The sequence below is a fragment of the Roseovarius bejariae genome (genome assembly GCF_009669325.1).
GTDB lineage: Bacteria > Pseudomonadota > Alphaproteobacteria > Rhodobacterales > Rhodobacteraceae > Roseovarius > Roseovarius bejariae.
Map to the genome: position 1 here is coordinate 1,466,303 of NZ_SZWE01000001.1, position 56,419 is coordinate 1,522,721.

Annotated in this window: 57 protein-coding genes (2 of these 57 cut by a window edge); 26 read left to right on the top strand and 31 right to left on the bottom strand. The window is 61.3% G+C overall.

What is annotated here, in order from left to right; all coding sequences use genetic code 11:
- The 5 genes from FDP25_RS07030 to lpdA form a co-directional block, all read left to right on the top strand.
- Positions 1–762: the final stretch of a 2-oxoglutarate dehydrogenase E1 component gene (locus FDP25_RS07030; RefSeq protein ID WP_154150247.1), read on the top strand. The gene continues 2,199 nt to the left of window position 1, outside the view; the window shows 762 of its 2,961 coding nt (coding positions 2,200–2,961); the start codon falls outside the window, past its left edge; its stop codon occupies positions 760–762.
- Positions 763–765: 3 nt separating this feature from the next.
- Positions 766–2,298 (top strand): 2-oxoglutarate dehydrogenase complex dihydrolipoyllysine-residue succinyltransferase, encoded by a 1,533-nt coding sequence (gene odhB / locus FDP25_RS07035; protein WP_154150248.1) that lies wholly within the window; start codon positions 766–768, stop codon positions 2,296–2,298.
- Between the two features lie 148 nt (positions 2,299–2,446).
- The gene (locus FDP25_RS07040; RefSeq protein ID WP_154150250.1) at positions 2,447–2,863 is read left to right on the top strand and encodes a hypothetical protein; all 417 of its coding nucleotides are present in this window, start codon (positions 2,447–2,449) and stop codon (positions 2,861–2,863) included.
- Complete coding sequence (locus FDP25_RS07045) at positions 2,860–3,255, top strand: MAPEG family protein (RefSeq protein ID WP_154150252.1); 396 nt, start codon at positions 2,860–2,862, stop codon at positions 3,253–3,255. The genes FDP25_RS07040 and FDP25_RS07045 overlap by 4 nt, the downstream gene beginning before the upstream one ends.
- Before the next feature lie 131 nt (positions 3,256–3,386).
- Positions 3,387–4,775: a dihydrolipoyl dehydrogenase gene (lpdA, locus tag FDP25_RS07050; RefSeq protein ID WP_154150254.1), complete on the top strand. Its 1,389-nt coding sequence runs from the start codon at positions 3,387–3,389 to the stop codon at positions 4,773–4,775.
- Positions 4,776–4,850: 75 nt separating this feature from the next.
- Here lpdA and FDP25_RS07055 read toward each other — a convergent pair whose 3' ends face one another.
- The 4 genes from FDP25_RS07055 to FDP25_RS07070 are packed head-to-tail and all read right to left on the bottom strand — an operon-like array spanning position 4,851 to position 7,759.
- Entirely contained in the window at positions 4,851–5,465 is a 615-nt protein-coding gene (locus FDP25_RS07055) for a pyridoxamine 5'-phosphate oxidase family protein (protein ID WP_154150256.1), read from the bottom strand.
- Positions 5,449–6,183, bottom strand: a complete 735-nt coding sequence (locus FDP25_RS07060; RefSeq protein WP_154150258.1) for a lysophospholipid acyltransferase family protein — start codon at positions 6,181–6,183, stop codon at positions 5,449–5,451. The genes FDP25_RS07055 and FDP25_RS07060 overlap by 17 nt, the downstream gene beginning before the upstream one ends.
- The gene (locus tag FDP25_RS07065; protein ID WP_154153210.1) at positions 6,180–7,049 is read right to left on the bottom strand and encodes a cell division protein FtsX; all 870 of its coding nucleotides are present in this window, start codon (positions 7,047–7,049) and stop codon (positions 6,180–6,182) included. Before FDP25_RS07065 ends, FDP25_RS07060 begins: the two co-directional genes overlap by 4 nt.
- A gap of 32 nt (positions 7,050–7,081) precedes the next feature.
- Positions 7,082–7,759, bottom strand: coding sequence for a cell division ATP-binding protein FtsE (locus tag FDP25_RS07070; protein ID WP_154150260.1), 678 nt, complete (start codon positions 7,757–7,759; stop codon positions 7,082–7,084).
- Positions 7,760–7,922: 163 nt separating this feature from the next.
- Here FDP25_RS07070 and FDP25_RS07075 point away from each other — a divergent pair, with 163 nt between their 5' ends.
- Positions 7,923–8,939: a zinc-ribbon domain-containing protein gene (locus FDP25_RS07075; protein ID WP_154150262.1), complete on the top strand. Its 1,017-nt coding sequence runs from the start codon at positions 7,923–7,925 to the stop codon at positions 8,937–8,939.
- Positions 8,940–8,966: 27 nt separating this feature from the next.
- Here the strand turns inward: FDP25_RS07075 and FDP25_RS07080 are convergent, their stop codons facing one another.
- The 5 genes from FDP25_RS07080 to argH form a co-directional block, all read right to left on the bottom strand.
- Positions 8,967–11,543 carry a TIGR02302 family protein gene (locus FDP25_RS07080; RefSeq protein ID WP_246175788.1) on the bottom strand — a complete coding sequence of 859 codons (2,577 nt, stop codon included), beginning with the start codon at positions 11,541–11,543 and terminating at the stop codon, positions 8,967–8,969.
- Between the two features lie 70 nt (positions 11,544–11,613).
- Complete coding sequence (gene lysA, locus FDP25_RS07085; RefSeq protein ID WP_154150266.1) at positions 11,614–12,879, bottom strand: diaminopimelate decarboxylase; 1,266 nt, start codon at positions 12,877–12,879, stop codon at positions 11,614–11,616.
- A 52-nt stretch (positions 12,880–12,931) separates the two neighbouring features.
- Positions 12,932–13,237: a DUF2834 domain-containing protein gene (locus tag FDP25_RS07090; RefSeq protein WP_154150268.1), complete on the bottom strand. Its 306-nt coding sequence runs from the start codon at positions 13,235–13,237 to the stop codon at positions 12,932–12,934.
- Positions 13,234–13,413, bottom strand: coding sequence for an argininosuccinate lyase (locus FDP25_RS07095; RefSeq protein WP_154150270.1), 180 nt, complete (start codon positions 13,411–13,413; stop codon positions 13,234–13,236). The genes FDP25_RS07090 and FDP25_RS07095 overlap by 4 nt, the downstream gene beginning before the upstream one ends.
- Positions 13,410–14,798 carry an argininosuccinate lyase gene (gene argH, locus FDP25_RS07100; RefSeq protein WP_154150272.1) on the bottom strand — a complete coding sequence of 463 codons (1,389 nt, stop codon included), beginning with the start codon at positions 14,796–14,798 and terminating at the stop codon, positions 13,410–13,412. Before argH ends, FDP25_RS07095 begins: the two co-directional genes overlap by 4 nt.
- Before the next feature lie 21 nt (positions 14,799–14,819).
- Here argH and FDP25_RS07105 point away from each other — a divergent pair, with 21 nt between their 5' ends.
- Positions 14,820–15,389: a TlpA family protein disulfide reductase gene (locus FDP25_RS07105; RefSeq protein ID WP_154150274.1), complete on the top strand. Its 570-nt coding sequence runs from the start codon at positions 14,820–14,822 to the stop codon at positions 15,387–15,389.
- Between the two features lie 251 nt (positions 15,390–15,640).
- Here FDP25_RS07105 and FDP25_RS07110 read toward each other — a convergent pair whose 3' ends face one another.
- From FDP25_RS07110 to FDP25_RS07135, 6 genes are all read right to left on the bottom strand, one after another.
- Complete coding sequence (locus FDP25_RS07110; protein ID WP_154150276.1) at positions 15,641–17,653, bottom strand: M3 family metallopeptidase; 2,013 nt, start codon at positions 17,651–17,653, stop codon at positions 15,641–15,643.
- 3 nt (positions 17,654–17,656) lie between these two features.
- Positions 17,657–18,706, bottom strand: a complete 1,050-nt coding sequence (locus tag FDP25_RS07115; protein ID WP_154150277.1) for a HesA/MoeB/ThiF family protein — start codon at positions 18,704–18,706, stop codon at positions 17,657–17,659.
- Positions 18,706–19,167, bottom strand: coding sequence for a dUTP diphosphatase (gene dut / locus FDP25_RS07120; protein ID WP_154150279.1), 462 nt, complete (start codon positions 19,165–19,167; stop codon positions 18,706–18,708). Before dut ends, FDP25_RS07115 begins: the two co-directional genes overlap by 1 nt.
- A gap of 36 nt (positions 19,168–19,203) precedes the next feature.
- Positions 19,204–20,397: a bifunctional phosphopantothenoylcysteine decarboxylase/phosphopantothenate--cysteine ligase CoaBC gene (gene coaBC, locus FDP25_RS07125; RefSeq protein ID WP_154150281.1), complete on the bottom strand. Its 1,194-nt coding sequence runs from the start codon at positions 20,395–20,397 to the stop codon at positions 19,204–19,206.
- A 64-nt stretch (positions 20,398–20,461) separates the two neighbouring features.
- On the bottom strand, positions 20,462–21,229 hold the full coding sequence (locus FDP25_RS07130) for a ChaN family lipoprotein (RefSeq protein WP_154150283.1): 768 nt from the start codon (positions 21,227–21,229) through the stop codon (positions 20,462–20,464).
- Positions 21,226–22,104, bottom strand: coding sequence for an RNA polymerase factor sigma-32 (locus tag FDP25_RS07135; RefSeq protein ID WP_154153213.1), 879 nt, complete (start codon positions 22,102–22,104; stop codon positions 21,226–21,228). The genes FDP25_RS07130 and FDP25_RS07135 overlap by 4 nt, the downstream gene beginning before the upstream one ends.
- 105 nt (positions 22,105–22,209) lie before the next feature.
- Between FDP25_RS07135 and cobU the strand changes: the two genes are divergently transcribed.
- The 3 genes from cobU (at position 22,210) to FDP25_RS07150 (ending at position 24,932) form a co-directional block, all read left to right on the top strand.
- Complete coding sequence (cobU, locus tag FDP25_RS07140; protein WP_154150285.1) at positions 22,210–22,731, top strand: bifunctional adenosylcobinamide kinase/adenosylcobinamide-phosphate guanylyltransferase; 522 nt, start codon at positions 22,210–22,212, stop codon at positions 22,729–22,731.
- A complete protein-coding gene (locus tag FDP25_RS07145) occupies positions 22,728–23,300 on the top strand; it encodes a histidine phosphatase family protein (RefSeq protein WP_343031980.1) in 573 nt (190 codons plus the stop codon). Before cobU ends, FDP25_RS07145 begins: the two co-directional genes overlap by 4 nt.
- A 117-nt stretch (positions 23,301–23,417) precedes the next feature.
- Positions 23,418–24,932, top strand: a complete 1,515-nt coding sequence (locus FDP25_RS07150; RefSeq protein WP_154150287.1) for a YifB family Mg chelatase-like AAA ATPase — start codon at positions 23,418–23,420, stop codon at positions 24,930–24,932.
- Here the strand turns inward: FDP25_RS07150 and FDP25_RS07155 are convergent.
- The 4 genes from FDP25_RS07155 to rsmI are packed head-to-tail and all read right to left on the bottom strand — an operon-like array spanning position 24,910 to position 28,075.
- Positions 24,910–25,806, bottom strand: a complete 897-nt coding sequence (locus FDP25_RS07155) for an alpha/beta hydrolase (protein ID WP_154150289.1) — start codon at positions 25,804–25,806, stop codon at positions 24,910–24,912. The two genes, FDP25_RS07150 and FDP25_RS07155, sit on opposite strands and share 23 nt — an antisense overlap.
- Entirely contained in the window at positions 25,803–26,738 is a 936-nt protein-coding gene (gshB, locus tag FDP25_RS07160) for a glutathione synthase (protein ID WP_154150291.1), read from the bottom strand. The genes FDP25_RS07155 and gshB overlap by 4 nt, the downstream gene beginning before the upstream one ends.
- A gap of 60 nt (positions 26,739–26,798) precedes the next feature.
- Positions 26,799–27,203, bottom strand: a complete 405-nt coding sequence (locus tag FDP25_RS07165; protein ID WP_343031981.1) for a YraN family protein — start codon at positions 27,201–27,203, stop codon at positions 26,799–26,801.
- On the bottom strand, positions 27,200–28,075 hold the full coding sequence (gene rsmI / locus FDP25_RS07170) for a 16S rRNA (cytidine(1402)-2'-O)-methyltransferase (protein WP_425500506.1): 876 nt from the start codon (positions 28,073–28,075) through the stop codon (positions 27,200–27,202). Before rsmI ends, FDP25_RS07165 begins: the two co-directional genes overlap by 4 nt.
- Positions 28,076–28,161: 86 nt before the next feature.
- Between rsmI and FDP25_RS07175 the strand changes: the two genes are divergently transcribed.
- Both FDP25_RS07175 and FDP25_RS07180 read left to right on the top strand, forming a co-directional pair.
- Positions 28,162–29,346: a penicillin-binding protein activator gene (locus FDP25_RS07175; protein WP_154150293.1), complete on the top strand. Its 1,185-nt coding sequence runs from the start codon at positions 28,162–28,164 to the stop codon at positions 29,344–29,346.
- A gap of 22 nt (positions 29,347–29,368) precedes the next feature.
- On the top strand, positions 29,369–32,137 hold the full coding sequence (locus tag FDP25_RS07180) for a [protein-PII] uridylyltransferase (RefSeq protein ID WP_154150295.1): 2,769 nt from the start codon (positions 29,369–29,371) through the stop codon (positions 32,135–32,137).
- Positions 32,138–32,370: 233 nt separating this feature from the next.
- Here the strand turns inward: FDP25_RS07180 and FDP25_RS07185 are convergent, their stop codons facing one another.
- The 6 genes from FDP25_RS07185 to FDP25_RS07210 all read right to left on the bottom strand — a co-directional run bounded on the left by FDP25_RS07185 (position 32,371) and on the right by FDP25_RS07210 (position 37,350).
- Entirely contained in the window at positions 32,371–32,697 is a 327-nt protein-coding gene (locus FDP25_RS07185; RefSeq protein WP_154150298.1) for a DUF3775 domain-containing protein, read from the bottom strand.
- Between the two features lie 64 nt (positions 32,698–32,761).
- A complete protein-coding gene (locus FDP25_RS07190) occupies positions 32,762–33,496 on the bottom strand; it encodes an SDR family NAD(P)-dependent oxidoreductase (protein WP_154150300.1) in 735 nt (244 codons plus the stop codon).
- Positions 33,493–34,056 (bottom strand): DUF3833 family protein, encoded by a 564-nt coding sequence (locus FDP25_RS07195; RefSeq protein WP_154150302.1) that lies wholly within the window; start codon positions 34,054–34,056, stop codon positions 33,493–33,495. The genes FDP25_RS07190 and FDP25_RS07195 overlap by 4 nt, the downstream gene beginning before the upstream one ends.
- On the bottom strand, positions 34,053–35,297 hold the full coding sequence (locus FDP25_RS07200) for an MFS transporter (RefSeq protein ID WP_154153227.1): 1,245 nt from the start codon (positions 35,295–35,297) through the stop codon (positions 34,053–34,055). The genes FDP25_RS07195 and FDP25_RS07200 overlap by 4 nt, the downstream gene beginning before the upstream one ends.
- Positions 35,297–36,052: a DUF1365 domain-containing protein gene (locus FDP25_RS07205; RefSeq protein WP_154150304.1), complete on the bottom strand. Its 756-nt coding sequence runs from the start codon at positions 36,050–36,052 to the stop codon at positions 35,297–35,299. The genes FDP25_RS07200 and FDP25_RS07205 overlap by 1 nt, the downstream gene beginning before the upstream one ends.
- On the bottom strand, positions 36,049–37,350 hold the full coding sequence (locus tag FDP25_RS07210; protein ID WP_154150306.1) for an NAD(P)/FAD-dependent oxidoreductase: 1,302 nt from the start codon (positions 37,348–37,350) through the stop codon (positions 36,049–36,051). Before FDP25_RS07210 ends, FDP25_RS07205 begins: the two co-directional genes overlap by 4 nt.
- Before the next feature lie 228 nt (positions 37,351–37,578).
- Between FDP25_RS07210 and FDP25_RS07215 the strand changes: the two genes are divergently transcribed.
- From FDP25_RS07215 to FDP25_RS07265, 11 genes are all read left to right on the top strand, one after another.
- Complete coding sequence (locus tag FDP25_RS07215; RefSeq protein ID WP_343031982.1) at positions 37,579–38,130, top strand: sigma-70 family RNA polymerase sigma factor; 552 nt, start codon at positions 37,579–37,581, stop codon at positions 38,128–38,130.
- Positions 38,131–38,138: 8 nt separating this feature from the next.
- A complete protein-coding gene (locus FDP25_RS07220) occupies positions 38,139–38,786 on the top strand; it encodes a ChrR family anti-sigma-E factor (RefSeq protein ID WP_154153235.1) in 648 nt (215 codons plus the stop codon).
- Positions 38,787–39,278: 492 nt separating this feature from the next.
- Positions 39,279–39,986, top strand: coding sequence for an ABC transporter permease (locus tag FDP25_RS07225; RefSeq protein WP_154150308.1), 708 nt, complete (start codon positions 39,279–39,281; stop codon positions 39,984–39,986).
- Between the two features lie 55 nt (positions 39,987–40,041).
- Positions 40,042–40,734 carry an ATP-binding cassette domain-containing protein gene (locus FDP25_RS07230; protein ID WP_425500519.1) on the top strand — a complete coding sequence of 231 codons (693 nt, stop codon included), beginning with the start codon at positions 40,042–40,044 and terminating at the stop codon, positions 40,732–40,734.
- Positions 40,735–40,763: 29 nt separating this feature from the next.
- Positions 40,764–41,579 (top strand): ABC transporter substrate-binding protein, encoded by an 816-nt coding sequence (locus FDP25_RS07235; protein ID WP_154150312.1) that lies wholly within the window; start codon positions 40,764–40,766, stop codon positions 41,577–41,579.
- 96 nt (positions 41,580–41,675) lie between these two features.
- Complete coding sequence (locus tag FDP25_RS07240; RefSeq protein ID WP_154150314.1) at positions 41,676–42,572, top strand: helix-turn-helix transcriptional regulator; 897 nt, start codon at positions 41,676–41,678, stop codon at positions 42,570–42,572.
- A gap of 93 nt (positions 42,573–42,665) precedes the next feature.
- Positions 42,666–43,229, top strand: a complete 564-nt coding sequence (locus FDP25_RS07245; RefSeq protein ID WP_154150316.1) for a NifU family protein — start codon at positions 42,666–42,668, stop codon at positions 43,227–43,229.
- Entirely contained in the window at positions 43,219–43,809 is a 591-nt protein-coding gene (gene tsaB / locus FDP25_RS07250; protein WP_154150318.1) for a tRNA (adenosine(37)-N6)-threonylcarbamoyltransferase complex dimerization subunit type 1 TsaB, read from the top strand. Before FDP25_RS07245 ends, tsaB begins: the two co-directional genes overlap by 11 nt.
- Positions 43,799–44,212, top strand: coding sequence for a GNAT family N-acetyltransferase (locus FDP25_RS07255; RefSeq protein ID WP_154150320.1), 414 nt, complete (start codon positions 43,799–43,801; stop codon positions 44,210–44,212). Before tsaB ends, FDP25_RS07255 begins: the two co-directional genes overlap by 11 nt.
- Positions 44,213–44,402: 190 nt before the next feature.
- On the top strand, positions 44,403–45,317 hold the full coding sequence (locus tag FDP25_RS07260; protein ID WP_154150322.1) for a sulfite exporter TauE/SafE family protein: 915 nt from the start codon (positions 44,403–44,405) through the stop codon (positions 45,315–45,317).
- 1 nt (position 45,318) lies between these two features.
- Positions 45,319–46,074, top strand: coding sequence for a TIGR02186 family protein (locus FDP25_RS07265; protein ID WP_154150324.1), 756 nt, complete (start codon positions 45,319–45,321; stop codon positions 46,072–46,074).
- A 139-nt stretch (positions 46,075–46,213) separates the two neighbouring features.
- Here FDP25_RS07265 and FDP25_RS07270 read toward each other — a convergent pair whose 3' ends face one another.
- The 4 genes from FDP25_RS07270 to FDP25_RS07285 all read right to left on the bottom strand — a co-directional run bounded on the left by FDP25_RS07270 (position 46,214) and on the right by FDP25_RS07285 (position 51,409).
- Complete coding sequence (locus tag FDP25_RS07270) at positions 46,214–46,927, bottom strand: SDR family oxidoreductase (RefSeq protein WP_154150326.1); 714 nt, start codon at positions 46,925–46,927, stop codon at positions 46,214–46,216.
- Positions 46,924–48,447, bottom strand: coding sequence for an ATP-dependent DNA helicase (locus FDP25_RS07275; RefSeq protein WP_154150328.1), 1,524 nt, complete (start codon positions 48,445–48,447; stop codon positions 46,924–46,926). Before FDP25_RS07275 ends, FDP25_RS07270 begins: the two co-directional genes overlap by 4 nt.
- Before the next feature lie 157 nt (positions 48,448–48,604).
- Positions 48,605–49,894 (bottom strand): crotonyl-CoA carboxylase/reductase, encoded by a 1,290-nt coding sequence (gene ccrA / locus FDP25_RS07280; RefSeq protein WP_154150331.1) that lies wholly within the window; start codon positions 49,892–49,894, stop codon positions 48,605–48,607.
- Between the two features lie 144 nt (positions 49,895–50,038).
- The gene (locus FDP25_RS07285; RefSeq protein ID WP_154150333.1) at positions 50,039–51,409 is read right to left on the bottom strand and encodes a 1-acyl-sn-glycerol-3-phosphate acyltransferase; all 1,371 of its coding nucleotides are present in this window, start codon (positions 51,407–51,409) and stop codon (positions 50,039–50,041) included.
- A 137-nt stretch (positions 51,410–51,546) separates the two neighbouring features.
- Here FDP25_RS07285 and FDP25_RS07290 point away from each other — a divergent pair, with 137 nt between their 5' ends.
- Positions 51,547–53,526, top strand: coding sequence for a protein meaA (locus tag FDP25_RS07290; protein ID WP_154150335.1), 1,980 nt, complete (start codon positions 51,547–51,549; stop codon positions 53,524–53,526).
- Positions 53,527–53,614: 88 nt separating this feature from the next.
- Here the strand turns inward: FDP25_RS07290 and FDP25_RS07295 are convergent, their stop codons facing one another.
- Positions 53,615–54,043: a DUF4168 domain-containing protein gene (locus FDP25_RS07295; RefSeq protein WP_154150337.1), complete on the bottom strand. Its 429-nt coding sequence runs from the start codon at positions 54,041–54,043 to the stop codon at positions 53,615–53,617.
- 220 nt (positions 54,044–54,263) lie between these two features.
- Here FDP25_RS07295 and FDP25_RS07300 point away from each other — a divergent pair, with 220 nt between their 5' ends.
- Both FDP25_RS07300 and deoD read left to right on the top strand, forming a co-directional pair.
- Positions 54,264–54,710 (top strand): GNAT family N-acetyltransferase, encoded by a 447-nt coding sequence (locus FDP25_RS07300; protein ID WP_154150338.1) that lies wholly within the window; start codon positions 54,264–54,266, stop codon positions 54,708–54,710.
- Entirely contained in the window at positions 54,707–55,414 is a 708-nt protein-coding gene (gene deoD / locus FDP25_RS07305) for a purine-nucleoside phosphorylase (RefSeq protein WP_154150339.1), read from the top strand. The genes FDP25_RS07300 and deoD overlap by 4 nt, the downstream gene beginning before the upstream one ends.
- 105 nt (positions 55,415–55,519) lie before the next feature.
- On the opposite strand, the gene FDP25_RS07310 is transcribed toward deoD, so the two are convergent.
- Positions 55,520–56,419, bottom strand: partial view of an acetylornithine deacetylase/succinyl-diaminopimelate desuccinylase family protein gene (locus FDP25_RS07310; protein WP_154150340.1) — the 3' portion only. Its footprint extends 375 nt past the window's final position; the window shows 900 of its 1,275 coding nt (coding positions 376–1,275); its start codon lies beyond the right edge, outside the window — the gene reads right to left on this strand; it ends in the stop codon at positions 55,520–55,522.

Genomic DNA, 56,419 nt, shown 5'->3' on the forward strand with positions numbered 1-56,419 from the left:
ATCATGTTCGATCAGTTCATCTCGTCGGGCGAAAGCAAATGGCTCCGCATGTCGGGCCTCGTCTGCCTGCTCCCGCACGGCTACGAAGGGCAAGGCCCCGAACACTCCTCGGCGCGGCTTGAACGCTTCCTCACCATGTGCGGGCAGGACAACTGGATCGTCGCCAACTGCACGACCCCGGCCAACTACTTCCACATCCTGCGCCGGCAGTTGCACCGCACCTTCCGCAAGCCGCTCATCATGATGACGCCGAAATCGCTCCTGCGTCACAAGATGGCGATCAGCAAGGCCGAGGAATTCACCACCGGCTCGTCGTTCCACCGCGTTCTCTGGGACGATGCCCAATACGGCAACTCGGAACTGGAACTGAAACCCGACAACAAGATCAAGCGCGTCGTCATGTGCTCGGGCAAGGTCTATTACGACCTGCTGGAAGAACGCGACAAGCGCGGGCTCGACGATGTCTACATCCTGCGGATCGAGCAGTATTACCCGTTCCCCGCCATGTCGATGGTCAAGGAACTGGAACGCTTCAAGGGCGCCGAAATGGTCTGGTGTCAGGAAGAACCCAAGAACCAGGGGGCCTGGGCCTTCATCGAACCCAACATCGAATGGGTGCTGCAACGTATCAAGGCCAAGCACACCCGCCCCACCTATGCCGGCCGCGCCGCCGCCGCCTCGCCCGCCACGGGCCTGGCCTCATCCCACAAAGCACAACAAGACGCGCTGGTTGATGCCGCGCTGACCATCGAAGGGAAATAACCCATGACGACAGAAGTTCGCGTTCCCACCCTTGGCGAATCCGTGACCGAGGCCACGGTCGCCACATGGTTCAAACAACCGGGCGATGCCGTCGCCGCCGATGAAATGCTCTGCGAGCTGGAAACCGACAAGGTCACGGTCGAGGTCCCCGCCCCCGCCGCTGGCACCATGGGCGAGATCGTCGCCAAGGAAGGCGACACCGTGGGCGTCGATGCCCTCTTGGCCACCATCGAGGCGGGCGAAGGCGCCGCACCGAAGAAAGAGGAAAAATCCGAAGCCAAAGCCGAGGCCCCCGCCGCCTCCGGTGGTTCGGACACCTCCGGTGACTCGATTGACGTGATGGTGCCCACCTTGGGCGAAAGCGTCTCCGAGGCGACCGTTTCCACGTGGTTCAAGAAGGTGGGCGATAGCGTCGCCGCCGATGAAATGCTCTGCGAGCTGGAAACCGACAAGGTCTCGGTCGAGGTCCCCGCACCTGCCGCCGGCACCCTGACCGAGATCATCGCCGACGAAGGCGCCACCGTGCAGGCAGGCGGCAAACTCGCCGTCATGGCCTCGGGCGACGGTGCCGCCGCCGCGGCCCCCGCCAAATCCGAGGACGCGCCTGCCGCCCCCGCCGCATCGGGTGGCTCCGGCAAGGATGTCGAAAACGCCCCCTCCGCGCAAAAGGCCATGGCCGAAAAAGGCCTCTCTCCCGATCAGGTCCAAGGCTCGGGCCGCGATGGCCGCGTGATGAAGGAAGACGTGGCCAAAGCCGCCGCAGCCGCCGCATCGGCCCCCGCCGCCTCCTCGGCTCCGGCGCAAGCGCCCCGCGCGCCGGTCTCCGCCGATGACGCCAGCCGCGAAGAGCGGGTCAAGATGACCCGCCTGCGCCAGACCATCGCCAAGCGCCTCAAGGACAGCCAGAACACCGCCGCCATGCTCACCACCTATAACGAGGTGGACATGACCGAGGTGATGGCCCTGCGCAACGAATACAAGGACGAGTTCCTCAAGAAACACGGCGTGAAACTGGGCTTCATGTCCTTCTTCACCAAGGCCTGCTGCCATGCCCTGAAAGAGGTCCCCGAGGTCAACGCCGAAATCGACGGCACAGATATCGTTTACAAGAACTTCGTGCACATGGGCATCGCCACCGGCACGCCAACCGGCCTCGTCGTCCCGGTGATCCGCGACGCCGATTCCATGGGCTTCGCCGCCATCGAGAAAGCCATCGGCGAAAAAGGCGCCCGCGCCCGGGATGGGAAGCTCTCCATGGCCGAAATGCAGGGCGGCACCTTCACGATCTCCAACGGCGGCGTCTACGGCTCGCTGATGTCCTCACCCATCCTCAACCCGCCGCAATCCGGTATCCTGGGCATGCACAAAATCCAGCAACGCCCGATGGTGGTCAACGGCGAAATCGTCGCCCGCCCGATGATGTACCTCGCGCTTTCCTACGACCACCGCATCGTCGACGGCAAAGGTGCCGTGACCTTCCTCGTGCGCGTCAAAGAAGCACTGGAAGATCCGCGGCGGTTGTTGATGGATTTGTAAGATTGTTAGGCGGGGTTAACCCCGCCTTTCCGTTCCTATTAAGACGGGCTTCAGCGCGTCTCAATCGGCGGGGTTAGCCTATGAAATGGCCTCTAGATTTGAACACAGCTAGCACCTACCATCAATTCCGGTGGCCAAGGAGTGAGATATGAAGCTCCCATTCAAATCATCACAAGCACTGTTTGAGTATTGCAACAAATATTTTGATGCTAAGATAATAAAGGGACTGGCACGACCAGCCTTGGTTCCCTCATCTGGCTTCATGGGAATAGAAAGCCATGTGACACCGACTGCCGATGGGCGTTTCAAATTAAGTCTGCTTGTTGCCGGTCCTCCAGATGGTTTCTTTTTAATCTCAGAAACTCTTAAACGTGGCAGTGAGCCGATCCTTCATGGCGATCTTGTCCTTTGGCTACCTCAAAAAGCCCCGCCTTTAATCGGCAAGGGCATGGTTGGCAAACTAACCGGCGATAAGCGAAGTAGTTGGTTTGGTCTGGTTGTTTCAAAAATTGCGCCCGAGATAAATGAAGAAGGCTGCTTCACGGAGATTTGCAAGTACTCATGACCCCCGAACTCACCGCCCTCACCCTCGCCGCGTTGCTACAGGTCGTTCAATACGTCCTCTACGCGGTCCCGGCCAACCTCGAACTGGGCACCGGCTACACGACCTCCGCACGCGATCGCGCACCCTCCAAACAAATGTCCGACCGCACCGCCCGCCTTGGCCGCGCCATGGACAACCATTTCGAAGGGCTGATCCTCTTTACCATCGCCTGCGTGGTGATCACGCTTGCGGGCAAATCGTTCTGGTTCACCACGATCTGCGCCTTCACCTACCTCGGCGCGCGCGTCCTCTATATCCCCGCCTACGCCCTCGGGCTGCGTCCTTGGCGCTCCTACATCTGGGCCTTGGGCTTCCTCGCCACCCTGCTCATGCTCCTCACGGCCCTCCTATGACCCTTCATCTTTCCCAAAATACTCCGGGGGGCCGCCGCAGGCGGCGGGGCAGAGCCCCAAAATAAGACCGACCCTATACCGACATAAGACCGACGTGATACAGACGTCCTGAAAACGAAGGAAACAGACCCATGGCAAATTATGACGTGATCGTCATCGGCTCCGGCCCCGGCGGCTATGTCGCCGCCATCCGCTGCGCGCAACTCGGCCTGAAAACCGCCTGTGTGGAAGGCCGCGAAACATTGGGCGGCACCTGCCTCAACGTTGGCTGCATCCCCTCCAAGGCGCTGCTGCACGCCTCGCACCAATTGCACGAGGCCGAGCACAACTTCGCCAAGATGGGCCTCAAGGGCAAAAGCCCCTCGGTCGACTGGAAACAGATGCTCTCCTACAAGGATGACGTCATCGGCCAGAACACCAAGGGCATCGAATTCCTGTTCAAAAAAAACAAGATCGACTGGCTCAAGGGCTGGGGCTCCATCCCCGAGACGGGCAAGGTCAAGGTGGGCGACGAGGTCCATGAGGCCAAGAACATCATCATCGCCACCGGCTCCGAGGTCAGCACCCTGCCGGGCGTTGAGATCGACGAGAAAACCGTCGTTTCCTCCACCGGCGCGCTCGAACTGCCGAAGGTTCCCAAGAAAATGGTGGTGATCGGCGCAGGCGTCATCGGGCTGGAACTGGGCTCGGTCTATTCGCGCTTGGGCGCCGAGGTGACCGTGGTGGAATTCCTCGATCATATCACCCCGGGCATGGACGGCGAGGTGCAAAAGCAATTCCAGAAATTGCTTAAAAAACAAGGGCTCAAATTCATCATGGGGGCCGCCGTGCAATCGGTCGAAACCCTGAAAACCAAGGCCAAGGTCAACTACAAGCTCCGCAAGGACGACAGCGAAGAGACGCTGGATGCCGATGTCGTGCTCGTCGCCACGGGCCGCAAACCCTTCACCGATGGCCTCGGCCTCGATGCGCTTGGCGTGAAAATGTCCGAGCGCGGCCAGATCGAAACCGACGATCAATGGCGCACCAATGTCGAGGGCATCTACGCCATCGGCGACGCCATCGACGGCCCGATGCTCGCCCACAAGGCCGAGGATGAAGGCATGGCCGCCGCCGAGGTGATCGCGGGCAAGCACGGCCACGTGAATTACGGCGTCATCCCCGGTGTGATCTACACCCACCCCGAGGTCGCCAGCGTCGGCCAGACCGAGGAACAGCTCAAGGAAGCGGGCCGCGCCTACAAGGTCGGCAAGTTTTCCTTCATGGGCAATGGCCGCGCCAAGGCCAACTTCGCCGGTGACGGCTTCGTCAAACTGCTGGCCGACAAGGAAACCGATCGTATCCTTGGCGCGCATATCATCGGCCCGATGGCGGGCGACCTGATCCACGAGGTTTGCGTCGCCATGGAATTCGGCGCCGCCGCCGAGGATCTCGCCCTCACCTGTCACGCCCACCCCACCTATTCCGAAGCGGTGCGCGAAGCCGCCCTGGCCTGCGGCGACGGCCCGATCCACAGCTAAGCCCGGGACGGGACCCCTGGACAAAGAAGGGCGGCCCTTGGGCCGCCCTTTTATCTTTGCGCAATGCCGATCACGTCACCACATGGTCCGTGCTGCGCGCTCGCTCCACTCGGCGTCATAGGCGGCCCCGCCTTCCTCGCCGCGGGTCTGCTCGGCCAATATCTCGCCCATCGTGGGCAGGCCCTTGCTGTCGTCGCGGCCCCAAATTCCCGCGCGCATACTGGCCCGCGCGCATTGGGCGTAAACCTCGCCGACCTTGATCACGATCACCGTGGCGGGCTGCTTGCCCTGACGGTTGAACATGGCGCGCAACTGCGCATCCGCCGTCACCCGCGCCTGCCCGTTGATCCGCACCACCGCATCCGATCCCGGCACCATGAACAGAAGCGATATGCGCCCGTCGCTGACGATATTGCGCAGGGTGTCCAGACGGTTATTGCCCCGCCAATCCGGCATGGCCAGCGTTTGGGCGTCCAGCTCGGTCACCACCGGGCCGTCCTCGCCACGGGGGCTGCCATCGGTGCCCTCGGTGCCAACGGTGGAGACGATGCAGTAGCGCGATTTGGCAATCCACTTGCGATAAAGCGGCGTCAGACGCGTTGCCACCTTGCGCAGACTGTTCGGACTGGGCACCGGATACAGCGCCTCAAGGCTGGCGATATCCTCGATAAACTCAACCTTCGGGGTCAAATCCGGCCTCCTGCATAAGTGCGTTCGAGGCGCTTTCCACCTCACCTTCCAGCCGCGCCATGAACGCGGCGCGAGACAACCCGCTTTCGATCCGCGGCAGAAACTCCACCACCGCCGTGCCGGGTTTGCGCATGATCCCCTTACGCGGCCAGAACAGCCCCACGTTCGCCGCCACCGGCACGCAATCCTGCCCAAGCTCCTCGTAAAGAACCCCGGTGCCCACCTTGTAAGGCGCCTTCACCCCCGGCTTGATCCGCGTGCCCTGCGGGTAAATGATCAACTGCCCGGGCTGCTGGCGCCCCTTTGAAACATCGTCCACCATCTTCTTGATCGCTTGGCTGCGCTTGCCCCGGTCGACCGGCACACAACCGATCTTGAGGGCATATTGCCCGATCACCGGCGCATACATCAGCTCTCGCTTCATAATGAACTTGCCCGCCGGAAGGCTTGCGAAAATCAAGATGATGTCGAGGAAGGATTGATGCTTGGCCGCGATCAGCACTTCGTCCTTGGGCGGCGTGCCGCGCACCTCGGTCCGCAGGCCCACCATCCAGATCGCGGACCAGCGTACCACCCGGCACCACGTCTTGCAGGCCTCCAGTGCGCCCCGCCGACTGAACAGCGCCCAAGGCAGGAACAACAGGCCGATCACGGGCATCATCGCATAGATGAACACCACGAAGATCAGCGACCGAACCCATTGAATCGCATTGGTCATGGCATGTCCCTCAAGGTTTTCAGGGCCGCCGCCCGTGTCGCGGCAAAGGCCACCCCGGCAGCCAAGGCCGGTATGAACACCGGCCAGATCCAATGCCAGCCCTGAAACCCAAGCCCGGTCAAGAAGCCGCCTCCGACCTCCGCCGAGGGCAACAACAGAATACCTATCACCCCGGCCACCATGCCAATCGCTGCGCCGGTCAAGGCCCGCAGGGTGAACCGCCGCACAAAGGCATTGGCGATGTAATCGTCCCGCGCCCCCACAAGGCGCAACACGCCGATCACCTGCGCATTGGCGGCCAGGGCGGCATTTGCCGCAAGCGTGATCATTGCCGCCGTCGCCGCCCCGATCAGGATCATCGACACCCAGCCCAACAGGCGCAACCTGTTGGCGGCCCGCTCCAAGGGCCTGCGCCACCGCGTATGATCATCCAGAACCGCCCCCGGCACCTCTGCCGACAGCCGCAGGCGCAAGCCCTGCGCGTCGAAACCGTCGCCCTCTTCCACCACTTCGATCAGTTGCGGAATGGGCAGGGCATCCACCGGCACGTCCGGGCCGAACCACGGCTCCAACAGCGCGCGCTGCTCATCCTCGTCAAGGGCGCGCGCAATGGCCACCCCCTTGGTGGTCTGCAACACCTCAAGCGCGGCTTCGGTCTGCGCCGCCATTTGTCCCTCGGGGGCCGAAATCCGAATGGTCGAGGTGCGCGCCAATTCCTCCCCCCACCGATCCGCCAGACGCCCGGTGGCCAAGGACAAAGCCAGCGCAAAAACCGCCAGAAAGGCCATCGCGGCGGCACTGAACAGGGTCAGCGTCGCGGTAAACCCTGTGGGCGGCACGACCCGGTCGGCCTGCGCATCGCCCATCACGAAATCGCTGATCTTAGCAATATCCAGTGTCACAGGTCCGCCCCCGCCAGTTGCAGCCGCCGGTTGGAAATCCGCAACACACGTGCCTGCACATGCGCCTTGGCCGCCCGGATCAGAGCCAGGTCATGGGTGGCGATCATGATCGTCTTTCCCATCCGGTTCAGCTCGATCAACAACCGCAACAACCGCTGCGACATCTCCCAATCCACGTTGCCCGTGGGCTCATCGGCCAGGATCACATCAGGCGACATGATGATCGCCCGGGCCAGCGCCGCGCGCTGCCGCTCCCCGCCCGACAATTCCGGCGGCAAGGCCTCGGCCCGCGCCTTCAGGCCGACCCAGCCGATCAATTCCTTCAGGTTGGCATCCTCGCGCAGCAAATCCTGCCCCGACACCATCAGGGGCAGGGCGATATTGTCCGACACCGAAAGATGATCCAGAAACTGGCAATCCTGATGCACCACGCCCACGCGCCGCCGCACCATGGCGATATCGTCACGCTCCATACCGCGGACATCGGCATCGAACAGGCGCACCTCGCCCGCCGTGGGCATCAAGGCCCCGTAACACAGCTTCAAAAGCGTGGTCTTGCCCGCCCCCGACGGCCCCGTCAGGAAGTGAAATGACCCCGGGGCCAGCTTGAGCGAGATTTCACTCAACAACTCCCCACCGCCGTAACTATAGGCGACGTTATCCAGTTCGATCAAACCTGCCCCCGCACCTCTATTCGCTTCTTTCATGCCTCACAGGACACATATGTGCAACGATAACAGCCATGAAATCCTTTGCTCTTTTCCGACAAGGATTTACGACATATGCTAGTATTAACAAAACACTCCCGGTCAGCGGGGGCAGGGAACAGGTGGCAAGATGAGGCTTATTTGCCCGAATTGCGGGGCACAGTACGAGGTCCCGGACGAGGTTATCCCGGAAACGGGCCGCGATGTGCAATGTTCGAATTGCGGGGACACATGGTTTCAAAACCACCCCGATCATCCCGCACCTGAACCGGAGGCGGAACCGGAATCTGAGCCGGCCCCCGCCACTCAGTCATCACAGGTCTCATGGGACAGCCCCGAGGAAACGGCGGCCGAAGCCGAAGACCAGACAGAACCCGAAGCCGAACCAGCCTCTGAACCAGAGCCGGAAGACGAGCCGGAACCAGAGCCGGAGCCGGAGGACGAGCCAGAGCCGGATCAGGCCGGGACGGAACACGAAGACGACCTCGACGAGGCGCCGCAAGACGTCGATGAAACCGACGACATTGACGACCACCCCGAACCATCCCGCCGACAGCTTGACCCGGCCATCGCCGACGTGTTGCGCGAAGAGGCCGAACACGAGCGCGAGGCCCGCGCCGCCGAAAGCGCCGGCAGCCTTGAATCGCAGCCCGATCTTGGCCTGACACAGGATCACGACGACGATGATCGCCGCGCCCGCGAGGCCCGCGCGCGCATGGCCCGCCTGCGCGGGGAAGACGAGGAAGAGCAGGCGCCGGACAGCACCCCCGAAGCAGAGGACATCGACCCATCGTCGCGACGCAACCTGCTACCCGACATCGACGAAATCAATTCCTCGCTCGACGCGGGGGCACCTGCCTCAACGCAAGACAGCTCCGAACTTGAGGAACTGCAACACCGCGAATACACCCCGCGCAAAAGCAGCGGCTTCAGGCGCGGGTTCTCATTCGCCATCGTGCTCGCGGCGCTCCTCTTGGCGCTCTATGTCTATGCTCCGCGGATTGCCGAAATGGTCCCCGCCCTCGCAGGACCGCTTGAAACCTATGTCGAACAGGTCAACGCCCTGCGCGTGCAGGTGGATGACCAATTCGGCTGGGTCCGCGAATGGCTGAAGGAAATGTCCAGCCCGGCCACACCGGGCGGCTGACACAGCCCCGTAAACGACGCCCCGCCCCTAAAATCGGTCCAGCAGCCGCTTGAGGTACTCCAGTTCCACTTCGGGCCGTTCCCCCTCGCCCGAGCGGCGCCGGATTTCATCCAGCAGCTCGCGCGCGCGACGGTAAACGTCTTCGCCCTGCAACAGGTTGTCCTGCGTGCCCACCTGCTGGCCCTGTCCGGGCGTGCGGCCTAACGGGTCGTTCTGCTGTTGACCCGGTTGGCCACGGGCCTGCCCCTGACCGCCCTGCTGCTGCCGCCCTTCCTGTGCCAGTTGTTCGCCAAGGTTTCGCATCCCCTCGCGCAGGGCCTCCATCGCCTCGGCCTGCCGGTCTATCGCCTCGCCAAGGTCATCGCCGCGCAGGGCCTCCTCGGCCCCCTCCATGGCGCGCTCGGCCCGGTCCAGCGACTCGCGCGCCGCCTCCCCGGCCTCGCCACCACCGCCGGGCATATTACCCCGTTGTTGCTCCAACTGGCGGCGCAGCGCCTCCTGCCGGTCGGCCAGCGATCCTTGCCCGCCTTGGCCCTGCTGTGCCTGATCCTGCCCTTGACCGCGCTGTCCGGGCTGTTGCCCTTCTCCTTGGCCTTGACCGGGCTGGTCATGGCTTTGGCCTTGCCCCTGCCCGCCGCTGCGGCCTTCATTGCCTTGGCTCTGGCCCGATTGCGAATTCGGGTTGAACTGTTCCTGCAAATCTCGGAACGCCTGATCCGACAGGCCCTGCTGGTCACGCAGGGTTTCGGCAAGGCCCTCCATGGCCTGCTGACCGGGCGATTGCCCTTGCTGGCCCTGGCCTTCGGTCACCCGCATGTTCTCCATCATCTGCTGGAACTGCTCCAAGGCTTCCTGCGCCTCGGCCATGCGGCCCTGTTCCATCAACTCCTGGATACGGTCCATCATGTCCTGCAAATCCTGCTGGGTCATTTGCAGGCTGTTGTCAGAATTGGGTTGCTCGCCATCCTGCTGCCGCTCACGGTTTTCCCGCTGTGCCTGCTGCATCTTCTGGCGCATGTAATCGTTCGTGGCCTGCCGCAACTCGTCCATCAGCCGCTGAATCTCGTCCTCGCTGGCGCCGTTGCGCATCGCCTCGCTCAACCGTTCCTGCGCCGCACGCATCCGCTCCAGCGCATCACCGATATCACCCTCCTCAAGGATAATCGCCAGATCCCACATAGCTTCGGCGATGGTATCCCGCGCTTCGGCATCAAACCCGCCATGATCGACAAGGGTTTCCAACCGCCGCAGGATCACCCGCAACCGCAAATAAGCCGTCTCCGACCGAAAGAGCCCGTCCTCGGGCCGATGCGAAATCGCACGCAACACCTGTGCCACCCGCTTGCCGTTCTCACGGCTCCACAACAGGTCACGCCGCTGTTCGATCACCGCCGCCGCCGCCGGATCGAAGAACCGCCGCGCCGGAAGATGCATCTCGCGCACGGCACTTCGGCCCGCCTGCCCCGCGGCATCCTCCACCTTCAACTGCAATGTCACCGGCAAATGCGCCCACGGATGCTTGGACAGGTTCTCGATCAAGGTCTCGGAAAATTCCGCCCGGTCGCCGGTGATCGGCATCGGCAGGTCCAATTCAATCGGCGCGCGCGGCTCCGGCTCGACCGCCAAACCATAACGCCGCTCGACCGCCTCCATGTCCAGATCGAACCGCGCCATGCCGCCGACAACGCCGTAATCGTCACGCGCACGGAAGGGCTGGCTCATCTGCCCGTCGAAACTGACGTCGCCCATTTCCGGGGCCACCTCAACCTGTGGCGGCAGATCGCGCAGCGCGCTTACCTCCCAAGTCTGCCCGCCGGGGCCGTCGATGCGCAACTCCCCGTTGCTGACGATATCAAAGCTCTGCTCGGCATCGCTCGCCGCGCCCAGATCCCCGGTGCGGCCCGAAACCGTTTCCGCCACGCTCAACGCGCCGACCTCACCATAAAGGCGCAGCGTGACACGACTGCCCACGGGAACGGCAATTTCACCTGTCTGATCATTCAGATAAAGACTCGGCAATCCGGTATAACCGGGCGGTTCGATCCAACCTTCCCAAGCCGGTCCACCGGCCAGAGCGGCCCCGCCCGGGGCCATGTCGCCCACGCTGCCCACACGCCAGACCGAGCCGAACACAAGCGCCACCATCAACCCCAGAAGGGCAACATAGCGCAGCCCGAACACATCGCGCGTCGACAGCCGCAAGTCCGGCTCCACCGCTTTCGCCTGTGCCGCACGCTCCGCCATGCGCGCCCGGTGCGCCCGCCACAGGGCCTCCGACCCCGCGTCGCCGCCACCTATCGCCTGACTGTCGGCCAAGGCCGCCAAGGGGTGCCCCGGCATCGCCGAATCCAACCGCGCCACGGCCTCGGCCCGGCGCGGCCAATGGAACCGTCGCAATCCCAGTGCGGCAAAGACAAGCCCCGCCACGGCAACCGCCACGCCGACAAACCAAAACGCCTCGATCGACAGGAAATCGTGCAGGCCCAGCATCAGTGCCGCCGCCACCGCCGCGATCAAGGTCCACAAGGGCCAGAAGGCACGGCTCACACGCTCGGCAATCAACCCCGCCCATGTCAGGGTCAGGGGCCAGCGCAGCCGTGTCATCACGGAAGTCAGGGGCGTTTCCTGTCGGGCCATGCTCCAATCCAATCCATGGCCCGACGCGCCTACCGCGTCACAGCCATTCTGGAATGGTATCGCGATTTATCATCTCGTCAAAGGTCGGACGCGCCCGAATGACGGCGAATTGATGCCCATGCACCAGAACTTCGGGGATCAACGGGCGGGTATTATACTCGCTCGCCATCACTGCGCCATAGGCCCCGGCACTGCGAAACGCCACCAAATCCCCGGCCTCGACCTTGGGCATCATCCGTTCCTTGGCAAAGGTATCCCCCGATTCGCAGACCGGGCCGACAATGTCATAGGGGGTTTGTTCGGCCCCCGCCTCGGGTTCCACCAGCGGAATGATATCGTGATAGGCGTCATACATCGCCGGGCGGATCAAATCGTTCATCGCCGCATCAAGGATCAGGAAATCGCGCCCCTCGCCCGATTTCACGTAAATCACTTCCGAGACCAAAATCCCGGCATTGCCCGCCACCAGGCGCCCCGGCTCGATCTCGATCTCGCAACCCAGATGGCCCACCGTGTCCTTGATCAACTGGCCGTATTCCGTGGGCAGTGGCGGCGCCTCGTTGCTGCGGGCATAGGGGATGCCCAACCCGCCGCCCAGATCGAGGCGCGAAATCTCGTGCCCATCGGCGCGCAACTGCTCCGTCAGCTCGGCCACCTTCTCATAGGCCAAACGGAACGGCTCCAGCTCTGTCAACTGGCTGCCGATATGCACGTCGATGCCCACCACTTTCAACCCCGGCAGGGCGGCGGCCTCGGCATAAACCTCCCGCGCGCGGGTGATCGGAATACCGAACTTGTTCTCGCTCTTGCCGGTGGCAATCTTGGCGTGGGTCTTGGCATCCACATCCGGGTTCACCCGCACGGTGATGGGCGCGACAACGCCCATTTCAGTCGCCACCGCACTGATCGCGGCCATCTCCGGCTCGCTTTCCACGTTGAACTGGCGAACACCACCCGCCAGAACCTGCGCGATTTCCTCCCGCGTCTTGCCGACCCCGGAAAACACGATCCGCTCACCGGGCACCCCGGCGGCCTTGGCGCGGGCATATTCCCCGCCCGAAACCACGTCCATCCCGGCGCCCATCTCGGCCAGCGTTTTCAGGATCGCCACGTTGCTTGCCGCCTTCACCGCATAGCACACCAGATGATCCACCCCGTCCAACGCCTCGTCGAACAGCCGGAAATGCCGCGTCAGCGTCGCGGTCGAGTAGCAATAGAAAGGCGTCCCCACCTGTGCCGCGATCTCGGCCAGCGGAACGTCCTCGGCATACAACTGCCCGTCACGATAGATAAAATGATCCATGGCCCTCGCCCTTCGTTTCAGGGCGTCATAGCAAACCCGCCACGCTTTGCAATCACAGCCGCCCCATCCGCAGGAACAGGTACAACGGCAAACCGCAACTCACCCCGATGCAGAACGTCGCCGGTATTGCCCAAAGCCCGAGCCACGCCCGGCGTTGCACGCTTTCCCAGATCACCCATACAGTCAGCGTCACGGCGGCAATGGTCAGGTCCCAGACCAACCCGCTGCTCGCGGCATTGGCGTGCCAGGCATCGACCATCGCCATCAGGTCAAAACCGTTTTCCCCGAACCATTGCAGGAAATAGGCCATCGGGTGGATGGCCCCCCAAACGGCAAGCGCCAAGAACAGGTACCTCAAAGTGCGGTGCCCACCGTCACGCTCGTGCGCCCGGCGGTCCAAGTGGCCCCGGTCGAGGCACTCACGCCGTTATTGCCCACGCCAATCGTCGTGTTCATGCTCGGGCGGATGGGTTCCCCATCCACGCCACAACCGGCCAATGCCGCAAGCCCGAGAACCGCCAGGATCCGTATCATCCCAAGACCTCTTTCCACCGTGCGATCTGCGCGCGCACCTGCTCCGGTGCCGTCCCGCCATAGCTCACGCGCGAGGCGACCGAGTTATGCACGCCCAGTACATCATAGACCGCTTTCGTGATTTCGCCATGCACCTCTTGCATCTCGGCCAAACTCAGCTCGGGCAAATCGCATCCCTTCGCCTCCGCCTTGGCCACCAAGGCCCCTGTCACATGATGCGCCTCACGGAAGGGCATACCCAGAACCCGCACCAGCCAATCGGCCAAATCCGTCGCGGTCGAAAAGCCCGCTCCGGCGGCCCCTTCCAACGCCTCGCGCTGCGGGGCCATGTCGCGCACCATACCCTCCATCGCCGCAAGCGCCAGCATCAGGTTGTCCGCGGCATCAAAGACCTGCTCCTTGTCTTCCTGCATGTCCTTGGAATAGGCCAAGGGCAGCCCCTTCATCACCGTCATCAGGGCCACGTTCGCCCCGAAAATCCGCCCGATCTTGGCACGGATCAATTCCGCCGCATCGGGGTTCTTCTTCTGCGGCATGATGCTCGACCCGGTCGAGAACCGATCCGACAGCACCACGAACCGGAACTGCGCCGAGGACCAGATCACCAATTCCTCGGCAAAGCGGCTCAGGTGCATGGCGCAAATGCTCGCCGCACTTAGGAATTCCAAAGCAAAATCCCGGTCACTCACCGCATCCAGTGAATTCGCCGCAGGCCGGTCAAAACCCAGGGCCTGCGCCGTCATCTCCCGATCAATCGGGAAAGACGTGCCCGCCAAAGCGGCGGCCCCCAGCGGGCATTCGTTCATCCGCGCCCGCGCATCGCGCACCCGGCTCAGATCACGCCCGAACATCTCCACATAGGCCATCATGTGATGGCCCCATGTGACGGGTTGCGCGGTCTGCAAATGGGTAAAGCCCGGCATCACCCAATCGGCCCCGGCCTCGGCCTGCACCAAAAGCGCCTCAATCAGCGCAACAAGCCCCGTCTCGGCGGCATCCAACTGGTCCCGCACCCACAGCTTGAAATCGGTCGCCACCTGGTCGTTCCGGCTCCGCCCGGTGTGCAACCGGCCCGCAGGCTCGCCTATGACCTCTTTCAGGCGCGCTTCCACATTCATGTGGATGTCTTCCAACGCCGTGGAAAATTCAAACCGCCCCTCGTCGATCTCTGACAAGACCGTGAGCAAGCCTTCCCTCATCGCCTCGGCATCACTATCACTTATGATACCCGTCGCGGCCAACATGGCCGCATGGGCGCGTGATCCGGCGATATCCTGCGCCGCCAACCGCTTGTCGAATCCGATCGAAGCATTAATTGCCTCCATGATCGCATCCGGCCCGGCGGCAAAGCGGCCGCCCCACATCGCGTTCGAAGTCTTGGTCATGTCACACCCTTCGGAGGGAAAATGAAGTTCATTCGTTTCGCATTCCTTTATATGGCGCTCGGTCTGGGTGCAAACACCGCCATTGCGGCAGACCTCGATACGCTCAACGCCCTGCGCGACGGCGACATGAAAAAGCTGAACTTCCATGCCGAGGGCAAGGAGGTCTCGCAAACCCCCTTCACCACCGAAGATGGCGGCACCATGACTCTCGCCGATTATCAGGGCAAGCATATCGTGCTGAATTTCTGGGCCACATGGTGCGCACCCTGCCGCGTGGAAATGCCCATGCTGTCAGACCTTCAAAGCCAACTGGGCGGCGAGGGGTTCGAGGTCGTCACCATCGCCACGGGCCGCAACGCGCCCCCCGCGATGAAAAAGTTCTTCGACGAAATCGGTGTCGCCAACTTGCCCCTCCACCGCGACCCCAAGGGGCAGCTTGCCCGCGAGATGGGGGTGTTCGGCCTGCCCATCACCTTGATCCTCGATACCGAGGGGCAAGAGATCGCCCGCCTGCGCGGTGACGCCCATTGGAACTCCGACAGCGCCAAGGCGATCATCAGCACCCTGATCGAAAGTACGCCCGAGGGCTGAGATTTGTACAACCTGTACAGACCTCCGGCGCAAAGTGCCGATTTCTGTACAGAACTGCGGGGGTCTCTGTACAGAATGTGCAAAGGTTAACGGCGGCAAAAGGTTAACGCGTTAACCTTTTTCGCCCCTCCTGCCGCCATTTCGTACGACTCGTACGATACATTTCCGCACCCCCCCTGATTTTCGTACGAAAATAGGGGGTTTGTCGTACGACTCGTACGAAGGTTAAACAAAGGTAAAGCGGGACGACCTCAGGCCGCCAATCCCCGCCCCTTGAGCAGCGCCTCAACCCCCGGCATCCGCCCCCGGAACGCGGTATAAAGCGCCTCCGGGTCTGCCGACCCGCCCTTGGAAAGAATGTGCGATTCCAAGGCCTTGGCCCGCTCTTCATCAAATGGCCCGCCCTCTTCCTCGAAGCTGGCAAAGGCATCCGCATCCATCACTTCCGACCACATGTAGCTATAGTAACCGCTGGAATATCCATCGCCTGCAAAGACATGCGCAAACTGCGGCGTTGCATGGCGCATGGTGATAGCCTCCGGCATCCCCAATTTATCAAGCGTTTCCAATTGCTTATCCATTACATCACCGGGCGCGCCGCCCTCGTGGAACGTCAAATCCACCATGGCCGAAGCGACATACTCAACAGTCTGGAACCCTTGGTCGAAATTCGCCGCCTTCAGCATTTTTTCCAATAATTCCGGGGGCATAGCCTCCCCCGTCTGGTAATGACGCGCGTATTTCTCCAAGACTTCCGGCACCTCAAGCCAATGTTCATACAGCTGCGAGGGCAGCTCGACAAAGTCCCGCGCCACGGAAGTCCCTGAAATACTTCCATAATTTACGTCCGACAGCAGGTGATGCAGGGCGTGCCCGAACTCATGAAACAGGGTCCGCGCATCGTCATAAGACAACAGTGCCGGATCGCCCTTGGCGAAATTGCAGGTGTTTAAAACCACCGGCCCCTGTGTTTTCGGAATCTTAGCCTGTCCGCGCATGGCGCTACACCACGCCCCCGACCGCTTCGAGGCGCGGGCAAAGTAATCTCCAATGAAAACAGCGATATGGGCACCGTTCCGACTCACCTCCCACGCCCGGCAATCGGGGTGATAAAGCGGCACATCCAGCTCCTTGAACTCCAACCCGAACAGCCGATTAGCCGTGCCAAAGGCCGCCTCGATCATCGCCTCCAGCGACAGATACGGTTTCACCGCCGCCTCGTCCAAATCATGCTCCGCCTGCCGCCGCTTCTCGGCATAGTAACGCCAGTCCCAGGGCCGTAATTCTGCATTGATTCCATCGGCTTGCATCATTTCGGTCAGCACATCGGCGTCCCGCTCGGCCTGTGCCTTGGCGGGTTCCCAGACCTGCATCAGCAAATCGCGCACCCGGTCCGGCGTTTTCGCCATTTCGGTTTCCAATTTATAGGCCGCGAAATTCTCATACCCCAGAAGTTGCGCCCGCTCCTCTCGCAACCGCAATATCTCGGCGCAAATCGCCCGATTGTCGGTTTCACCGCCCATGGCGCCCCGTGCCTCCCATGCCCGAAACGCCTTTTCGCGCAGGTCCCGTCGGGGCGAAAATTGCAGGAAGGGAACAATTAACGATCGCGATAACGTGATCACCGGGGTCTCCAACCCCTTCTCACGCCCGGCTTCCCGTGCCGAGGACACGACAAATTCGGGAAGGTTTTCAAGGGCTTGTTCGTCCAGTTCCATATACCAGCCGGATTCATCAGCCAGCAGGTTTTGCGTGAACTGCGTCCCCAATTCGGCCAGCCGCCCCATGATCTCGCGCATCCGCTTGTCCGATTCGCCGCTCAACGCCGCCCCCGCCCGCACGAACCGCCGCCGCGTCAGCATCAGCAACCGTTGTTGTTCATCGGTCAGATCAAGGTTGTCACGACTTTGCCAAAGCGCCTCGATCCGCTCAAAAAGCGCTTTATTTCCAGTGACTTCCGAAGAATAGGCCGCCAGCTTCGGGCTGAATTCCCGCTGCAATTCCTGCCGTTTTGCGTTGCTGTCCGACCCCGCCACGGTGAAAAATACCGACAGCACTTTATCCAATTGCTCCCCGCTCGCCTCCAAGGCTTCTATCGTATTGGCAAAGCTGGGTTTTTCCGGGTTTTCGGCAATCGCCACGACCTCCTCCCGCGCCGCCTCTAGCGCCTCCTCGAAGGCCGGTTCGAAGTGTTCGTCAGAGATCTCATCGAAAGGGGCCAGTTTGAACGGACCATCCCAGTTTTCAAGCAGCGGGTTCGCCATAGCTCAGGCTCCTTTTTCTTTTGTTTTCTGACAGATAGGGCAATCTTTGCGCGGGTGAATGGCAATCTTGCGTGTCTCGCCCCAAAGCGCATCATAGATCAAAATTTCCCCCAATAGCGCCTGCCCCGCCCCGGAAATCAGTTTCACCGCCTCCACGGCCATCATTGACCCCACCACACCGGGCAGCGGCCCCACCACCCCGGCCTCGGCACAGGACGGGGCCAAACCGGCAGCCGGAGCTTCGGGGAAAATGCATTGATAACAAGGGGTTCCGCGATGCGGAGTAAAGACGCTCACCTGTCCTTCCCACTGGGACAGGGCGCCGGAAATCAGCGGTTTACCCAGTTCCACACAGGTCGCATTGGCCAGATAGCGCGTATCGAAATTGTCCGTGCCATCAAGGATCACGTCATAGTCGGCAAACAGGTCCTTTGCGATCTCCGGCGTCAACCTTCGTTGGAAGGGCCTTACCTCAACATGAGGGTTCTGCGCTTGCATCGCCTGCATCGCCGATTGCACCTTGGGCAATCCGATGTCGGAATCTCTATGAATTACTTGACGTTGCAAGTTCGAGTTATCCACCAGATCGTCGTCAATCACACCAATCGTGCCCACCCCGGCAGCGGCCAGATACATCAACGCGGGCGATCCAAGGCCCCCGGCCCCGATCACCAGGACCTTGGCTTCTTTCAAGGCCTTCTGTCCCGGCCCGCCGATCTCACGCAAAACGATGTGCCGGGCGTATCGCTCCAATTCAGATTCCGAAAATAACCCTTTCTTTTCAGGTTCCTGCCCTGCGTCTGCACGGGCACGCAGCTTCTGCAATCCCCAGCGGTACGCCACGACAATCGCCACGAACCCGCCGATCAAAAGCCAAAGCGCCGGGCTTTCGCCCGTGGCCAGTCTTAACGGATGCCCGTCCGGCAGGAGCAAATGCAACAGGACGACCCCCACCCAAAGCATCCCGATCATGCCCCAGCGAAGGCGTCTGGGTGCATTTAACAAGGCCCCCATGCCCCAAAGCACCGCCGCCATCACAAAAACCAAAAACATCAGACGGCCCCCGTCGAGCCAAAACCACCCGTGCCCCGTTTGGTTGCGTCCAGATCATCAGCCAATGCAAACCGCGCCTGCACCACCGGCGCGACCACCATCTGCGCAATCCGCATCCCATGCGTCACGACGAATGTTTCTTGCCCTGCATTCATCACGATCACCCCCAACGGGCCGCGATAATCGCTGTCGATAGTCCCGGGGCTGTTGGGTAGGGTGATCCCATGCTTGAGTGCCAGACCGGAACGTGGCCTGATCTGCACCTCGTAGCCTTGCGGAATGGCAAGTCTCAGGCCGGTTGGCACCAAGGCCCTTGCGCCGGGATCAAGGACGACCCCCTCCCGCTGATCTGCCGGGAAATTCGCCCGAAGGTCCGCCCCCGCGGCCCCTTCCGTTTCATAGGATGGCAGGCCAAGGCCACGATCCGCGCCCTCATCCCAAATCATTGAAATCAGGACCATTTCCGCCCTCTTACCTTTCTCAAAACCCTCAATCTCTCAGGTCAAAGCCTGCGCGATCCGTTCCGCAAGGCGGCGGGCGACATCCTCTTTCGACATACGCGGCCAATCCTCGGCTCCCTCTTGCGAAATCAAAGTGATGTCATTGTCCTTCCCGCCCATGATCCCGGTCTCATGGCTCACGTCATTGGCCACGATCCAGTCACAGCCCTTGCGCGTGCGCTTGGCCGTGGCATTGTCGATCACATCATCGGTTTCCGCGGCAAAGCCCACCACGAGCGCCGGGCGGCCCTTGTCCATCTGACTGATCGTGGCAAGGATATCCGGATTTTCCGTGAATTCGAGCACGGGCAAGCCGCCCTTGGTTTTCTTCATCTTGCTGGTGCTGGCACTGGCCACCCGCCAATCGGCAACCGCGGCGGCGAAAACCGCCGCTTCGACGGGAAGCGCAGATTGAACCGCCTCAAGCATCTCTTGCGCGGTTTCTACCCGGACAACCTCAACCCCTTCGGGCGGCGCGACATCCGCTGGCCCAGTCACGAAAACCACCTCGGCCCCCAGAGCGGACAACGCACGCGCAATCGCGGTACCTTGCGCCCCGGAGGAGCGGTTCGCAATGTACCGTACCGGATCAATCGGTTCATGCGTGGGGCCGGAGGTGACCAAAACACGCTTGCCGGCCAAGGGGCCATCGGCCAAAGCCGCCTCGACCGCGGCCACGATTTCCATCGGTTCCGCCATGCGGCCCGGTCCATGCTCACCACAGGCCATATCGCCCTCGTTCGGCCCAACAAAATGAATGCGGTCGCTCTTGAGGGTCGCGATATTGCGCTGTGTTGCGGGATGCTCCCACATGCGGACATTCATCGCCGGGGCCACCATCACCGGGGTATCGGTGGCCAGCAAAAGGGTAGAGGCCAGATCGTCGGCATGGCCCTGTGCCATCTTCGCCATCAAATCCGCCGTGGCCGGGGCCACAACGATCAAATCCGCACTGCGACTAAGTTCGATATGTCCCATCTCGGCCTCATCGGTGAGGTCGAAAAGATCACGGAACACCTTTTGTCCGGCCAAGGCAGACACCGACAGAGGAGTCACGAACTCCTCTCCCGCACGTGTCAAGACAGGCGTGACTTGTGCGCCCCGTTCCCGCAGGCGGCGGATCAGGTCAAGCGATTTGAAGGCCGCGATGCCGCCGCCGATGATCAGAAGTATGCGTTTCGATGCCAGCATGGGCGCGTCCCCTTGAACCCCACGGCGACACTAGGCCCTGCCCGATCAAGGGGCAAGGGCATGGCTATTGGAAGGCGGCGCAAGGATCAGGGCGGTCCACCGGATGGGCCGAAATGACCTCATCAAATATGCCGCGCAACTCGCTTCCGTCTTCGGCTTGTCCGATGACCCGCAATTCAAGGTCAGGTGCAGCGCGCTGCAGATAAACAGGCATCCCCCAATCGCGGCGGGCGTGTCCATTTCCCGTGATCACGGCCACAGGGCCGCCCGTGTCCTGCATGGCCTGAATCGCAACACGCGCAATCTCTGCATCACGCAGGCGCTGAATATCCACCATGGCGGGCACCAGATGGTCGGGCAAGGCATCGCAATGCGCGACCATCTGCATCGCTTCTCGCTGGTCTTGCTCTGCCTCTGGCAAAGGTTCGGTCAATCCAAAGCGTATGGCATCCCCCAGGAAACTCTCGGCAACTCCCTTTTCAAAAGCGGCACGTGCAACATCACGAGGGACTTGTGCGCCATAAATCCGCGCCTCTGGTGCGGCCTCGAAAATCGGGTAATACATCGCAAAATCGGGCCAACCGGAATCGGCCCAACTCACGGCATCGGCCAAAGCTTTCATATCATTGCGAACCGAGGGCGTGACTTGGCCTGCCTGCTCGGATGTCAGCATTTCGAAAACAAGCGCCTTAGGTGAAAAAGACTGTACCAATTCGGCTTGTGTCTCATGATGCGCCGGGTTGTCATGGATTTCACCGATAACCAGAATATCCTGTGCCGCCAAAGGCGAAGCACAGACCATGGCAACCCAAAATATAAAAACGCGGCTCATACCAAGAGGTTTTGCACCTCCGCGCCTTGCCGTTCAAGGTGCTTGCGCATTTTTTGAAATGCTGCCGATTCAAGCTGTCTTACGCGCTCTTTGCTTAGACCAAGCTCACCTCCAAGGCTTTCAAGCGTCCGCGGCGCATCCCGCAGCTTGCGTTCATGAACGATAAACCGTTCGCGATCATTCAGCTTACCCATGGCTTCGTTCAGCCACTTTCGCAACGCCTCTCGGTCATGGTCCTTCTCGACCACCTCATCGCCGCGTGGCGCATCGTCTTCGATCGTATCAATCCATTCACGCCCTTCGTCTTCAGCAGACTGCGTTGCGTTTAATGAAAAATCGGAGCCCGAAAGGCGCCCTTCCATCATTTCTACATCACGAAGTGGCACACCCACTTCATGAGCGATCATTTCGCGTAGCTGATACCCATCCAGTTCCTCGCCCTGCGCCATGGCTTCGCGCTCGATACGAGCCTGAACACGCTTCATGTTGAAGAACAGCGATTTTTGACTGCTGGTTGATCCCGTGCGCACCATCGACCAGTTGCGCATCACATAGTCCTGGATCGAGGCCTTGATCCACCAAACGGCATAGGTTGAGAACCGTACGCCACGGTCAGGATCAAACTTGTCAGCCGCCTTCATAAGGCCAAGTCCCGCCTCCTGAATGAGGTCATTCATTGGCGCACCATAGCGTTTGAATTTGGCCGCCATGGAAATTGCCAAGCGCATATAGGCGTTGATCAACCGATGAAGCGCCTCTTCGTCACGATCATCGCGCCATGCATAGGCGAGTTTCAACTCGGTTTCCGCATCCAGCAATTCGGCCTTCATCGCCGAGCGAGACATTGAGTTTGACTGCGGTATGTCTAGTGCCATCGTTTGACCCCCTATCTGACGGTCCTTGACTTCCATCCTTTTGTCGTCAGTTACCAAGTGGTACGCAGTCTGCGCAGGATCGGATCAAAACAGGGCCAGAAAAAGATGCTTCCCAAACTTACCCTGGTTCTTGGCGGGGCAGCGTCAGGCAAATCCGCATTTGCGGAAACCTTGGTAAAAAGGGCCGAGCGTAGCCTGACATATTTTGCCACAGCACAGATTTTCGATGACGAGATGCGCGATAAGGTCTCGCGCCACAAGGCAACGCGCGGTGAGGATTGGTATACGATTGAAGAACCCCTTGAGGTAGGAGCCGCCCTGGCAAAGATCGACGCGGATCAAGCCGTGCTTTTGGACTGCGCAACGATGTGGCTAAGCAATCACCTGCTTGCGGAGAATGATATTGCCAAGGCCGAATCCGCCCTGTTCGATGGCCTTGCCCAATGTCCTGCTCCGGTTATCGTCGTCTCGAACGAAGTCGGTCTGTCTGTGGTGCCCGAGAACGCGCTTGCAAGGCGCTTTCGGCAAGCACAGGGCGAGTTGAACCAGAAGCTGGCCGCCGAAGCAGAGCTTGTGGTCAACGTGATTGCAGGACTGCCACAGGTTCTGAAGGGGACATTGCCGTGACGCGCGTGTTCTGGGTGCGTCATGGCCCCACCCATGCCAAATCCATGGTTGGTTGGTCGGATATACCAGCCGATCTAAGTGATACGGCGCGTATTGAGCGCCTGTCGGCGCATCTGCCGCAAGAGGCCGTTGTCATCTCATCCGACCTCATCCGTGCATCAGGCACGGCGGATGCGATCACGGGAAATCGCCTTCGGTTGCCACATGACCCAGACTTGCGGGAAATTCATTTTGGACAGTGGGAATTGCAGGCCTTCGATACGATTGCCGACCAAGATCACCTGCGCGCGTTTTGGGACACCCCCGGTGACATCCGCCCCCCGGGCGGCGAAAGCTGGTTTGAGGTAACGCATCGCGTGAACACGGCCATCCAGCGCGTGATGGATAGCCACCCCGAAAAGGACATCGTCGCCGTCGCCCATTTCGGCGCCATTCTGACCCAGATCCAGAAAGCCCTGCGCGTCACCGCATATGAAGCCTTCGGACATCGTATCGACAACCTGTCTGTTACCGAACTGCGCCACGGAACCGAGGGATGGAAGGCACACTCCATCAACCATCGCCCCTGACCCGGCCTGACGTTGAAGGCCCATGCCTCACAGGTCCAGATTCCGGCCTTGTTAACACTTCCTCAACCATAAAGGCGCTACCCATGGTTAACCAAGTTTAATCAAGGGTCTCCAAACATGGTCGCGCGCGCCTACACCGTCGCCTTCGAAGGGGTCGATGCCCGGCAAGTCGAAGTGCAATGCGCCGTGACACCCGGGATGCCTGCGTTTTCTTTGGTGGGTTTACCCGACAAGGCCGTCAGCGAAGCCCGGGACCGTGTGCGCACCGCGCTTAGTTCCATGGCAATAGCGCTGCCTTCCAAGCGCATTACCATCAACCTCAGCCCTGCGGACCTACCCAAGGAGGGCAGCCATTTCGATTTGCCCATTGCCTTGGCGCTTTTGGCCGCGCTTGAAATCGTCCCGGCCGATGCGGTCGAAGGCACCTGTAGCCTTGGGGAACTGTCGCTTGACGGGTCGCTTATCCCGGTCATAGGCGCCTTGCCTGCTGCCATGGCCGCCGCCGAGGAAGACCGCACGCTTCTGTGCCCCAAGGCATCCGGGGCCGAGGCCGCATGGGTTGGGGCCGCACAGGTCATCGGTGCTGCAAGTCTCGCCGATGTCGTGCGCCATTATACTGGCCAATCCCCGCTGCCCCCCGCCGAGCCGGGCGAGGTCAGCACCAATATCTCGGGGCGCGACCTGCTTGACGTGAAGGGGCAGGAACGCGCCAAACGCGCCTTGGAAATCGCCGCGGCCGGGCGCCATCACCTGATGATGGTCGGCACACCGGGGTCCGGTAAATCCATGCTGGCCGCGCGTCTGCCCGGCATTCTACCGCCGCTGACCGCGCCAGAAGCCTTGGAAACTTCGATGATCCATTCGCTGGCGGGATTGCTGGACGAGGGTGGAATTAACCGTACCCGCCCCTTCCGTGAACCACATCACACAGCCTCGATGGCGGCGATTGTAGGGGGTGGGCGGCGGGCCTCACCGGGTGAGATCAGCCTTGCACATAACGGTGTGTTGTTCATGGACGAATTTCCCGAGTTTCCGCGCACTGTTTTGGAAACGCTACGGCAACCGATCGAGACCGGCGAGGTCATCGTTGCCCGCGCGAACGCGCATGTGAAATACCCCTGTCGCTTCATGCTGGTCGCGGCTGCCAACCCATGTAAATGCGGGTATCTCTCCGATCCGTCCCGCGCATGTGCCCGCGTGCCACAATGCGGGGCCGATTACATGGGGCGCATCTCTGGGCCACTCATGGATCGCTTTGACCTACGGATCGAGGTGCCGCCAGTGGCTTTCACCGACCTTGACCTACCGCCATCAGGTGACAGCAGCGCCGAGGTGGCCGCGCGGGTCACTACGGCACGCGAGGTGCAAAATGCCCGCTTTGCCGATAAAGCGAAGCTGCATCTCAACGCGGATGCAGAAGGCGAGACGCTGGAGGAAATCGCCAACCCGGATACCGAAGGACGCGAGTTGATCAACCGCATGGCTGAACGCTTTGGCCTCACGGCGCGCGGCTATCACCGGGTTCTGCGTGTCGCGCGCACGATTGCCGATCTGGAGGGGGCCGATACCGTGCGCCGCCCGCATGTGGCCGAGGCTGTCAGTTATCGCCTCAGCGTCCCGACCGAGGCATGATCCAATCCGCCACCTGTTTCAGGGTCGCCTCTGCCTCGGGTAGCAGGTTGTGAAAAATCGGCCAGACATGCGGCACATTCTCTTCGATCACCTCGGTCACATCGGCACCCTCTTCGCGCAAATGGGTGGCCATGCGCCGCGTGTCGTCCAATAGAATTTCCGTGGTGCCCGCCGCGATCCAGACCGGCGGAGCACCGGAAAACCGGGCAAAGAGAGGGGATGCGCGCGGGTCGCGTTCAGGCGCCCCTTGCAGATACATTTCGGCCATTTCGCTGGTCCGCTCGACCGGCAGCACGACGTCGGCCTTTCCGTTTCGCACGACGCTATCGCCCGTAAACCCGATATCCGTGAGGGGCGAAAAAGCGAAACAGCCCAAAGGCTTTTTCAGGCCGTGCTTGAGGATTTCGGCCAACAGCGCAAAGGACAAACCACCCCCGGCACTATCCCCCCCGATGATGACCCCGCCGGGGCGCGCGGCCAATTCGATGTAAACGCTCAGGGCATCTTCGAGGGCGGCAGGAAAGGCATTCTCAGGCGCCAGCCTGTAATCTGCAAGGCACGCACGCAAACCTGTCAGTTGCGACAGGCGCGCCAACATCGCCCGGTGCGTCCTGGCCGAGCCAAAGACATAGCCACCCCCATGAAAATACAAGATGACCGGGCCATTCTCCTGCACTCCCGGCCCATCAGCCCAAATAACCGGGACACCATCCACGACCTCGTTCCGGAACGTGCTACCGCGCGGAGCACGGAACCAGAATCGCGCCTTTCTCTCGAAACTTCGCCGCAGTTTCTCAGGCGCCTTCACGCGTGCCAGATGAGGCCGCTCGAAAAGCCGCAAGGACAGATTAAGCGCAGGCCGAATAAGGCTCATTTGCGCCGCCCCTCGATGGCCTCCCAAATTCTGGCGGCCACGTTGACGCCGTCGAAACGTTCAAGTTCCTGAATACCGGTAGGCGACGTCACGTTGATCTCGGTCAGGTAGTTGCCGATCACGTCGATCCCCACGAAAATTTGGCCTTTCTCACGCAAGAGCGGGCCAATCGCCGCGCAAATCTCGCGGTCACGGTCGGTAAGCGCCACTTTCTCGGGCCGCCCGCCGACATGCATGTTCGATCGGGTTTCCCCCTCACCGGGGATGCGATTGATGGCACCAACAGGCTCACCATCCACCAAGATCACGCGCTTATCGCCGTTTTTGATTTCGGGCAGGAATTTCTGCACGATCAGGGGTTCACGGCTGAACCCGGTGAAGAGTTCGTGCAAGGCGCTCAGGTTCCGGTCCGACTCGGGCAGGTGGAACACCCCCGCCCCACCGTTACCGTAGAGCGGCTTGAGGATCACATCGCCATGTGCCGCCTTGAATTCACGAATTGCGTCCAGATCGCGGGCAATGGCCGTGGGTGGCATCAATTCGGGGAAATCCAGAATCAGGAGTTTTTCCGGAAAATTCCGCACCCAGAACGGATCGTTCACGACAAGTGTTTCCGGCGTCAACCGCTGCAACAGATGCGTCGTGGTGATGTAGAACATGTCAAACGGCGGGTCCTGACGCAGCCAGACAACATCGAAGTCCGAAAGGTCGACAGTGGTCTCGTCGCCAAGTTCGAAATGGTCCCCCTCGACGCGCTGCACACGCAAGGGCCACCCCCGGGCCATCACCCGGCCTTCCACGTATGACAGGCGATCCGGCGTATAATAAAAAAGATCATGCCCGCGCGCCTGCGCCTCTTCGGCGATGCGGAACGTGCTGTCGGCGTTGATGTCGATTGGCCCGATCGGGTCCATCTGAAAGGCGATTTTCATCGGCAGCCCCCAAGGTCTCTGGTTTCAACCTACATGGGCCATGCCGCGTGCAAGCGCAAATCAGAAATGACTGAAAGCGTTTTGCATGATCCGGACCTGCCCGCTTTCATCGACCACGGCCAGATCGAACCGGACCTCCGACAGCTGCCCCGATGGCACCTGCCCAAGGTACTCTGACGCCGCGTGATGGATGCGCCGCATCTGGTCGGGTCTCAGGCGAGCAATCGCCTCATCGAAACTGCGGGCCTTCTTCACTTCGCAGAACACGATTTCCTTGCCACACTGGAAGATCATGTCAATCTCACCGCCCTGCCCACGCCAACGTTTCTCCAGCAGGGAGACCCCGAGGTTCTGATAAGCCTGAGCGACAATTTTCTCTGCCGCAATTCCGGAAAGGTAAGCGTTTTGGCCACGGAATTGCCGAGAGCGTGCCGGAGTTCGTCCCTCTGAGTCAGATGTCTTCACTTGTCGTACATGTCGTCGTCGGCCAGTTGCAAGGCACGCTGATACACCTGTCGCCGCTTCAGGCCCAATTTTGCAGCCACGTCATCGGCCGCATCCCTCACGGTTTTCTCGCGCAATACATCACGCAGGACCGAGTCTAGGTCAGCTTCGTCAACATTTGGTAAATCTCCACGATCCACCAAAACGACGATTTCCCCTTTCATGGTCCGTTCGGCACAGGTGTCTGCCAATTCCTGCAAACTGCCGCGCAGGACCTCTTCGAATTTCTTGGTCAACTCACGGCACACCACCGCACGGCGCGACGCCCCCAAAACCTCGGACGCGTCGCGCAGCATGGCCGCAACACGCTTGGGCGATTCGTAGAACACCAGGGTTCCGGGTACGGGGGCAACCTCGCGCAAGGCAGTTTTTCGCTTGCCCGACGCATTGGGCAGAAAACCCGCAAAGAAAAATCGGTCTGTCGGCAGGCCCGACACGGTCAGCGCCGCGATCACCGCTGACGGGCCCGGCGCCGACACCAACGGCAAATCCGCAGCGATCACTTCACGCGCCAGATCATACCCCGGATCGGCCACCATCGGCGTCCCCGCCTCCGAAGCGTAAACAACCGATTTTCCAGCCGAGATGTCCTGTAAAAGCCGCTCTCGCACTGCTGACTTGCTATGATCGTGATAAGCGACAACGGGCCGCCCGTCCAAAGGTATGCCATGAATATCAAGCAGCTTGCGCAGGCTTCGCGTATCTTCGGCGGCGATCACATCCGCCGCCCCGAGCAAGTCGAGCGCGCGCAGGGTTATATCGTGTGCCGCCCCTATGGGGGTGGCCACGAGGTAAAGCCCCGGGCTCAGTTTCGCCGCTGTCTGATTCACCACTGGACCCGCCCCACATGACGTTTATTATCGGCCCGACGTCGCCTCGGGCCCATGCCCTAACGCAACACCGGAGTTGAGGAGTACCCATGTTCGCCGTTTTGTCCCCCGCCCGCAAGGCACTCAGCCGCCTGATGATTCTATTCTCGCTGGTCTGGCTTGCCGCCTGTCAGCCGGTTTCGCTTTCGGGACCAGCCGGGGGAGGGTCTGCGATCAACCCGTCGAAACCTGTGGCTGTTGCTCTTTTGGTTCCGCATGGTGCAACAAGCCCGCAAGAACAAACTCTGGCTCGCGACCTTGAAGCAGCGGCACGGCTTGCCGCAGCTGACCTTCAGGGTGTGCAAATCGACCTGCGCGTTTACGGCACCGCGGGCAACCCGGCACAGGCGCAAACCGCGGCACGTAACGCCGTGGCCGATGGTGCGCGAATCATTGTAGGCCCGCTACATGCCGAATCCGCGAATGCCGCTGCCGTGGCGGTTGCGGACAAGGGCGTAAACGTCCTCGCCTTTTCCAACAATCCGACAATTGCGGGCGGCAACCTCTTTATCCTTGGCCAGACTTTCAACACGACAGCCAGCCGTCTCGCGGGTTTCGCCTCCAGACAGGGCAAGAAACGTATTCTCGCGGTCTACTCCGACAATCTTGCCGGACAGCTTGGCCGCAACGCGATTGAGCAGGCCGTCAATGCAAGCGGGTCACAATTTGCCGGATCGGTCGGCTATGAATTTTCGCAACAGGGCGTTGCCTCGGCTGTACCGAAAATTCGGGCCGCCGCGGCACAATCCAATGCCGATGCGATTTTCATGACCTCGAACACGGCAGGCGCTTTGCCTTTGTTTTCGCAAATGCTGCCCGAAGCGGGCCTGAGCCCTGCAAATACCCAGTACATCGGCCTTTCACGTTGGGATGTTCCCGCCCAAACAACCTCACTTCCCGGCGTGCAAGGTGGTTGGTTCGCCATTCCAGATCCGCAGCGCAGCGCAGCCTTCAAGTCACGCTTTCAGGCGGCGAACGGGCATACTCCGCACGTCATCAGCGGTCTGGCGTATGACGGCATCGCAGCCATTGGTGCCTTGGCCAAATCCGGTAGCCGTGACGCCCTGAGCCGGGCACGCCTGACGCAATCGGCGGGTTTCCAAGGTGTCGGCGGCGTCTTTCGCTTCCGCGCGGATGGCACGAACGAACGCGGTCTGGCCGTGGCCACGATCCGCGATCAGCAGGTTGTTGTTTTGGACCCAGCACCGCGAGGCTTTGGCGGGGCTGGCTTCTAAGCCGCCCCTATCCTGATCCGCAATGAAAGACGCCATTCACCTGCCCGATGACCTGATCTGCCCTGCGCTCGACATTTTCGATGCGCCTAGGATTCATGAGGACCTTCAACGCGCAGCTAAAGAGGCACAGGGGGATACCACTGCCCTGCGACGTTCGGCAACCGCGATCTTATCGGAGGCAATGAAGCAAGGACGTGAGGCTATCGCCGCGGGCTTTTCAGAGCACCCATTTGCCGCTCGCCCCACCGTCCGGGCCTACAGTTGGCTGACGGATTGTGTAATTTTGAGTGCGCTTGAGGTCACGACCCAGTATATTCACGCCCTTTCCAACCCAACGGATTCCGAACGTCTGAGCGTTTTTGCCGTGGGCGGCTATGGACGTGGGGAAATGGCACCGCAATCGGATGTCGATCTGCTGTTTCTGACCCCTTACAAAATCACCCCATGGGCCGAGAGCGTGATAGAAACCATGCTCTACATCCTGTGGGACCTGAAGCTGAAGGTCGGCCACGCAAGCCGTACGATCCGCGACTGTTTGCGCCTTGGTGGCGAGGATTTCACCATTCGCACGGCACTGTTGGAAAACCGTTTTCTTGCGGGCGACAGGCAGCTTGCCGACCATTTCAAGAAACGTCTCTGGCACGAGTTGTTCGAAGGCACCGAGCGCGAGTTCATCGAAGCGAAACTCGAAGAACGCGACAACCGCCACGAAAAGCAGGGCGGTCAGCGCTTTATGGTCGAACCCAACGTCAAAGAAGGGAAAGGCGGCCTGCGCGATCTCCAGTCTTTGTTCTGGATTGCCAAGTACCTCCACAGGGTTGAAAACGTGGCCGAACTGGTGGCGCTTGGAGTGTTCACCGAGGATGAATTCGACACCTTCGCCCGCGCCGAAAGCTACCTTTGGGCAGTGCGCTGCCATATTCACCTGATCACCAAACGGGCCACCGATCAACTCACCTTCGACTTGCAGGTCGAGGTGGCCGAGCGCATGGGCTATCGCGACACGGCCGGGCGACGTGCGGTCGAACACTTCATGCAGGATTATTTCCGGCACACGACGCAGGTCGGAGATTTGACGCGCATCTTCCTGACCAAGCTTGAAGCCGCACATGCCAAATCCGAACCCCTGTTACAGCGCATCTTCCGGCGCAAACGCAAACTGAAGGAGGGTTACGAGGAGGTGCGCGGCCGCCTTGCGATTGTCGATGAGGCCGCATTCCTGTCCGAACCGCTAAACCTGCTACGTATTTTCGAGGAGGGGTTACGCACCGGGTTGCTTATTCATCCCGATGCAATGCGGTTGGTCACGGCCAATCTCGATCTCATCGATGACACGATGCGCAATGACCGCCGCGCCCAGAAGCTGTTCCTTGATCTGCTCCTGAAGCACGGCAACCCCGAGAGGGCGCTTCGGCGGATGAACGAACTTGGCGTATTGTCCGCTTTCATCCCGGAATTCGAACCCATCGTCGCACTGATGCAGTTCAACATGTATCACAGCTACACGGTAGACGAGCACACGATCCAATGCATTTCCAACCTCGCCCAGATAGAACGCGGCGAGTTGGAAGAAGACCTGCCTCTATCCTCATCGATTCTTGAAGAAGGGGTGAATCGAAAGGTCCTTTATGTGGCGCTTCTCCTGCATGACATCGGGAAAGGCCGGGACGAGGATCATTCGATCGTCGGCGCGCGCATCGCCCGAAAGGTGGCGCCGCGCCTTGGCCTGAAGGCCAAGGAAGTGGATACCGTGGAATGGCTCGTGCGGTATCACCTGCTGATGTCGGATATGGCGCAAAAACGCGACATTGCCGATCCGCGGACAGTTCGTGATTTCGCCAAGGCGGTTCAGACCAAGGAGCGTCTGGACCTGCTGTGCGTGCTGACCGTCTGTGACATCCGTGGGGTCGGGCCCGGCACATGGAACAACTGGAAAGCCTCGCTTCTGCGCGCGCTTTACAGGCAAACCCGCCGCGCCATGGAAGGCGGCCTGGAAGACCTCAATCGCGAGCAACGAGGCTCGGACGCCAAACGCAACCTTACACAAGAGCTCTCAGACTGGCCCGCCAAAGACCTCAAGCGCGAAAAAGCTCGGCATTACCCGCCATATTGGCAAGGACTGCATGTCACGGCACATGTTGTCTTTGCCAAGCTGCTGCGCGACTTGGGAACGGACGAGATCGCCATTGACCTTGCCATCGACGCGGACCGCGACGCGACACGGGCCTGCTTCGCCCTTGCGGACCATCCCGGTATATTCTCACGTCTGGCGGGGGCCTTGGCGCTTGTGGGCGCCAATGTCGTCGATGCCCGGACCTATACCACGAAGGATGGCTTCGCGACGGCGGCCTTCTGGGTTCAGGATGCAGATGGCCACCCCTATGAGGCCGACCGCCTGCCGCGCTTGCGCCAGATGATCCACAAGACACTCAAGGGCGAAGTCGTCGCGACAGAGGCCATTCAGTCACGCGACAAGATCAAGAAGCGCGAACGCGCCTTCAAGGTGCCGACACATATCACCTTCGACAACGAAGGGTCGGAAATCTACACCATCATCGAGGTCGATACCCGTGACCGGCCCGGCTTGTTGTACGACCTGACGCGCACGCTGGCGAACAACAATATCTATATCAACTCGGCAGTTATCGCGACCTATGGCGAGCAGGTGGTCGACACCTTTTACGTCAAGGATATGTTCGGCCTGAAGTTCTACTCGGAGGCCAAGCAAAAGGCACTTGAGAAAAAGCTCCGTCAAGCCATTGCCGAAGGGGTCGAACGCGCCTCGGCGTAGCTGGCAGGACTGGCTGGGTCGATCTGATTTACCCGAACGGTACGCAGGCCACGCGAATCGGGAACAACCCTCTGGTTAACAAGGAAAAACCCTGTCTGTACCGCGTTGGTTTCATGTCGGTATCGCGTCGGTATTTTCTACGGCCCCCGCAAGATTAACAGGCCGCACGGTGTCTTTTGTACGAAACGTACGTGCGTTTCGTACAATCTGCATGAGGCGTTTCGCGACAGGCCTTACCCGCCGCGCACGAGGTCGTCTTCATCGTCAACCACCGAAATGCCCAGTTCATCGAGACCATTTTCAAGGTGGTCCGACAAGTGTGGCGTGCCAAGCAGGTAGTCGGCTGTCGGCGTTGTCGCTTCGTGCATCGCCGTGCGCTTGGCTTCTTCCAGATCATCGGCCGTAAAGCTTTCCCGTCCGATCCACATGACAGCCACTAGGCTGGCTTGTTCCTCTTCGGTCAGCCGGTCGATAAAGGCGCGCAACTCACCCTCGGCCCGGTCTAGCTCGCGCGCCATCAGGATCACCTGAGCGATCTTGTACGTGCTAATATCAAGCATCGAGTCCTCCTGTTCGCATCATTGTCTGGCAGCTTGCCCGCGCAGGGAACACGCGTCTTTGATCTTACGCAAAAAGCCTGTAGTAGGCCCAATTCGGCAGAAACCGCGCCATACGAAAGACAAGGCTGAAACCCCAAGGATAACTGCGATTGAAGGCTCTGTCATCGCACATCAGTTCAAACATGTGCTGCGCGGCCTCTTCGGGGGCCATCAGGAAGGGCATGTGAAAGCGGTTCTTCTCGGTCAGGCGGGTTTTGATGAACCCGGGATTGGCCAATTGCACGCGCACCCCACTTCGCCACAAATCGGCCCTGAGGGATTCGGCTAAAGACATGACCCCCGCCTTTGACGCGCCATACCCAATTGCACCGGGAAGCCCGCGAAATCCGGCAAGAGACCCTGTCAGCACGATATGGCCATCATCTCGATGCACCATTTGCGGTACGACCTGCCCCAAAACACGTACGGCGCCGGTGAAATTGACATCTGCCATGGCAGTCACCTGCTCGGGCGTCCAATCCTGCGCGGTCATGGGCCAATACACACCGGCAAGAAAAACCATGCCATCGACCTGCCCCACGGCTTGCGCCGCTTCGGCCACGCTTGCATCGCTGGCCACGTCCATTGGCACGGCCTTTGCGCGGCCCGGCATCTTGGCGACAGCATCTGCTAGACGGTCTTCGTTGCGAGCCGACAGAATGACTTCGGCCCCGGCAGAATTCAGCTTGTGCGCGAGAGCAAGGCCCAGTCCCTCACTTGCCCCCACAAGCCAGTATTTTTTACCGTTCCAATCTGTCATGCAGCCTCCACTTTTCGCATGGTGGCAACCAGTTCGGCCACTTTGACGCCAAACTTGCGAAACTGACTTCGGTTCACGATCACGCCGCTTGGAGCAAGATACATCCAATCGGTCACGCTCAGAACATGCCCCCCCGCCTCATCGGGCAACCGGATACGGTACTTCAAGCACACGGTCGCTCCGGATTGTGCGCCGTGCCCGGCCCCCAAAAGGTCTTCAGCCTCGGCCCGGATCGCGCCATCATTGCCCAGCTCAAGGCGCCACTCGCGATCCTGCGTGTTGCCACTGTCATATTCGAAGTGTTCACGCATGATACCCTTGTTACCATCCCAAGCGGCAACGAAATCCCCCGTGAAACGCGAGACCACTCTTCCCAAAGGCCCATAGATCACGCCGTCGCATTTTATATCGCCATTCAGATGCAGGCGCAGGTCCACTTGCGGTTCGCTTTGCGCATAATCCGCTGGCGTCTGCGCCATGAAGCCCGCGAGGCGGGCGTGCAGAACGGTCAACCCCACCACCAAAAGCGCACCAAGGGTGAAAAACAATATTGGACTCATTGGTTGAGCCTCCTTTCCACAAAACCCGGATGATCGGACGCCTGTTGATTCATTTGAATCGCCGCCAACAAGGCAATCGCCACAAGCTTTAGAAGGCACGGAACCCCGGCATAGAGATAGCTGAGCAATATCAACGCGTGATCCGGGTTATCCTGCCCCGCCTTGAAGCCACCCAACTCAAGCGTGGGCAAAAGCAGTACCGCGGCCAATGCAAGCGTGAACTTCGACACGAAGGACCATAACCCGAAACCTTCGCTTGCCCCCGGGGATACTTTCTCCATTCTGGCGGCGAAAAGTGCCGGAAGAAGGGTCATATCCGCGCCGATGGCCGCCCCTGACGCAATACAGATGATTGCGAAGGGCCAAAGGTCACCCGCCTCAAGTAAAACCGCCGATGCGAAAGCAATGATCGACAGGACCATGGCCCCAAGCAGCACGGGCTTAGCTCCGAAACGCTCGGCCATGCGCCCCCAAACTGGGGCGGCAACCGCAGCGGAGAGGAAAAAGAGCAGCAGGAAAGGCCCCTCCCAGCCGGGGGCCTGCAAACGGCTTTCGACAAAGAACAGGAACAATGTGGAACTGACGGCGACCGGTGCCGCATTAACCAAAGCCACGAAAAGTAACTGCCGCGCGACGCGATCTTGCAGGACCGCCGCAAAACCTGCGCTTTCCAGTGTGCCAGCCTGCCATTCCGGGCGCATTGCCCACAGCGCGACACAGGCCAGTATTGCGAAGGCCGTGGCAAACCATCCATAGCCGCCTAAAGCCACCGGCGCGACAGCCGCCGCGCAGATCCCGAGAAGTGCGCCTGTCTCGCGCCAGCGGGCCAGACGCAGATGACCTTGATCGTGGAGGCGGGCGGCTTTCGCCACACCCTGTGCGTAGAAACAGATGGTCAAATAGCTGAAGCATGAAAACACCACAGTCAGCATCACCGCGAACCACCAAAGCGGGTCGAAAAGAGGCTTAACGGCGAATAATCCCAGCATTGCCGAGATCATCAGGCTGCCTGCCAGGACTACGGACACTCCGCGCCACGCGCGCATCCTGTCGGCCAAACGGCCCAAGAGCGGATCTTGTATGACATCCAGAAGCCGAAGCACAAAGAGCGCGCTGCCCAGTGCAGAAAGCGACACATTGTATTCATCCACATAGAACTTCGGCGCGTGGATATAGAGCGGCAGTCCAGCCGAGGCCAAGAATGCCGCAAACAGCGCATATGCCGGCAACCGTGATGCCATCATCGGCTTATGTCTTTTGTGGGCGGTTCAGGCCGCGCCCGAAACGTCGCGCCATTCCACCAAAGTTTCAGGGCTTGCCAATGAATCAGGGCCAGCACCCGGCGCGATCCGAAAGGCCGACGCAAGCAAGCCTTGAGCAGGCCCGGGACAGTCAAGGATTTACGGGTGCCAACCAACGTGGCGATGACGCCCCCGTTTCCACCAGTGAAATCAATCCAGATACCGATACGGTCGACACGTATGTCAAATCGGAATTCGTAGCTGCCTTCGATCCGCTGGAAGGGCGAGACATGAAACACCTTTTGCGCTTTCAGGCGATCGGTGGGCCCAATGGGCGCAAGGTCGTCACGGTGACACAGGTAGGAATGCCTATCACCATAGGTATTGGTCACCTCGGCAATGATCACGGGCACGGCGCCCTGCGCATCCCGGCAGATCCAGAATGACACCGGGTTGAAGACATGGCCCAAGATGCGCGGCTGTGCCAAGAGGTCGATCGTCGCGGGGGCGGGCAATCCATGCGCATTCAGGACGTCACGCACCCATGCCGCGCCCTTTCCGTTGCCCGGCGCGCCCCCGTGGTCGCTATCCCAAAGCGAGGCCAGGCCGGCCCGGTTCCGCCCGAAGAGTCGTGGGGCGTTTACCGGGGTTTCGGCATTCAACAGCACGTAATCGACACCATAGCGAAAGGCGTTTTCAATCGCGCCTTTGCGCCCGTGCCACGTGTGGCCTGCGATATGGTCTACGGTTGTCATTCTGCCGCCACAAAAAGGGCGTCACGCGCGATAATGGCCTCTGCCACGTCAAGACCGCTTGTCAAACCGTCTTCGTGGAAGCCGTGCCGCATCCATGCCCCGCAGAACCACGTTCTGTTTGCGCCGTTGATCTCACGCAGGCGGCTTTGCGCCTTGAGGGCGGCCAGATCATAGACCGGGTGATGCAGGGTGACCTGATCGTAAATCAGGTCCTCGCGGATCGGCCTGCGGGAATTGAGCGTCACGAAATGCGGATCGTCCTGCGGGATGGGCTGGAGGCTGTTCATCCAGTATGTGATGTCGATCTGCCCGTCACGCTGTGCCTCGCCCTCTGCATAATTCCACGACGACCAGACCGCGCGTGACTTGGGCATCACACCGGTATCCGCGTGCAGGATCACATCGTTGGGTTGGTATGAAATCGCCCCCAGCATCGCTTGTTCATCCTCGCTTGGATCGGCCAAGAGCGACAGGGTTACGTCGGAGTGGGTGGCGAATACCACCTCGTCAAAGGTCTCCCAATCTGCGCCGGGCACCTTGACTGCCGGCCGGCCCGAACCGCGGTGGACGGCATCGACCGGACAGTTTGGACGAAGTGTTACCCCATTCGCACGCATGTCGGCTTCGAGGCGTTCGACATACTGCGTTGAACCGCCCTGGACCGTGTACCATTGGTGTTGCCCTTCATAGCCCAACAGGGCGTGGTTTTCGAAAAACTGAACCATCGCATAGGCCGGGAATTCCAGGATTTGCTCTTTCGGCGTGGACCAGATCGCACCGGAAAATGGCAGCAGATAATAATCGCGAAACCATTTGCCCATCTTCAGATGGTCCAGAAACTGCCCGATGGTCATGCCCTCGTTTTTCTTGGCCTGCTCAAGGGCGCGGGCGTTGAAGCGAAAAATATCACGCAACATGCCAAGGAACCACGGGTTCAATGCATTTCGCTTTTGCGCGAAGAACGCCTTGGCCCCATCCAGGCCGTATTCTACACGCCCACCCCGCACAGAGGCGCCAAAGCTCATTGTGCTTTTGACAACAGGGACATCAAGGCGCTCAAAAATACGCGCTAGATTGGGGTAATTGGCATAGTTGAACACGATAAACCCCGTGTCCACGGGCTGATCCCCATTCTTACCGGCAACAACCGTGCGGGCGTGCCCGCCCAAGCGGGGCTCTGCTTCGAACAAGGTCACATCATGGGTGTCAGCCATGGCCTGCGCCGCACCCATTCCTGAAATTCCGGCACCAATGACGGCAACTTTTCTGCGACCTAGGGGGCCTGCTTCGAATGGCATTTCGTACTGTCCATCTTTTGTTTGGTCTTCCCAGAGGACTACGCGTCACACAGGGCATCGGATGAGAAAGAAAATTATTGATCTACAAGTGATCCGAAAAACGGACAGGGACGTATGCTGATCATGTTGCGTGAACCGGATATCGATACCTGCATACCGCCCTCGCCCCCCGAGGTTGGGCATGCTAGGACTCGGGCAACGCAGCCACAGGGCCCGAGGCCGAAGAACGTGACAAAGAACGAAACGACGGACAACGATGCTTGGGTTGCTTGCATCCTGAGCATTCGGGACAATGCGGACAAGCAAGCTTTCGCACGCCTGTTCGGGCATTTTGCCCCACGGATCAAGGGGTTCTTGATGAAATCGGGCGCCGACGAGACCTTGGCCGAGGAATGCACGCAGGATGTCATGGCGACCCTGTGGCAGAAGGCCCATCTGTTCGACCCCAGCCGGGCCAGTGCGGCGACGTGGATTTTCACAATCGCGCGGAACCGCAAGATTGACGCGTTGCGAAAACAAAAGCGCCCCGAGCCTGAAGACTTGCCCTGGGGCCCGGACCATGAGCCGGACCAGGCCGACGTCTTGGCCCTGCACCAGGAAACAACACAATTAGGCCACGCAATCAAAGACTTGCCCGAAAAGCAGAGACTATTGATCGAAAAGGCCTACTTCCACGATCTGAGCCACTCGGAAATCGCCAAGGAAACTGGCCTTCCGCTTGGCACAATCAAATCCCGAATCCGCTTGGCACTGGACCGCCTGCGCCATTCAATGAAGTGACGACGACCATGAAAGATCAAATTAATCATCACCTTACCGATGCCCTGCTGATGGCCTATTCAGCCGGAAACCTGCCCGAGGCATTCAACCTGACAGTCGCGGCGCATGTTTCGATGTGCGACGAATGCCGCGCGCGCCTGGGAGCGTTCGACAGTTTGGGTGGTGTCCTGGTTGAAGAGACCGAAGCTGTAGAAATGTCGTCTGGCAGCCTCAACGCGGTAATGGAGCGCCTGAAGGAACCTGTGGAAGGCCCGAAAATGCAAAATAAAAACAAAGGGATATTGCCTTCTCCTTTGCAAGATTACATTGGCGGTGACCTCGACTCGGTGCGTTGGAGATCTGTTGGCATGGGCGTGAAGCAAGCGATCCTGCCCACCTCACGCGACGCGACCGCGCGGTTGCTTTTCATCCCCGCCGGTGCGGCCGTGCCGGATCATGGGCACCGGGGAACCGAGTTGACCCTTGTTTTAAAAGGGGCTTTTGCCGATGAGGTCGATCATTTCGGCCCCGGGGACATCGAGGTTGCGAACGAGGATCTGAACCATACGCCGGTGGCTGATATTGGCGAGGATTGCATTTGTCTGGCGGCTACCGACGCGCCGCTGAAGTTCAAGGGATTGATCCCGCGACTGGCGCAACCCTTCCTGCGGATCTGAGCCTGAAAATTTTCGTACGACTCGTACGCAAGACCCCCCGTTTTCGTACGAAAATCCGGCCTTTCCGAAAAACGAACGTACGAGTCGTACGAAACGCGGGCAGTGGTAAGGGGCGGTCGGGGCCTTCAGGCCGTGTTAACCACGGGTCGTCAGGATGCCGCATATGCAAGCGCCATCAGTCCCTTTTCCACAGCTCCCGGAAACAACGAAAAATTCCGTCGCTTTGCGCAAGGCCAAACCCGAAACGCAGCAGGCGCATCCTGACCATGGCGTCCGGGGGCCACCGGACGAAAGTGGACATTTCGTCCGAATTGCACGCCACATACCGCCATTGCGTAATTTTTGCATTGTTTTGCACATTTAAACATATATCACGCACCGGATATACGGGATAACCTGACCCACAAGACAGGCAAACCTTGGTCTTGATCTTTATTTACTGGACTGCAAAGCTACTTCGGTGACGTAAATTATACAACAGAGTCGAAAATTTTGCAGAGTCTCGGAGATGCCCTTGGTCTTGCCTTTGCGCTGGTGCTGTCCGGCGATGCAGACCTGTTGGAAATCGTCGCCCTGTCTTTGCGCGTCAGCCTGACGGCAACGATGGTCGCCTGTCTGATCGGCCTGCCCATCGGAGCCCTCGTGGCCATCGGGCGGTTTCGCGGGCGCAGCGCGCTTTTGGTCGTGATGAACGCGCTGATGGGGCTGCCTCCGGTCGTCGTCGGCCTGCTGGTCTATCTGCACCTGTCCCGTTCCGGCCCGCTTGGGTTTCTGGGGCTGCTCTATACCCCCACGGCGATGATCATTGCACAGACCATCCTGATCGCGCCCATCGTGGCGGCGCTGTCGCGGCAGGTGCTGGAAGACCTGCACAGCGAATATGCCGAGCAGTTCCGTTCGCTTTGCCTGACGCGGTGGCAGACGGTGCAGGCGCTTTTGTGGGATGCGCGGTATTCCCTGCTGACCGTGGGACTGGCCGGGTTTGGCCGGGCGGTGGCCGAGGTCGGCGCGGTGATCATCGTCGGGGGCAATATCGACCACCTGACACGGGTGATGACCACGGCGATTGCGCTTGAAACCTCCAAGGGCGATCTGGCGTTGGCCTTGGCGCTTGGGATCATCCTTTTGGTGATCGCGCTTGGTGTCAACGCGGCGGTGCAATCGGTGCGCATGACGGCGGCACGGCAAGCCTATGTTTGAAGCACCGGTCATATCGCGGGCGGAGGCGGCGACGAATGAGGCGCGCGCGCCCCAGATGCCACTGACCGTGCGCGGCCTGTGCCTTGAACTTGGCGGAACACCGGTTCTGGATGATCTGGACCTTGATCTGGGGCCTGCGGGCTGCACCATGATCATGGGGCCGAATGGCGCGGGCAAGAGCCTGTTACTCAAGCTATTGCATGGATTGATGGCCCCCACGGGCGGCATGATCGACTGGGCCGGGCGTGACACGGCAGAGGCCACGAAGCGGCAGGCGTTGGTGTTCCAGAAGCCTGTCCTGTTGCGCCGATCGGTGGCGGCCAACATCGACTTTGTCCTCAAGGCGCGCGGCAAAGACCGGGGCAAGCGCGACGCGCTGTTGGAGCATGTGGGCCTGTCGCACAAGGCCCGGCAACCCGCGCGTCTGCTGTCGGGGGGCGAGGCGCAGCGGCTTGCGCTGGCACGGGCCCTGGCAAGCGAGCCGGACGTCCTGTTTCTGGATGAGCCCACGGCAAGCCTTGATCCGGCTTCGGTTCTGGCGATCGAAGGGATCGTCAGCGAAGCCAAGGCACGGGGCGTGCGGATCATCTTTGTCACCCACGACATGGGCCAAGCCCGACGCATGGCCGATGACGTGGTTTTCCTGCATGGCGGGCGGGTGATCGAACACAGCCCGGCCAATGCATTTTTCCCCGAACCGCAAACACAGGCGGCGCGGGACTATCTGAACGGCAGGATTGTCGTCTGACCATCAACCAACCCAAGGGAGAGACCCCAATGCTGAAACGCACAATTGGCGCTAGCCTGCTTGCCCTGACCATGGCCGGTGGAGCCATGGCACAGGACCAGTCGATCATCGTGCAATCGACCACATCGACGGCCAATTCGGGCCTGTATGACTATCTGTTGCCGATCTTTCAGGAAGAAAGCGGCATTCAGGTGAACGTGGTGGCCGTGGGCACCGGACAAGCCATCAAGAACGCGGAAAACTGCGATGGTGATCTGTTGTTGGTCCATGCCAAACCATCCGAGGAAAAGTTCGTCGAAGCCGGGTTCGGCACCGAGCGGACCGACCTGATGTATAATGATTTCGTCATCGTCGGCCCGGCGGGTGACCCCGCGGGCGTGGGCGGCATGGAGGACGTGCAGGGCGCCTTGTCGAAGATCGCCGGGGAAGGCGCGCTTTTCGCCTCACGCGGGGATGACAGCGGCACGCACAAGAAGGAAGTAGCGCTTTGGGCCGATGCGGGTGTCGATCCTACTGCGGCCAGCGGCGATTGGTACCGCGAGACCGGCTCCGGCATGGGCGCGACCCTGAATGCCGGGATCGGCATGGGCGCCTACGTTATGACCGACCGCGCCACCTGGATCAGCTTTGACAACAAGCAGGATTACCAGATCCAGGTGCAGGGCGACGAGGACATGTTCAACCAGTATGGCGTGATCCCGGTGAACCCGGAGAAATGCCCGAGCGTGAACATGGACGGCGCACAGGCCTTTGCCGAGTGGCTTCTGTCGGATGAGGGCCAGGATGCGATCGAGGCCTACAAGGTCTCGGGTCAGCAATTGTTCTTCCCGAATGCTCCGGAGTGAGGATCGGGCCTGGGCGGGTTTTCGTCACGCCTGAAAGGTTCTAAGACTAGGGGCGGTCCATGGTGGGCCGCCCTTTTGCTGTTCCAGGATGCCCGAATGAGTGAGCCTTCCTTTCCCGATCACGATTACCTGACGGTCAGGGAACTGGCCGAGCTTCTTCGCCTCAAGGAACGCAAGATTTACGATCTTGCGGCCTCGGGCGAGGTGCCCTGTTCGCGGGCCACCGGCAAGTTGCTGTTCCCGGCGGCAGAGATTCGCGCGTGGATCGAGGGGGCGACATCCGGGGGCGTCGAGGGGGCGGCCCCGCCTGCCCCGCGCCCGCCGATCCTGTTGGGCAGTCACGACCCCTTGCTGGACTGGGCGCTGCGGCAATCGCAATGCGGCTTGGCGAGCTTTTATGACGGGTCGCGCGATGGATTGGAGCGGTTCGCCCGCGGCGAGGGCATGGCGGCGGCGCTGCATATCCATGACGCGGCCAGCGATAGCTGGAACATCCCGGCGGTCCGCGATGCGGCGGCGGGGTTGAACGCGGTGCTGGTCGGCTTTGCCACGCGGCGGCGGGGGCTGGTGTTCCGCCCCGGCGAGGCCACGCCAAGGGGCCTTGGCGATTTGGCGGGGCTGCGGCTTGTGCCGCGTCAGGCGGGATCGGGCACGGATACCTTGCTGCGGGGATTGGCGGCGAAGGCGGGGCTGGACCTGTCGGGACTGGCACAGGCCGAGGTGGCCCGGACCGAGGATGACGCGGTTGAGGCGGTGCGCCGTGGCGAGGGCGACGTGGCCTTCGGGCTTGAGGCCGTGGCGCGGAATTACGGGTTGGAGTTTGCGCCGCTGGTGGAGGAGCAGTTTGCCCTTCTGGTCGACCGCAAGGCGTGGTTCGAGCCACCGATGCAGGCCCTGATGGCGTTTTGCGGCAGCGAGGCGTTCAAGACGCGGGCGGAGAGTTACGGCGGCTATGATCTGGCCGCGCTCGGGACCGTTCAGTGGAATGCATGACAGGGCGTGGCCGTCAAACTTTAGAATCATTCCAAACCTTGACACTCTGCCCCTGCGCGCGCATATCTGACATAACCTAGAAAGGGCGCGATCATGTTCATTCAGACCGAATCCACACCCAACCCTGCAACGCTGAAATTCCTGCCGGGCCAGACCGTACTTGACGCGGGCACAGCCGATTTCCCCAGTGCCGAGGCGGCGGGCAAATCGCCACTGGCCGAACGCATCTTCAAGGTGCAGGGCGTGACGGGTGTGTTTTTCGGCAATGATTTCGTGACCGTCACCAAAGGTGACGAGATCGAATGGGATCATATGAAACCCGCCATCCTCGGTGCGATCATGGAGCATTACCAAAGCGGCGCCCCGGTGATGACCGGCGAGGCCGAGGCCCCCTCGGGCCATGCCGAGCATGAGGGCGAAGACGCCGAGATCGTCGGCCAGATCAAGGAGTTGCTGGATACCCGCGTGCGCCCCGCCGTGGCGCAAGACGGTGGTGACATCACCTTCCACGGGTTCGAACGCGGTGTCGTGTATCTGCACATGCAGGGTGCTTGCGCCGGCTGTCCCTCGTCCACCATCACCTTGAAGATGGGCATCGAGAACCTGCTGCGCCACTATATCCCCGAAGTGACCGAGGTGCGCCCCGTTGGGGTCTGAGCCTCTCATTCTCGGGTTCGACACATCGGCCGCGCATTGCGCGGCCGCTTTGCTGTCGGGCGACCGGGTTCTGGTGACCCGACACGAAGAGATGGGCCGCGGACAGGCCGAGCGCCTGATGCCCCTGCTGGAGGAGGTCTTGGCCGAAGGTGGCGCCACATGGCGCGACCTTTCACGCATCGGCGTGGGCGTGGGGCCGGGGAATTTCACCGGCATTCGCATTGCCGTTTCGGCGGCGCGGGGCCTGGCCCTGTCGCTGGGCATTCCCGCAGTCGGGGTCAATGGCTTCGAGGCCATCACCCTGACCGCCCCCGACGGCCATCTTCCCGCGCTGCCTGCACCGCGCGATCAGCTTTACATCCGCCCCACGGATGCCCCCCCGTGCCTGATGTCGCGGGCGGAGGCCGAGGCGCTTGGCCCCCTTGCCCAAGCGCCCGCACCCCAGGATTTCGCCCTGTCGATTGCCCGGATCGCCGGGGACGCCCCCAAGGATACACCGCCCCCCGCACCGCTTTACCTGAAACCCGCCGACGCCGCCCCGTCGCGCGATGCGCCGCCGAAGATCCTCGATGACACCTGACGACATGGCCTATTGCCACGCGCGCGCCTTTGAGGGGCGCGGGCAGGTCTGGACTGCCAGCGAGATTGCCGAATTGCTGACCTCGCCGCATGTCTTTGCCGTGGGTGATGCGCGGTGCTTTGCCATGGGCCGGGTTGTGGCGGGTGAGGCGGAATTGCTAACGCTGGCAAGTGATCCGGCGCATCAGGGTCAAGGGCTGGGCCGGGCCTGTCTTGCCGATTTTGAGACCGAGGCACGGATACGGAACGCCGAGGCGTTTTTCCTTGAGGTGGCCGATGACAACATCGCGGCACAGGCCCTTTACCAATCCGCAGGGTATACCGAAGCCGCCCGCCGCAAGGGGTATTACCCGCGCCAAGGGGCCGCGCCGGTAGACGCGCTGATCCTAAGCAAATCCGCCTGATACGCTACGCTCGCTCCGGGCAATCCCCCGGGTCATACCGAAAGCCCGGCTTTCACAGCCGGGTTTTCACACAACTGGACTTTCGGAAATCACGAAACATAAGTCCAGTTAACAAGAATTGATCAGGCCTGCGGGGCCTTGTACCGGCTCTGCGCTTGCAAAATGACGGGCGCTGCGGTTACTGACAGCCATGCAAATCTACCTGCCCATAGCCGAGGTTTCGGTCAACGCCTTCCTGCTTTTGGGGCTGGGCGGACTGGTAGGCATCCTTTCGGGGATGTTCGGGGTCGGCGGCGGGTTCCTGATGACACCGCTTTTGTTCTTCATCGGCATCCCTCCGGCGGTGGCCGTGGCGACCGAGGCGAACCAGATCGTCGCCTCGTCCTTTTCCGGGGTGCTGGCGCATTTGCGCCGAAAGACCGTCGACCTCAGGATGGGAACCGTGCTGCTGATCGGCGGCTTGATTGGCGCGGCACTTGGCGTCGTGGTCTTCAACTATCTCAAGTCGCTGGGGCAGGTCGATCTTCTGGTCAAGCTGTGTTACGTCGTCTTCCTTGGCGTGATCGGCGGCATGATGTTTCTCGAAAGCCTGCGCGCGATCCGCAACACCCGGTCGGGCAAGGCGCCCAAGCGCAAGAAACACAACTGGGTGCATGGCCTGCCCTTCAAGATGCGGTTTCGCACCTCGGGGTTGTACATCAGCGTCATTCCCCCCGTTCTCGTCGGGGTCTCCGTGGGCGTGCTGGCGGCGATCATGGGGGTCGGCGGCGGCTTCGTCATGGTTCCGGCGATGATCTATATCCTTGGGATGCCGACCAAGGTGGTGGTCGGCACCTCGCTCTTTCAGATCATCTTCGTCACCGCGTTTACCACCATGCTGCACGCCACCACGAACTTTACCGTGGACGTGGCTCTGGCGGTGCTATTGCTGGTGGGCGGTGTGATCGGCGCGCAGATCGGCACGCAGATCGGCACCCGCATGAAGGCCGAACAGTTGCGCATCCTTCTGGCGCTCATGGTGCTGGCGGTCTGCTTCAAACTGGCGCTCGACCTGCTGATCCAGCCGTCCGAGCTTTATTCCATCGGCGCAGAGGGGGGGCACTGACATGCTACGACTGGCTCTGGTCCTCATCTGCCTCGCCCTGCCCCTCAAGGCCGAAGAGGTCGTTCTGGGACTGTCCAGCGACAGGGTGCGCATCACCGCCACCTTCGAGGGCTCCGAAATCCTCGTCTTCGGCGCCATCAAGCGCGAGGCCCCGATCCCCGAGGACCCGCTCGACGTGATCGTCGCGATCTCGGGTCCGTCCAAGCCGCTGACCGTGCGCCGCAAGGATCGCAAGCTGGGCATCTGGGTCAATACCGACGCGGTCGAGATCGACAGCGCGCCCAGCTTTTATGCTGTGGCCACCACGGGGCCGCTCAACGAAGTGCTGACCAGTGTCGAGGACCTGCGCCACAAGATCTCGATCCCGCGCGCCATCCGGTCGGTCGGCGCACCGGGCAGCGTCGAAGACGCCCAGAACTTCACCGATGCGCTGATCCGCATCCGCACCAAGAACAACGCCTACCAGATGCTGGAAGGCGCGGTGGCGCTGGATGAACAAACCCTCTTCCGCACCGCCATCGAACTACCCGCGAACCTGACCGAGGGCGATTACCGCACGCGTATCCTGCTCACCCGGCAGGGCCGCGTGATCTCGGAATTCGAGACGGTGATCGACGTGCGCAAGGTGGGGCTGGAACGCTGGCTTTTCACCCTGTCGCGTGAAAACCCGATGCTTTACGGGCTGATGTCGCTGGCCATCGCCATCGCGGCCGGCTGGGGCGCTTCCGCCGCATTCCGGGTGCTACGGCGAAACTGACCCGGCCTTCTTCTTTTCAAAAACATCCTCGGGGGTGAATTGGCCGCAGGCCAAGCGGGGGCGGACAGCCCCCGAACGGCACGCCGCAGGCGTGCTGCCCCTGCCGCGCCGCAAGGCGCGTCCTTTTGGGAACCGCCGCTCAGCCGCGGCCGATATAGGGCATCCTGGTGGCCATCACCGTCATGAACTGCACATTGGCCGACAGCGGCAACTGCGCCATGTGCAGGACAGACCGCGCCGCATCGGCCACGTCCATGGTCTGCATGTCCGGTTGCCGGGCCTTCAGGTCGGCCACCAGTTCGCTTTCGGCATTGCCGATGTCGATCTGCCCGCAGGCGATGTCAAAGGCCCGCCCGTCCAGTGACAGGCTTCGCGTCAGGCCCGTCACCGCGTGTTTCGAGGTGGTATAACAAATCGAGTTCTCGCGCGGGACATGCGCCGAGATCGAGCCGTTGTTGATGATCCGCCCGCCCTGCGGGCTTTGCCTGCGCATTTGGGCAAAAGCCAGGCGCGCCGCGATGAACATGCCGCGCAGGTTGACGGCCATGACCTGATCGAAATCCTCGACACGCACCTCATCGGGGCTGGCCGACGGGCCGAAGATGCCCGCATTGTTGAACAGCACGTCCAAGCGCCCCGCCTCACCGATGAACTGGTCAAAGGCGGCCTGCATGGCCCCCGGATCACTCACATCGGCGGGCAGCGGGATGGCCTTTCCCTGTCCTGCTGCAATCTCGCGCAAGCGTTCGGCACGGCGTGCCACCAAGCCCACGGTCCAGCCTTCGGCCAAGAACGCTTCGGCCGTTGCCCGGCCAATGCCCGAGCTGGCCCCGGTGATCAGGATGGACGTCATGCTTCGGCCTCCAGTTCCAGCGGCGCGGGGGCCACCTGAAGATCATCGGTGCGCAGCGGCCCGGTGGGTTTCGACAGGCGTGCGCGCACCACCCAGTGCAGGCGTTCTTCGGCCCGGGTGATCGCGACATAGGCCAGTCGCTTCCACAGCGGCTGCCCGGCTTCGGTCCGCCCCATGCGGGCGGCGGCGTAAAGATCGGGTGCGAAGACCTGCACGTCGCGCCATTGGCTGCCTTGCGCCTTGTGGATGGTCACCGCCGCGCCATGCAAGAACGTCGCCCCCATGCGGGCGGCGAAGGGGATGAAGGGTTCTTCCTCGTCCGGTTTTTCGATCTTCACGATGGAAGCCGCCGAGACCTGCGGGTCTTCGGCGCCGATGACGTGCAGGCGCGAGAACCCCGGTTTGCGCCCCGGCCCCAGATAGATCACCTGCGCCCCCTTGATGAGGCCGCGCGCCTCCAAATCCAGCCGTTTCTTGCGGTGTTTGAGCGGCAGTTCGATGCCGTCGCAAATGAGCGGTTCGCCTTCCAAAAGCGCATCCTCGGGCGCGCCGTGCACCGCCCGGAAGGCATTGATCAGGCGGATGCGCGTGGCATTGCGCCAGACCAGCACGGGCGAGCGCGCCATCAGGTCCACCTCGACCCGCTGCGCCCATTGCACGCGGTCGTCTTGGCGGGCCTTTTGTTCGACCATCCGCTCGAAATCCTCGAAACCGACGTCGGGGTCGGAAAGCGCGTGGGCGAGATCCAGAATGGGGTTGTCCGCGTCCTGCCGGTGGATGCGGTGCAGGGTCAGGATGGCGGGTTCGGGAAGCTTGTCGAAGACCATGGAGCCGGATTGATTGACCGGGGCCAACTGTGCCGGGTCACCGAACAGCAGGAGGTTCGGGAAAATCTCCTGCAAGTCCTCGAACTGCCGGTCGTCCAGCATCGAGGCTTCGTCGACGAAGCCCACATCCAGCGGCTCTTCGCGGCGTTTCCAGCCGGTGATGAAATCGCTGCCACGCAGGCCTGCGGCGGCCAAGGCCCCCGGCACGGATTTATGGGTTTGGTAAAAGGCATGGGCGCGGTCCAGTGCCTCGTCTGTCAGCCCTTCGATTTCGGGGCGGTCGCCATTGCCCGCCAGCCATTCGGCGATCTTTTCGTACTCCGGGTCATAGACGGGGGTATAGAGGATCCGGTGAATCGTGGTGGCGGGCACGCCGCGCATCCGCAACACGCTGGCGGCCTTGTTGGTGGGGGCGAGGATGGCCAGCGTGCGCCGATCCTTGCGGCGGCGGCCCTCGTAATCGCCCGAGACAATCTCGACCCCGGCCTCGGTCATGGCGCGGGTCAGTTCGGCCAGCAGCAGCGTCTTGCCCGACCCGGCCTTACCGACAACCGCCATGGTACGCTGTCGCCCCTCTTGTGGCGGGGTGAGCGTGCCATTTTCCAGATCAATACCCGCCCCCCGCAATCCTTCGGCGATGCGGTCGTGGGCCTCGGCCTGATCGTGGGAGTATGTGGGCAGCGTATTCGACATGGCGCGGACCCTACAAGGGGCGGCGGGAAGGCGCCAGAGGCAAGCAGTCAGATGAGCATCCTAGAGGTTAACCGCGCCAAATGTTCACACCCCCTCAACACGCAAACCGCCCGCCACGGCAGGACCGGGCGGGCGGTGCTGTTGACAGGGGCGATGCTTAGGCTTTACCGGCCTCGATCACATCCTCGACGGTGCGCAACCCGGGTTTCGGCGATTGCACCAGAACGGCCATGTTGCCGGGCTTGTGCTCGTTGCGCAGCATTTGCATGTGGGCTGCCGGAATTTCACCCCACGGGAAGACATCCGACATGCAGGGGTCGAGGCGGCGTTCGCACATCAGGCGGTTGGCCGAGGCGGCCTGTTTGAGGTGCGCGAAGTGCGAACCTTGCAGGCGCTTCTGGTGCATCCACATGTAGCGCACGTCGAAGGTACAGTTGAAGCCGCTGGTCCCGGCGCAAATCACGACCATGCCGCCTTTTTTCACCACGAGGGTCGAGACCGGGAAGGTTGCCTCGCCGGGGTGTTCGAAGACCATGTCGACATTGACGCCCTTGCCGGTGATTTCCCAGATCGCCTTGCCGAACTTGCGGGCCTCTTTCAGCCATTCGTTATATTCCGGCGTGTTCACCTTGGGGAGTTGCCCCCAGCAGTTGAATTCCTTGCGGTTGATGACCCCCTTGGCGCCCTGATCCATCACGAACTGGCGCTTGGATTCGTCCGAGATCACGCCGATCGCATTGGCGCCCGCCGTATTGGCAAGCTGGATCGCGTAGGAGCCGAGGCCGCCCGACGCGCCCCAGACCAGCACGTTCTGGCCGGGCTTGAGTTCATGCGGGTGGTGGCCGAACAGCATCCGGTAGGCGGTGGCCAGCGTCAGGGTGTAACAGGCCGATTCTTCCCACGTCAGGTGCTTGGGGCGCGGCATGAGCTGTTGCGCCTGAACGCGGGTAAACTGCGAGAACGACCCATCGGGGGTTTCATAGCCCCAGATGCGTTGTGTCGGGGACAGCATGGGATCGCCGCCGTTGCATTCCTCGTCGTTGCCGTCATCCTGGTTGCAGTGAATCACGACCTCGTCGCCGACCTTCCAGTTTTTCACGGCAGAGCCGACTTTCCAGACGATGCCAGCCGCATCCGAGCCTGCAATATGGTAGGGGGCACCATGGCCATCGAAGGGGCTGATGGGTTCACCCAGACCTGCCCAGACGCCGTTGTAGTTGACGCCGGCGGCCATCACGAGAACCAGCACCTCGTTGCTGTCGATTTCCCATGTATCCACGACCTCGACCTGAAAGCTCTTGTCGGGGTCGCCGTGGCGCTCGCGGCGGATTGCCCAGGCGTACATTTGCTTGGGCACATGGCCCAGGGGCGGCATTTCACCGATCTCGTAGAGATCTTTTTCGGGCGCGTCATAGGGCGCGATGCCCGTGTCGGTATCCAGAGCCATGTTCAGCCTCCTAAAAAACATCCGTTTGCCGCGATGCAGAATCGCGGTGATGCCTTTCGGGATATAATCCATCGCGCAACAATGCAATGCCGGTGGGCGCTTTTTTGTAATTTTATAACCGCGCGAGCGTAGAAATTTCCAGCGTCATGCGCTGCGGGTGCAAAATAAATGGGCGATGGAGCGGGCATAATAGGCCAGAATATCGCTATCGTCGGGGGAGATGGTGATCTTGCCGCCGTCTTCCGAGATCAATTGACGCGTCCGCAGATTACGCAAGCCGACATCGACCGCATAATGCAGATCGCCGCGCGGCAGGTGGACATGGGCGCGCGGCAGGCTCTCGACCATCTGCGCCACGCGTGCCTCAAGCTCGGCCTGTGACAGGGGGGCCTCGGCCTCCATCAAGGCGCGCGCCACCAAGGGGACGGGCAGCACCGGCACCTCTTCACCGATGCGTTTCATCAGCAGGCGGGCCAGATCCTTCACCGGGCTGCGCGGGTTTCCCGCCTGGAACTCGTTGAGAGAGACCGGCGCGCCGAAGCTGGCGGCGGCATAGCCGTGCCGGTGATAGCGCCCGGTGATGCGCAGCCAGAATTGCTTCATCACGAACCGCGCCACCACCGAGATGCGCGCCCGAAAGCGGCGTTCGCCCGCCTTGCCCGCGGCCACGAGGATGCGATCCTCGAATACCCGGTCATAGTTCAGGGCGACCGGCACGAAGACAACATCGCGATCTTTATTGGCGCGGTCTTCGACGATGTATTTCAGCAGGCCCAGCTTGGGCGGGGCCAACCCGCCATCGAGGCTCAGCCCGCCTTCGGGAAAGAGCGCCTGTGTCACGCCGCCATCGGTGGCCATGCGCACGTAGCGGGCCAGAACACGGCGGTAGAGGTCATTGCGGGATTTGCGGCGGATGAAATAGGCGCCCATGGCCTTGATCAGTTTCGACAGCGGCCAGACGCGGGCCCATTCGCCCACGGCATAACTGAGGGCCGATCGTTCGGCGGCCAGCCAGGTGACCAGCACGTAATCCATGTTCGAGCGGTGGTTCATCACGAAGATCACCGTTGCCTCGGGATCGACCTTGGACAGGGCGGCCTCGTCGAAATGTCCCAGCCGCACGCGATAGAGGCTGCGCGACAACCACTTCGCCGCCTTGATGGCAAAGCCGAAATAGGCCGTGGCGGAAAACCCCGGCACGATCTCGCGCGCATAGCGCTTGGCCTGCTCAAAGGCCACGTTTTCGGGGATGCCCTCGGATTTGGCGTGATCGGCCACGGCTTGGCTGACCTCGGGGTCATAGATCAGGCGTTGGATCATGTCATAGCGACGGGCCAGCTTTAACGGTTCGATCGGGCGTTCCAGACGGGTGTTGAGCTTGGCCACCACCCGCTCCATCCGGCGGCGAAAGAACCAGCGCACGGAGGGAAACAGGAAATGCGATGCAAATGTGACTGCCGCGAACGCCACCAGAAGAATCAGTGCCCAAAGCGGCATTTCCACCATTCTGCCCATGCAGACAGCAATACAGGGTTTGACGCCGCGGTAAATGGCCCCATGCCGCGATGCAGCGAATTGACAGCGCCATAATGTTCCAGATAGATATCTTGCAACGTAACAAAATTGCGCAACCTGAATCACGAGGCCCGCCCATGTCGCAGACGCAGAATGAGACCCAGAAAGATCGCCCTTGGCTGATCCGGACCTACGCGGGACATTCGACCGCCAAAGCCTCGAACGCGCTGTATCGGTCAAACCTTGCACGCGGGCAAACCGGCCTGTCGGTGGCCTTCGACCTGCCCACGCAAACGGGGTACGACAGTGACCATGTGCTGAGCAAAGGCGAAGTGGGCAAGGTGGGTGTGCCGGTGTGCCATCTGGGCGATATGCGGACGCTGTTCGACGACATCCCGCTGGAACAGATGAACACCTCGATGACGATCAACGCGACCGCGCCTTGGTTGTTGTCGCTTTATATCGCCGTGGCCGAGGAACAGGGCGCCGATACCAGCAAGCTGCAAGGCACGGTGCAAAATGACCTGATCAAGGAGTACCTCAGCCGCGGCACCTATATCTGCCCGCCGAAGCCCTCGCTGAAGCTGATCGGGGACGTGGCCGAATATTGCTATACCAATATCCCCAAGTGGAACCCGATGAACGTCTGCTCCTATCACCTGCAAGAGGCGGGCGCGACACCGGAACAGGAACTGGCCTTTGCGCTGGCCACCGCCACCGCCGTGTTGGACGAGTTGAAACCGCGCGTCCCGGCCGAGGATTTCCCGCGCCTTGTGGGGCGAATTTCATTCTTCGTGAATGCGGGCATCCGCTTTGTCACCGAGATGTGCAAGATGCGTGCCTTCGTCGACCTATGGGATGAAATTTGCGCGGAGCGGTATGGTGTCGAGGACCCCAAGTATCGCCGCTTCCGTTACGGTGTGCAGGTGAACTCCCTCGGCCTGACCGAGCAGCAGCCGGAAAACAACGTTTACCGTATCTTGATCGAGATGCTGGCCGTGACCCTCAGCAAAAAGGCCCGCGCCCGTGCGGTGCAACTTCCGGCATGGAACGAGGCACTGGGCCTGCCCCGCCCGTGGGATCAGCAATGGTCGATGCGGATGCAGCAGATCCTGGCCTATGAGACCGACCTTCTGGAATTCGACGACCTGTTCGACGGCAACCCGGCGGTCGATGCCAAGGTTGAGGCCCTGAAAGAGGGCGCGCGCCACGAGTTGGCCAATATCGACAGCATGGGCGGCGCGGTGGATGCCATCGAATACATGAAATCGCGTCTGGTGGACAGCAACGCCGAGCGCCTGAACAAGATCGAACGGAACGACACCGTTGTCGTCGGCGTGAACAAATGGATCGAAGGGGAACCCTCGCCCCTGATGGGCGAGGATGGCGGCATCATGGTTGTCGACCCGACCGTCGAGGCCGAACAGATCGACCGCCTGAACGCATGGCGCACTGAACGCGACGATGCCGCGGTGAAAGAGGCGCTGGCCGAATTGCGCGTTGCCGCTGCCGAGGGGCGCAATGTCATGCCCGCGTCGATCAAGGCCGCCAAGGCCGGGGTCACCACCGGCGAGTGGGCCGCGCAGATGCGTAGCGTGCATGGCGAATATCGCGGGCCGACCGGCGTATCGGGCAGCCCGTCGAACAAGACCGAAGGTCTGGATGACATTCGCGATGCGGTGGATGCGGTTTCCGACAAACTGGGCCGCCGGTTGAAATTCCTTGTCGGCAAGCCGGGGCTGGATGGCCATTCCAACGGGGCGGAACAAATCGCCTTCCGCGCCCGTGATTGCGGCATGGACATTTCCTATGACGGTATCCGTCTGACGCCCGAGGAACTGGTCAAGGCCGCGCAGGAGGATCAGGCGCATGTGGTGGGCCTGTCGATCCTGTCGGGCAGCCACATCCCGCTGGTCGAGGACCTGATGAAACGGATGCGCGAGGCGGGCATTGGCGATGTGCCGGTGATCGTCGGCGGCATAATTCCCGAAGACGACGCCAAACGCCTGCGCGACATGGGCGTGGCGCGGGTCTATACCCCCAAGGATTTCGAGCTGAACACCATCATGAAGGATATCGTGACGCTCGCCGACCCCAAGGCCGTCGCCGCCGAATAAGGCAGCAAGGCCATGTCCCTCCGGGGCGGATACGAAAAGGCCCACGGATCATCCGTGGGCCTTTTATCTTGCCTGTCAGACAAGGGTGTTATTCTGCGCGAACTTCCTGAATGCGCGCGACGATGCGTGCGTTGAGGTCTTTATCCTGTTGCGCCACCGCCCCGATGGCGCGAAAGGTTTCCGGCGTCATATCGGTGACTTCGGACACGGCTGTCTTGGCGGCTTCGTTGGCTTCCTCCACCATGTTTGCGGCACCTTCCTGGGTGTCCTGCGCCTTGATCTTGGGCATGTATTCGGCCTGCACCGCTTCTACCGCGATCAGGGCTGCGACAAAGCCATTGACCTGCTCGTCGGTCACGTCTTCGGCTGCGATCTGCGGTGTTTCGGAAGCCGTCGCCTCGGTTTGGGTATTGGCCTCAGCCTCGGCGTCGGCATCTTGCGCCAGTCCGGGCGTCGCAAGCGCAAGCGCGAGGGCGAAGGCGCTCACTGCGCCGGTGATGGGGGTTTTGAAGGTCAATGCGGTCTCCGTTCAGCCTGTGTTGCGGGGCGCTTAGGCCCCTTGCTCCTGCAACAGGTGGGCGAGCGGGCCGGGGGATGCAACCACCTCAGCGGAAAAACGCCGTTCGGTGGGGCGCCGTGTTTCCCCGGGGTCTTTGTTGGCACAGGGCCGTGCATCCCCTCTGGCAAACCCCCGCGCACCGCTTTACCCTTACACTGGAAGCAACGCCGGAGCGCCCATGTCCGAGACCACCATCCGCCCCATAACCGCCGAAGACCGCCCCCAATGGGCCGCGCTCTGGACGGCCTATCTCGAGTTCTACGAAAGCAGCGTCTCCGAGGCCGTCTATGATGCCACCTTCGCCCGGCTGTGCGCCGAGGATCACCCGGATCAAAACGCGCTTGTGGCGGTACAGGAGGGGCGGCTTGTTGGCTTGGTGCATTATATCTACCACCCGCACAACTGGCGGCTTGAGAAGGTCTGTTACCTGCAAGATCTCTACGCCGACCCATCCGTGCGCGGCACCGGCGTGGGCCGCAAATTGATTGAGGCGGTCTATGCACAGGCCGATACCGATGGCTGCCCGGCGGTCTATTGGCTGACGCAAGACTTCAACGCCGAGGCGCGTAAATTGTATGACCGGGTGGGCGTGCTGACCCCCTTCATCAAATACGCCCGGCCATGACGGTTCATATCGGGGCGAAACCGGGCCAGATCGCCGAAACCGTGCTTCTGCCGGGCGATCCCAAGCGCGCCGAATGGGCGGCGCACAGCTTTCTTGAAGGCGTGGAACTGGTCAACGATGTCAGGGGGATGCTGGGCTACACCGGCACATGGAACGGCCATCGGGTGACGATCCACGGCAGCGGCATGGGGATGTCCAGCCTGTCGATCTATGCCAACGAGCTGATCCGCGATTACGGCGCGAAAACCCTCGTTCGTATCGGCAGTTGCGGGGCCATGCAGGCGCATGTGGCCCTGCGCGACGTGGTGATCGCCATGACCGCCAGCAGCATCTCGACCCCCTCAAGCGCCATCCTGCGCGAGGTGAATTTCGCCCCCTGCGCCGACTGGGGGCTGCTGCATGCCGCCGTCACGGCGGCCAAGGCGCGCGGTGTCAACCCGCATGTGGGCGGCATCTATTCCTCGGATACCTTCTATGACGAACGCCCCGACCTGACCGAGCAAATGACCCGCCACGGCACGCTGGCCGTCGAGATGGAGGCCGCCGAACTTTATACGCTGGCCGCCCGCCATGGCGCGCGGGCCTTGGCGATCCTGACGGTGAGCGACCACCTGCAGACCGGCGAAGCGCTCGACAGCACAGCCCGCGAAAGCAGCTTTGGCGATATGGTCGAGATTGCTCTGATGGCAGCGTTCCCCGAGTGATCCCCGGTTGAATTGAGTATTTTTGCCAAGAAGATGCAGGTTTTTCTTGGTCCAAATACCCTGGGGGAGACGCCCGAAGGGCGGCGGGGGCGAAGCCCCAAACCATTACCCGCCCAGAAGTTCGTGCAGCGCCAGGGCCATGACCTCGGCCGATTGCATCATGTCCTCGATCCCCACCCATTCATCGGGCTTGTGCGCAAGGTCCAGAACACCGGGCCCGTAGGCGATGCAGTTTTTCAGCCGCCCGATGCGGTCGATGTGTTTCTGGTCATAGGTGCCGGGGCTGACCACGTAGTCTGCCTCGCGCCCCATGACGCTTTCCACCGCGCGCGACACCGCCCCCACCACGGGTGCGTCGCGTTCCGTCATGGTCGGCAGGACGCGGAACAACTCCTTGAGTTCATAGTCGAACCCGGGTCGCCCGTCGCGCACGCGCTCCAGAACGGCGCGGATTTCGGCCTGCACCTCGTCGATGTCTTCCTCGATCAGGAAGCGCCGGTCGATCACCATGCGGCAGCGGTCGGGCACACAGGCCGAGGGCATACCGGTGTAATCCTCTTCTTGCTCGGGTTCGCCGCCGTGGATGGAGTTGATGTTGAGCGTGGATTGCCGCGCCCCTTCGGGAACCACGGGCATTTCTGTCCGCTTCCGGGCCAAGGCCGGAAACAGGCTGTCTTCCATTTCCGCCACAACCGCCCCCATGTGCCGGACCGCGCAATCCCCCAGAAACGGCATGGAGCCATGGGCGATCTCGCCCTTTGTTTCCACCTCGGCCCACCAGACGCCGCGATGTCCAAGGCAGATGCGATCCTTGTTCAACGGTTCGGGGATGATCACGTGCTGCACCCGTTCGAAATAGCCCTGTTCGGCCAGATAGGCGACGCCGCCGAACCCGCCCGATTCCTCGTCCGCCGTGCCGCTGATTTCAATCGCGCCCGCATAGTCGGGGCAGGTGGCGATAAAGGCCTCGGCGGCGATGATCGACGCGGCCAGCCCGCCTTTCAT

Bases quoted from the DNA above. Each gene is read 5' to 3' on its own strand.
- FDP25_RS07260 (WP_154150322.1), top strand. From the start codon at position 44,403: ATGCAAATCTACCTGCCCATAGCCGAGGTTTCGGTCAACGCCTTCCTG.
- odhB (WP_154150248.1), top strand. From the start codon at position 766: ATGACGACAGAAGTTCGCGTTCCCACCCTTGGCGAATCCGTGACCGAG.
- FDP25_RS07040 (WP_154150250.1), top strand. From the start codon at position 2,447: ATGAAGCTCCCATTCAAATCATCACAAGCACTGTTTGAGTATTGCAAC.
- FDP25_RS07290 (WP_154150335.1), top strand. From the start codon at position 51,547: ATGTCGCAGACGCAGAATGAGACCCAGAAAGATCGCCCTTGGCTGATC.
- FDP25_RS07185 (WP_154150298.1), bottom strand. From the start codon at position 32,697: ATGCTTGATATTAGCACGTACAAGATCGCTCAGGTGATCCTGATGGCG.
- FDP25_RS07245 (WP_154150316.1), top strand. From the start codon at position 42,666: ATGTTCATTCAGACCGAATCCACACCCAACCCTGCAACGCTGAAATTC.
- FDP25_RS07220 (WP_154153235.1), top strand. From the start codon at position 38,139: ATGAAAGATCAAATTAATCATCACCTTACCGATGCCCTGCTGATGGCC.
- FDP25_RS07230 (WP_425500519.1), top strand. From the start codon at position 40,042: ATGCCACTGACCGTGCGCGGCCTGTGCCTTGAACTTGGCGGAACACCG.
- deoD (WP_154150339.1), top strand. From the start codon at position 54,707: ATGACGGTTCATATCGGGGCGAAACCGGGCCAGATCGCCGAAACCGTG.
- FDP25_RS07135 (WP_154153213.1), bottom strand. From the start codon at position 22,104: ATGGCACTAGACATACCGCAGTCAAACTCAATGTCTCGCTCGGCGATG.
- FDP25_RS07075 (WP_154150262.1), top strand. From the start codon at position 7,923: ATGAGGCTTATTTGCCCGAATTGCGGGGCACAGTACGAGGTCCCGGAC.
- FDP25_RS07205 (WP_154150304.1), bottom strand. From the start codon at position 36,052: ATGACAACCGTAGACCATATCGCAGGCCACACGTGGCACGGGCGCAAA.
- FDP25_RS07200 (WP_154153227.1), bottom strand. From the start codon at position 35,297: ATGGCATCACGGTTGCCGGCATATGCGCTGTTTGCGGCATTCTTGGCC.
- FDP25_RS07110 (WP_154150276.1), bottom strand. From the start codon at position 17,653: ATGGCGAACCCGCTGCTTGAAAACTGGGATGGTCCGTTCAAACTGGCC.
- coaBC (WP_154150281.1), bottom strand. From the start codon at position 20,397: ATGCTGGCATCGAAACGCATACTTCTGATCATCGGCGGCGGCATCGCG.
- FDP25_RS07255 (WP_154150320.1), top strand. From the start codon at position 43,799: ATGACACCTGACGACATGGCCTATTGCCACGCGCGCGCCTTTGAGGGG.
- cobU (WP_154150285.1), top strand. From the start codon at position 22,210: ATGCTTCCCAAACTTACCCTGGTTCTTGGCGGGGCAGCGTCAGGCAAA.
- FDP25_RS07095 (WP_154150270.1), bottom strand. From the start codon at position 13,413: ATGATACGGATCCTGGCGGTTCTCGGGCTTGCGGCATTGGCCGGTTGT.
- FDP25_RS07210 (WP_154150306.1), bottom strand. From the start codon at position 37,350: ATGCCATTCGAAGCAGGCCCCCTAGGTCGCAGAAAAGTTGCCGTCATT.
- FDP25_RS07285 (WP_154150333.1), bottom strand. From the start codon at position 51,409: ATGGGCAGAATGGTGGAAATGCCGCTTTGGGCACTGATTCTTCTGGTG.
- FDP25_RS07240 (WP_154150314.1), top strand. From the start codon at position 41,676: ATGAGTGAGCCTTCCTTTCCCGATCACGATTACCTGACGGTCAGGGAA.
- FDP25_RS07045 (WP_154150252.1), top strand. From the start codon at position 2,860: ATGACCCCCGAACTCACCGCCCTCACCCTCGCCGCGTTGCTACAGGTC.
- FDP25_RS07195 (WP_154150302.1), bottom strand. From the start codon at position 34,056: ATGAGTCCAATATTGTTTTTCACCCTTGGTGCGCTTTTGGTGGTGGGG.
- FDP25_RS07065 (WP_154153210.1), bottom strand. From the start codon at position 7,049: ATGGGCGATGCGCAGGCCGACCGGGTCGTGCCGCCCACAGGGTTTACC.
- FDP25_RS07190 (WP_154150300.1), bottom strand. From the start codon at position 33,496: ATGACAGATTGGAACGGTAAAAAATACTGGCTTGTGGGGGCAAGTGAG.
- FDP25_RS07105 (WP_154150274.1), top strand. From the start codon at position 14,820: ATGAAGTTCATTCGTTTCGCATTCCTTTATATGGCGCTCGGTCTGGGT.
- FDP25_RS07235 (WP_154150312.1), top strand. From the start codon at position 40,764: ATGCTGAAACGCACAATTGGCGCTAGCCTGCTTGCCCTGACCATGGCC.
- FDP25_RS07150 (WP_154150287.1), top strand. From the start codon at position 23,418: ATGGTCGCGCGCGCCTACACCGTCGCCTTCGAAGGGGTCGATGCCCGG.
- FDP25_RS07270 (WP_154150326.1), bottom strand. From the start codon at position 46,927: ATGACGTCCATCCTGATCACCGGGGCCAGCTCGGGCATTGGCCGGGCA.
- FDP25_RS07300 (WP_154150338.1), top strand. From the start codon at position 54,264: ATGTCCGAGACCACCATCCGCCCCATAACCGCCGAAGACCGCCCCCAA.
- FDP25_RS07275 (WP_154150328.1), bottom strand. From the start codon at position 48,447: ATGTCGAATACGCTGCCCACATACTCCCACGATCAGGCCGAGGCCCAC.
- lpdA (WP_154150254.1), top strand. From the start codon at position 3,387: ATGGCAAATTATGACGTGATCGTCATCGGCTCCGGCCCCGGCGGCTAT.
- FDP25_RS07175 (WP_154150293.1), top strand. From the start codon at position 28,162: ATGTTCGCCGTTTTGTCCCCCGCCCGCAAGGCACTCAGCCGCCTGATG.
- argH (WP_154150272.1), bottom strand. From the start codon at position 14,798: ATGACCAAGACTTCGAACGCGATGTGGGGCGGCCGCTTTGCCGCCGGG.
- FDP25_RS07115 (WP_154150277.1), bottom strand. From the start codon at position 18,706: ATGTTTTTGGTTTTTGTGATGGCGGCGGTGCTTTGGGGCATGGGGGCC.
- ccrA (WP_154150331.1), bottom strand. From the start codon at position 49,894: ATGGCTCTGGATACCGACACGGGCATCGCGCCCTATGACGCGCCCGAA.
- FDP25_RS07180 (WP_154150295.1), top strand. From the start codon at position 29,369: ATGAAAGACGCCATTCACCTGCCCGATGACCTGATCTGCCCTGCGCTC.
- FDP25_RS07130 (WP_154150283.1), bottom strand. From the start codon at position 21,229: ATGAGCCGCGTTTTTATATTTTGGGTTGCCATGGTCTGTGCTTCGCCT.
- FDP25_RS07265 (WP_154150324.1), top strand. From the start codon at position 45,319: ATGCTACGACTGGCTCTGGTCCTCATCTGCCTCGCCCTGCCCCTCAAG.
- lysA (WP_154150266.1), bottom strand. From the start codon at position 12,879: ATGGATCATTTTATCTATCGTGACGGGCAGTTGTATGCCGAGGACGTT.
- gshB (WP_154150291.1), bottom strand. From the start codon at position 26,738: ATGAAAATCGCCTTTCAGATGGACCCGATCGGGCCAATCGACATCAAC.
- FDP25_RS07060 (WP_154150258.1), bottom strand. From the start codon at position 6,183: ATGACCAATGCGATTCAATGGGTTCGGTCGCTGATCTTCGTGGTGTTC.
- FDP25_RS07080 (WP_246175788.1), bottom strand. From the start codon at position 11,543: ATGACACGGCTGCGCTGGCCCCTGACCCTGACATGGGCGGGGTTGATT.
- dut (WP_154150279.1), bottom strand. From the start codon at position 19,167: ATGGTCCTGATTTCAATGATTTGGGATGAGGGCGCGGATCGTGGCCTT.
- FDP25_RS07155 (WP_154150289.1), bottom strand. From the start codon at position 25,806: ATGAGCCTTATTCGGCCTGCGCTTAATCTGTCCTTGCGGCTTTTCGAG.